Source organism: Saccharothrix mutabilis subsp. mutabilis (genome assembly GCF_039521145.1).
In the GTDB taxonomy this organism is placed as follows: domain Bacteria; phylum Actinomycetota; class Actinomycetes; order Mycobacteriales; family Pseudonocardiaceae; genus Actinosynnema; species Actinosynnema mutabilis.
In genome coordinates this window covers 57672-115342 of sequence record NZ_BAAABU010000016.1, presented here as the reverse complement: position 1 = coordinate 115342, position 57671 = coordinate 57672, and the positions used below count along the sequence as shown (strand labels likewise).

47 protein-coding genes (2 of these 47 cut by a window edge) are annotated in these 57671 nt (G+C 73.9%); 22 read left to right on the top strand and 25 right to left on the bottom strand.

Annotation, left to right across the window (positions count from 1 at the left end; all coding sequences use genetic code 11):
* Positions 1-3084: the 5' portion of an error-prone DNA polymerase gene (locus ABD126_RS27655; protein ID WP_343936884.1), read on the bottom strand. Its footprint begins 234 nt before the window's first position; 3084 of the gene's 3318 nt are visible here — the first part of the coding sequence; it begins with the start codon at positions 3082-3084; its stop codon lies off the left edge, out of view.
* A 203-nt stretch (positions 3085-3287) separates the two neighbouring features.
* On the opposite strand from ABD126_RS27655, the gene ABD126_RS27650 reads away from it, so the two are divergent.
* Together ABD126_RS27650 and rph are read left to right on the top strand one after the other, a co-directional pair.
* Positions 3288-3455, top strand: coding sequence for a hypothetical protein (locus tag ABD126_RS27650; RefSeq protein ID WP_343936883.1), 168 nt, complete (start codon positions 3288-3290; stop codon positions 3453-3455).
* Positions 3456-3885: 430 nt separating this feature from the next.
* Positions 3886-6432: a rifamycin-inactivating phosphotransferase gene (gene rph, locus ABD126_RS27645; protein ID WP_343936882.1), complete on the top strand. Its 2547-nt coding sequence runs from the start codon at positions 3886-3888 to the stop codon at positions 6430-6432.
* 18 nt (positions 6433-6450) lie between these two features.
* Here rph and ABD126_RS27640 read toward each other — a convergent pair whose 3' ends face one another.
* The 3 genes from ABD126_RS27640 to ABD126_RS27630 form a co-directional block, all read right to left on the bottom strand.
* Entirely contained in the window at positions 6451-7467 is a 1017-nt protein-coding gene (locus tag ABD126_RS27640; protein WP_343936881.1) for an acetamidase/formamidase family protein, read from the bottom strand.
* A complete protein-coding gene (locus tag ABD126_RS27635; protein WP_343936880.1) occupies positions 7464-8930 on the bottom strand; it encodes an APC family permease in 1467 nt (488 codons plus the stop codon). Before ABD126_RS27635 ends, ABD126_RS27640 begins: the two co-directional genes overlap by 4 nt.
* A gap of 79 nt (positions 8931-9009) precedes the next feature.
* Positions 9010-10119 carry an ABC transporter substrate-binding protein gene (locus ABD126_RS27630; protein ID WP_343936878.1) on the bottom strand — a complete coding sequence of 370 codons (1110 nt, stop codon included), beginning with the start codon at positions 10117-10119 and terminating at the stop codon, positions 9010-9012.
* A 48-nt stretch (positions 10120-10167) separates the two neighbouring features.
* Between ABD126_RS27630 and ABD126_RS27625 the strand changes: the two genes are divergently transcribed.
* Complete coding sequence (locus ABD126_RS27625) at positions 10168-10593, top strand: MarR family winged helix-turn-helix transcriptional regulator (RefSeq protein ID WP_343936876.1); 426 nt, start codon at positions 10168-10170, stop codon at positions 10591-10593.
* 527 nt (positions 10594-11120) lie between these two features.
* Here the strand turns inward: ABD126_RS27625 and ABD126_RS27620 are convergent.
* Positions 11121-11570 (bottom strand): DUF1877 family protein, encoded by a 450-nt coding sequence (locus ABD126_RS27620; protein ID WP_343936875.1) that lies wholly within the window; start codon positions 11568-11570, stop codon positions 11121-11123.
* A gap of 95 nt (positions 11571-11665) precedes the next feature.
* Positions 11666-12037, bottom strand: a complete 372-nt coding sequence (locus tag ABD126_RS27615) for an HNH endonuclease (protein ID WP_343936874.1) — start codon at positions 12035-12037, stop codon at positions 11666-11668.
* Positions 12038-12157: 120 nt separating this feature from the next.
* Between ABD126_RS27615 and ABD126_RS27610 the strand changes: the two genes are divergently transcribed.
* A complete protein-coding gene (locus ABD126_RS27610; protein WP_343936873.1) occupies positions 12158-12556 on the top strand; it encodes an STAS domain-containing protein in 399 nt (132 codons plus the stop codon).
* Between the two features lie 137 nt (positions 12557-12693).
* Here the strand turns inward: ABD126_RS27610 and ABD126_RS27605 are convergent, their stop codons facing one another.
* Together ABD126_RS27605 and ABD126_RS27600 are read right to left on the bottom strand one after the other, a co-directional pair.
* Positions 12694-13356, bottom strand: a complete 663-nt coding sequence (locus ABD126_RS27605) for a type 1 periplasmic-binding domain-containing protein (protein WP_343936872.1) — start codon at positions 13354-13356, stop codon at positions 12694-12696.
* A 166-nt stretch (positions 13357-13522) separates the two neighbouring features.
* The gene (locus tag ABD126_RS27600) at positions 13523-14269 is read right to left on the bottom strand and encodes a DeoR/GlpR family DNA-binding transcription regulator (protein ID WP_343936871.1); all 747 of its coding nucleotides are present in this window, start codon (positions 14267-14269) and stop codon (positions 13523-13525) included.
* Positions 14270-14318: 49 nt separating this feature from the next.
* Here ABD126_RS27600 and ABD126_RS27595 point away from each other — a divergent pair, with 49 nt between their 5' ends.
* The gene (locus tag ABD126_RS27595) at positions 14319-14729 is read left to right on the top strand and encodes a DUF4406 domain-containing protein (RefSeq protein ID WP_343936870.1); all 411 of its coding nucleotides are present in this window, start codon (positions 14319-14321) and stop codon (positions 14727-14729) included.
* Here ABD126_RS27595 and ABD126_RS27590 read toward each other — a convergent pair.
* The 4 genes from ABD126_RS27590 to ABD126_RS27575 all read right to left on the bottom strand — a co-directional run bounded on the left by ABD126_RS27590 (position 14726) and on the right by ABD126_RS27575 (position 18308).
* Positions 14726-15160, bottom strand: coding sequence for a hypothetical protein (locus ABD126_RS27590; protein WP_343936869.1), 435 nt, complete (start codon positions 15158-15160; stop codon positions 14726-14728). The genes ABD126_RS27595 and ABD126_RS27590 overlap by 4 nt on opposite strands.
* A 100-nt stretch (positions 15161-15260) precedes the next feature.
* Positions 15261-15824: a DJ-1/PfpI family protein gene (locus ABD126_RS27585; RefSeq protein WP_343936868.1), complete on the bottom strand. Its 564-nt coding sequence runs from the start codon at positions 15822-15824 to the stop codon at positions 15261-15263.
* A 129-nt stretch (positions 15825-15953) separates the two neighbouring features.
* Positions 15954-17903, bottom strand: coding sequence for a M12 family metallopeptidase (locus tag ABD126_RS27580; RefSeq protein WP_343936867.1), 1950 nt, complete (start codon positions 17901-17903; stop codon positions 15954-15956).
* A 72-nt stretch (positions 17904-17975) separates the two neighbouring features.
* The gene (locus tag ABD126_RS27575; RefSeq protein WP_343936865.1) at positions 17976-18308 is read right to left on the bottom strand and encodes a hypothetical protein; all 333 of its coding nucleotides are present in this window, start codon (positions 18306-18308) and stop codon (positions 17976-17978) included.
* A 121-nt stretch (positions 18309-18429) separates the two neighbouring features.
* Between ABD126_RS27575 and ABD126_RS27570 the strand changes: the two genes are divergently transcribed.
* Together ABD126_RS27570 and ABD126_RS27565 are read left to right on the top strand one after the other, a co-directional pair.
* Positions 18430-19215, top strand: a complete 786-nt coding sequence (locus ABD126_RS27570; protein WP_343936863.1) for a hypothetical protein — start codon at positions 18430-18432, stop codon at positions 19213-19215.
* 121 nt (positions 19216-19336) lie between these two features.
* Positions 19337-20419: an MFS transporter gene (locus tag ABD126_RS27565; RefSeq protein ID WP_343936862.1), complete on the top strand. Its 1083-nt coding sequence runs from the start codon at positions 19337-19339 to the stop codon at positions 20417-20419.
* Positions 20420-20470: 51 nt separating this feature from the next.
* On the opposite strand, the gene ABD126_RS27560 is transcribed toward ABD126_RS27565, so the two are convergent.
* Positions 20471-23641 (bottom strand): ATP-binding protein, encoded by a 3171-nt coding sequence (locus ABD126_RS27560; RefSeq protein WP_343936861.1) that lies wholly within the window; start codon positions 23639-23641, stop codon positions 20471-20473.
* A gap of 93 nt (positions 23642-23734) precedes the next feature.
* Between ABD126_RS27560 and ABD126_RS27555 the strand changes: the two genes are divergently transcribed.
* Together ABD126_RS27555 and ABD126_RS27550 are read left to right on the top strand one after the other, a co-directional pair.
* The gene (locus tag ABD126_RS27555) at positions 23735-24742 is read left to right on the top strand and encodes an NADP-dependent oxidoreductase (protein ID WP_343936860.1); all 1008 of its coding nucleotides are present in this window, start codon (positions 23735-23737) and stop codon (positions 24740-24742) included.
* Positions 24739-25299, top strand: coding sequence for an NAD(P)H oxidoreductase (locus tag ABD126_RS27550; RefSeq protein ID WP_343936859.1), 561 nt, complete (start codon positions 24739-24741; stop codon positions 25297-25299). The genes ABD126_RS27555 and ABD126_RS27550 overlap by 4 nt, the downstream gene beginning before the upstream one ends.
* On the opposite strand, the gene ABD126_RS27545 is transcribed toward ABD126_RS27550, so the two are convergent.
* Together ABD126_RS27545 and ABD126_RS27540 are read right to left on the bottom strand one after the other, a co-directional pair.
* Positions 25296-26201: an alpha/beta hydrolase gene (locus tag ABD126_RS27545; RefSeq protein WP_343936858.1), complete on the bottom strand. Its 906-nt coding sequence runs from the start codon at positions 26199-26201 to the stop codon at positions 25296-25298. The genes ABD126_RS27550 and ABD126_RS27545 overlap by 4 nt on opposite strands.
* Positions 26202-26292: 91 nt before the next feature.
* Positions 26293-27183, bottom strand: coding sequence for a hypothetical protein (locus ABD126_RS27540; RefSeq protein ID WP_343936857.1), 891 nt, complete (start codon positions 27181-27183; stop codon positions 26293-26295).
* 255 nt (positions 27184-27438) lie between these two features.
* Here ABD126_RS27540 and ABD126_RS27535 point away from each other — a divergent pair, with 255 nt between their 5' ends.
* Positions 27439-27636 (top strand): hypothetical protein, encoded by a 198-nt coding sequence (locus ABD126_RS27535; RefSeq protein WP_343936856.1) that lies wholly within the window; start codon positions 27439-27441, stop codon positions 27634-27636.
* 153 nt (positions 27637-27789) lie between these two features.
* Here the strand turns inward: ABD126_RS27535 and ABD126_RS27530 are convergent, their stop codons facing one another.
* Together ABD126_RS27530 and ABD126_RS27525 are read right to left on the bottom strand one after the other, a co-directional pair.
* Complete coding sequence (locus ABD126_RS27530) at positions 27790-28164, bottom strand: STAS domain-containing protein (RefSeq protein ID WP_343936855.1); 375 nt, start codon at positions 28162-28164, stop codon at positions 27790-27792.
* Positions 28165-28197: 33 nt separating this feature from the next.
* Positions 28198-28656: an ATP-binding protein gene (locus tag ABD126_RS27525; RefSeq protein WP_343936854.1), complete on the bottom strand. Its 459-nt coding sequence runs from the start codon at positions 28654-28656 to the stop codon at positions 28198-28200.
* 204 nt (positions 28657-28860) lie between these two features.
* Here ABD126_RS27525 and ABD126_RS27520 point away from each other — a divergent pair, with 204 nt between their 5' ends.
* Entirely contained in the window at positions 28861-29433 is a 573-nt protein-coding gene (locus ABD126_RS27520) for an EF-hand domain-containing protein (RefSeq protein WP_343936853.1), read from the top strand.
* Positions 29434-29439: 6 nt separating this feature from the next.
* Here the strand turns inward: ABD126_RS27520 and ABD126_RS27515 are convergent, their stop codons facing one another.
* Together ABD126_RS27515 and ABD126_RS27510 are read right to left on the bottom strand one after the other, a co-directional pair.
* Positions 29440-29580: a hypothetical protein gene (locus ABD126_RS27515; RefSeq protein WP_343936852.1), complete on the bottom strand. Its 141-nt coding sequence runs from the start codon at positions 29578-29580 to the stop codon at positions 29440-29442.
* Complete coding sequence (locus ABD126_RS27510; RefSeq protein WP_343936851.1) at positions 29571-29894, bottom strand: hypothetical protein; 324 nt, start codon at positions 29892-29894, stop codon at positions 29571-29573. Before ABD126_RS27510 ends, ABD126_RS27515 begins: the two co-directional genes overlap by 10 nt.
* 103 nt (positions 29895-29997) lie before the next feature.
* Between ABD126_RS27510 and ABD126_RS27505 the strand changes: the two genes are divergently transcribed.
* Positions 29998-31281, top strand: coding sequence for a M14 family zinc carboxypeptidase (locus tag ABD126_RS27505; protein WP_343936850.1), 1284 nt, complete (start codon positions 29998-30000; stop codon positions 31279-31281).
* Positions 31282-31299: 18 nt separating this feature from the next.
* On the opposite strand, the gene ABD126_RS27500 is transcribed toward ABD126_RS27505, so the two are convergent.
* A complete protein-coding gene (locus ABD126_RS27500) occupies positions 31300-32700 on the bottom strand; it encodes a condensation domain-containing protein (RefSeq protein WP_343936849.1) in 1401 nt (466 codons plus the stop codon).
* Positions 32701-32986: 286 nt separating this feature from the next.
* Between ABD126_RS27500 and ABD126_RS27495 the strand changes: the two genes are divergently transcribed.
* Positions 32987-33592, top strand: coding sequence for a pyridoxamine 5'-phosphate oxidase family protein (locus tag ABD126_RS27495; protein WP_343936848.1), 606 nt, complete (start codon positions 32987-32989; stop codon positions 33590-33592).
* Between the two features lie 60 nt (positions 33593-33652).
* Here the strand turns inward: ABD126_RS27495 and ABD126_RS27490 are convergent, their stop codons facing one another.
* The 5 genes from ABD126_RS27490 to ABD126_RS27470 form a co-directional block, all read right to left on the bottom strand.
* Positions 33653-34165, bottom strand: coding sequence for a GNAT family N-acetyltransferase (locus ABD126_RS27490; RefSeq protein ID WP_343936847.1), 513 nt, complete (start codon positions 34163-34165; stop codon positions 33653-33655).
* A gap of 18 nt (positions 34166-34183) precedes the next feature.
* The gene (locus tag ABD126_RS27485) at positions 34184-34447 is read right to left on the bottom strand and encodes a hypothetical protein (protein WP_343936846.1); all 264 of its coding nucleotides are present in this window, start codon (positions 34445-34447) and stop codon (positions 34184-34186) included.
* Positions 34448-34575: 128 nt separating this feature from the next.
* Positions 34576-35322 carry a methyltransferase domain-containing protein gene (locus ABD126_RS27480; RefSeq protein ID WP_425542892.1) on the bottom strand — a complete coding sequence of 249 codons (747 nt, stop codon included), beginning with the start codon at positions 35320-35322 and terminating at the stop codon, positions 34576-34578.
* 103 nt (positions 35323-35425) lie between these two features.
* Positions 35426-36148, bottom strand: coding sequence for a response regulator transcription factor (locus tag ABD126_RS27475; RefSeq protein ID WP_343936845.1), 723 nt, complete (start codon positions 36146-36148; stop codon positions 35426-35428).
* A gap of 339 nt (positions 36149-36487) precedes the next feature.
* Positions 36488-37207, bottom strand: a complete 720-nt coding sequence (locus ABD126_RS27470; protein ID WP_343936844.1) for a class I SAM-dependent methyltransferase — start codon at positions 37205-37207, stop codon at positions 36488-36490.
* A 460-nt stretch (positions 37208-37667) separates the two neighbouring features.
* Between ABD126_RS27470 and ABD126_RS27465 the strand changes: the two genes are divergently transcribed.
* The 9 genes in view from ABD126_RS27465 to ABD126_RS27425 are tightly spaced (at most 46 nt apart) and all read left to right on the top strand, a layout consistent with a single transcriptional unit that may run on beyond the window.
* Positions 37668-45014, top strand: coding sequence for an amino acid adenylation domain-containing protein (locus ABD126_RS27465; RefSeq protein WP_343936843.1), 7347 nt, complete (start codon positions 37668-37670; stop codon positions 45012-45014).
* A 17-nt stretch (positions 45015-45031) separates the two neighbouring features.
* Positions 45032-46120: a cysteine synthase family protein gene (locus ABD126_RS27460; RefSeq protein WP_343936842.1), complete on the top strand. Its 1089-nt coding sequence runs from the start codon at positions 45032-45034 to the stop codon at positions 46118-46120.
* A complete protein-coding gene (gene vioC / locus ABD126_RS27455; RefSeq protein ID WP_343936841.1) occupies positions 46117-47133 on the top strand; it encodes an arginine beta-hydroxylase, Fe(II)/alpha-ketoglutarate-dependent in 1017 nt (338 codons plus the stop codon). The genes ABD126_RS27460 and vioC overlap by 4 nt, the downstream gene beginning before the upstream one ends.
* The gene (gene vioD, locus ABD126_RS27450) at positions 47133-48251 is read left to right on the top strand and encodes a capreomycidine synthase (protein ID WP_343936840.1); all 1119 of its coding nucleotides are present in this window, start codon (positions 47133-47135) and stop codon (positions 48249-48251) included. Before vioC ends, vioD begins: the two co-directional genes overlap by 1 nt.
* A gap of 46 nt (positions 48252-48297) precedes the next feature.
* The gene (locus ABD126_RS27445; RefSeq protein ID WP_343936839.1) at positions 48298-49545 is read left to right on the top strand and encodes an MFS transporter; all 1248 of its coding nucleotides are present in this window, start codon (positions 48298-48300) and stop codon (positions 49543-49545) included.
* Positions 49546-49559: 14 nt separating this feature from the next.
* The gene (locus tag ABD126_RS27440; protein ID WP_343936838.1) at positions 49560-52730 is read left to right on the top strand and encodes a non-ribosomal peptide synthetase family protein; all 3171 of its coding nucleotides are present in this window, start codon (positions 49560-49562) and stop codon (positions 52728-52730) included.
* Positions 52727-55585, top strand: a complete 2859-nt coding sequence (locus ABD126_RS27435; protein ID WP_343936837.1) for an amino acid adenylation domain-containing protein — start codon at positions 52727-52729, stop codon at positions 55583-55585. The genes ABD126_RS27440 and ABD126_RS27435 overlap by 4 nt, the downstream gene beginning before the upstream one ends.
* Positions 55582-56328 carry a thioesterase II family protein gene (locus ABD126_RS27430; RefSeq protein ID WP_343936836.1) on the top strand — a complete coding sequence of 249 codons (747 nt, stop codon included), beginning with the start codon at positions 55582-55584 and terminating at the stop codon, positions 56326-56328. The genes ABD126_RS27435 and ABD126_RS27430 overlap by 4 nt, the downstream gene beginning before the upstream one ends.
* Positions 56325-57671: the 5' portion of a condensation domain-containing protein gene (locus tag ABD126_RS27425; protein ID WP_343936835.1), read on the top strand. 336 nt of this gene lie beyond the right edge of the window; the window shows 1347 of its 1683 coding nt (coding positions 1-1347); its start codon is at positions 56325-56327; the stop codon falls past the right edge of the window. The genes ABD126_RS27430 and ABD126_RS27425 overlap by 4 nt, the downstream gene beginning before the upstream one ends.

Genomic DNA, 57671 nt, shown 5'->3' with positions numbered 1-57671 from the left:
TTGGCGGTGGGTCACCACGCCGCCGATGCGGACGCGGGTGCCGTCCGGCACGTGGGCCAGTCGGGAGGCGGGGAGCGCGCCCAGGGAGTCCAGGTAGGTGCGGACCAGGTGGACGGGGTGGGTGTCGGGGGTGATGCCGGTGCCCCACAGGTCGGCGACCACCAGTTCCCACGCGGTCATGCCGGGCAGGGCCGGGGCGGTGGTGACGCTCGCGGTGCCGGGCAGGGTGGTGGGGTGTTCACGGGCCGCCGCGCCGGCTTTCCACAGGGCTGTGCGGCGGTCGGGTTCCAGGTCGGCCAGGGCGCCGGCGGTGGCCAGGGCTTCCAGTTGCGGGGTCGTGAGGTTGGTGCGGCGGGCCAGGTCGTCGAGGCTCGTGTACGGGCCGTGCTGCGCGCGGTGGTCGGCGATGAGGGTGGCCACGTCGTCGCCGAGGGTGCGGACGCCGGCCAGGCCCAGGCGCACGGCGTGCCCGCCGGTGCCGGCCGGGTCGGGTTCGAGGGTGGCGTGGGCGAGGCTGGTGTTGATCCCCGCCCGGCGGACGCGGACGCCGTGGCGGCGGGCGTCGGCGACCAACGACTGCGGCGTGTAGAAGCCCATCGGCTGGGCGCGCAGGAGCGCGGCGCAGAACGCGGCGGGGTGGTAGCACTTGAGCCACGCGCTGGTGAAGACCAGGTGCGCGAACGCGAGCGCGTGGCTCTGGGGGAAGCCGTAGCCGCTGAACGACTGGACCTGCAGGAACACCTTGTCCGCGAGTTCGCCGTGGATGCCGTTGGCGGCGGCTCCCCGGTAGAACCGGTCCCGCAGTCTGTCCATCTTGGACAGTGCGCGCTTGGACCCCATCGCGCGGCGCAGTTCGTCCGCCTCGCCGGCGCTGAACCCGGCCGCGTCGATGGCGATCTGCATGACCTGCTCCTGGAACAACGGCACGCCGAGGGTTTTGTCCAGGGCGCGGGCGAGCAACGGGTGGTCGTGCTGCCACGGTTCGCCTTGGCGGCGGCGGATGTAGGGGTGCACGGAACCGCCCTGGATCGGGCCGGGCCGGATCAGCGCGACCTCCACCGCCAGGTCCCAGAAGTCGCGGGGCTTCAGGCGCGGCAGGGTGGCCATCTGGGCGCGGGACTCGACCTGGAAGACCCCCACCGTGTCGGCCGCGCACAGCATGTCGTAGACGTTCGGGTCGGCCAGGTCGAGGTGGGCGAGGTCGACGTGGAGACCGTCGTGCTCGGCGATCAGGTCGCGGGCGTAGCGGACGGCGGAGAGCATCCCCAGGCCCAGCAGGTCGAACTTCACCAGACCGGCGGTCGCGCAGTCGTCGCGGTCCCACTGCAGCACCGTCCGGCCGGGCATCCGGGCGTGCTCGACCGGCACGACCTCCGACACCGGCCGGTCGCAGATGACCATGCCGCCGGAGTGGATGCCCAGGTGGCGCGGGAAACCCTCGAACTGCGCGGCCAACCGCCACACCGCCGCCGGGATCGGCGTGCGGCTGTCGCGGTGCTCGGCGGCGGCGCTGTGCACGGTGCCCCACCCGTCGACGCTCTTGCTCCACGCGTCCTGCGTGCCCGGCGGGAAGCCCAGCGCGCGGGCGGCGTCGCGGATCGCCGACTTGGCCCGGTAGGTGATGACGTTGGCGACCTGGGCGGAGTGGCGGCGGCCGTGCTTGTCGTAGACGTACTGGATGACCTCCTCGCGCCGGTCGGACTCGATGTCGATGTCGATGTCCGGCGGCCCGTCCCGCTCCACCGACAGGAACCGCTCGAACAGCAGGTCCCAGCGCACCGGGTCCACGTTGGTCACACCGAGCGCGTAGCAGACCGCCGAGTTGGCCGCCGAACCCCGCCCCTGGCACAGGATGTCGTTGCGGCGGCAGAACTCCACGATGTCGTGCACGATCAGGAAGTAGCCGGGGAAGTCCAGCCGCTCGATCACCTCCAGCTCGTGCTCGATCTGCGCGTACGCCCCCGGGTTGGACCCCGGCGGCCCGTAACGCTCCCGCGCGCCCTCGACCGCCAGCTTCCGCAGCCACGACGCCTCGGTGTGCCCCGGCCCGACCGGGAACGGCGGCAGGCTGGGCGCGACGACCTGCAGGTCGAACGCGCATTCCATGGCCAGCAACGCCGTCCGCGTCACCGCGCCCGGGAAACGCGCGAACCGCGACGCCATCTGCGGCCCGGACCGCAGCGCCGCCGCCCCGAACGGCGGCAACCACCCGGCCATCTCGTCCAACGACCGCCGCGCCCGCACCGCCGCCACCGCCGTCGCCAACCGTCCCGCCCGCGTGTGCGCGTAGTGGACCTGGTTGGTCGCGACCGTCGGGACCCCGGCGTGCTCGGCGAGCCCGGCCAGGACGTCGTTGCGCAGCGAGTCGCCGGGCAGGGCGTGGTCCACCAGCTCCACCGCGACGTTGCGCCGCCCGAACCGGTCGACCAGCCACGCGAGCCGCTCCCCCGCCGCGCACGGCCCCTGCTCGGCCAAAGCCTTGCGCACCATGCCTTTGCGACACCCGGTCAACGCGAGCACGTGCCCGGCCAGCTCGTCCACCACCTCGTCGAGGTCGTAGACCGGCCGCCCCTTCTCCCCGCCCCGCAGGTGCGCCGAGGAGATCACCGAGCACAGCCGCCGGTACCCCTCCGGACCGCGCGCGACCAGCAGCAGGTGCTCGCCCTCCGGGTCCGGGACGCCGTTCTGCGGCGCCGACAGCCCCAGGCTCAGCTCGGCGCCGTACGCGGTGTGCACGCCGAGGTCGCGTGCGGCCTCCGCGAACCGCACGACCCCGTACATCCCGTCGTGGTCGGTCAGCGTCACCGCGTCCAGGCCGAGCCGCGCGGCCTCCTCCACCAGCTCCTCGGGGTGGCTGGCCCCGTCCAGGAAGCTGAAGTTGGAGTGGCAGTGCAGCTCGGCGTAGGGCACCCGCACGGCCCCGGGCCGCTCCCGCGTGACCCGCCGCCCGACCAGGTCCCCGGCGCGGGTGTACCCGTCCGCGCCCCGCGGCGCCGCCATCCGCCGCCCGTCGGCGTCGACCCGCCCGGACAACGCCCGTTCCAGCTCACTCCACGGCACCTCGGGCCGACTGTCGAACCCCACTGCACACCTTCCCCGGGCATCACGACGCCGTGGGGAAGCCGGCGGGCACTCGACCGGGCGAACGCACTCGGCCGAGCGGTCGAACACAGGTTCGACTATTCCTAGTCGATGCGAATCACGCCCGCAAGTCGGCCGCCGCGGCCACTCGATCAGGTTCACCTGCGCGGACACGTGACGACCGCACGCTCGGGTAGGCCACGACCATGACCAGCGACACCACGACTCTGCTCGGGCAGACCGCGGTGACGCCGGACGGGCGGCTGGGCCCCGCCCGGTCGATGGCACGGCGCGACTTCCTGGACGACTTCGACGAGTCCACCCGCGACCGCCTGGGCCTGCCCGCCCTGGCCGAGCGCGGCGCGATGACCTGACCATCCACTGTGGACAGCCGCAGTGACCCGCGTCACCTGACCGCGATGATGTTGGTACGCCGAAATCCCACCCAAGAGGGCAGTACCCACTCGGCTCGTGATCGTCGTGCCGGTACGCGGTCTGGATCGCCGTCGGCTTCGTCCTGCTCGTCATGACCCTGGTCACCGTGCTGACCATGCGCGCCCGCCGCCGCGACCGGGCCCCGCTCACGCCCCCGCCGTACCCGCGGGTCCCCAACCACTACGAGCCCTGACGAAAATGAACATGGCAAGGAGAAGACCTCTCCCTGCCATGTTCAACTTATAGCAGCCAGGGGGTCTTGCGGCAAGGCCCCGGTAAGGGCGCACACTCTCCGCCGTGGCCATGGCCTGCGGAAATTCGTGGCGGCAGGGATGCTGTCACCGCAGGCGAACGGGGGAAGGCGTACGAATGCACAGCTACGTGCTCGGTTTCCGGGAGATCGACCAGGCGCAGGTCGCCGTTGTGGGCGGTAAGGGGGCGCATCTCGGCGAGCTGTCGCGGATTGACGACGTTCAGGTGCCGGATGGCTTTGTCGTGACCACCAATGCGTTCAAGCGGGTTCTGCGAGACGCCTCGGACCTGGGTGACCGGCTGGACGAGTTGGCGCGCGTCGACGCGGACGACCGGGAGGCGATCCGGGCGTCCAGCGCGGAGATCCGGCGGATCATCGAGAAAACCGAGGTTCCGGACGACGTCGTCGGGGAGATCACGGCCGCGTTGCGGGAACTGGGCGAGGCGACCGCCTGTGCGGTTCGGTCCAGCGCGACGGCCGAGGACCTGCCGGGGGCGTCCTTCGCGGGGCAGCAGGACTCGTTCCTCGACATCGTCGGGCAGGACGCGGTCCTGGAGCACGTCAGGCGGTGTTGGGGGTCGTTGTTCACCGAGCGGGCCGTGGCTTACCGGGCGCGCAACGGGTTCGACCACCGGAAGGTGCACATGGCGGTGGTCGTGCAGCGGATGGTGTTCCCGCGGGCCGCCGGTGTCCTGTTCACCGCCGACCCCGTCACGTCCAACCGGAAGGTCGCCGCGGTGGAGGCGGTGTTCGGGCTGGGTGAGGCTCTCGTCTCGGGGATGGTCAACCCGGACCGCTTCAAGGTGCGTGACGGCGAGGTCATCGACAAGGCGATCGTCGCCAAGGAGGGGGTCGAGCCGGAGCGGAGCGGGCAACCCGCGCTCACCGACGACCAGGTCGTGCGGCTCGTGGACCTCGGGCGTCGGATCGAAGCGCATTTCGGCCGCCCCCAGGACATCGAGTGGTGCCTGGTGGACGACGACTTCCACATCGTCCAGAGCCGGCCGATCACCACGCTGTTCCCCGTCCCCGCCACGACCGACCAGGCCAACCACGTCTACGTCTCGGTCGGCCACCAGCAGATGATGACCGACGCCATGAAGCCGCTGGGTCTGTCGGTCTGGCAGCTGACGACCCCGCGCCCCATGGCCGAAGCCGGCGGACGGCTGTTCGTGGACGTCACCCCGTTCCTCGCCTCCCCCGCGGACCGCGCCGGGTTCCTCGGCGTCACGGGCAAGTCCGACCCCCTGACCGAGGACGCGCTGCGGACGATCGTCGACCGCGACGGCTTCCTCCCCGCCCCCGGCGACGGCCCGGTCCCGCAGGTCCCCGGCGCGGCCCCGGCCGCGGTGGAAACCGACCCGGCCCTCGTCACCGAGCTGGTCGAACGCGCCGAAGCGTCCGTCGCCGCGATGGAGGCGGAGATCCGCACGAAGTCCGGGACCGAACTCCTCGACTTCATCCAAGAGGACATCCAGGAGCTGCGCCGCGTGCTGTTCGAGCCGCGCAGCATCGAGGTGATCATGGCGGCCATGCAGGCGACCTGGTGGCTCAACGAGAACCTCCGGGAGTGGCTCGGCGAACGCGACGCCGCCGACACGCTCTCCCAGTCGGTGCCCCACAACATCACCTCCGAGATGGGCCTGGCCCTGCTCGACGTCGCCGACGCCATCCGCCCGCACCCCGAGGTCGTCGCCTTCCTGCGCGAGACCGAGGACGAGAACTTCCTCGACCACCTCGCCGACCTCGACGGCGGCACGGAAGCACGCGACGCCATCACCGCCTACCTCGCGAAGTACGGCATGCGCTGCGTCGGTGAAATCGACATCACGCGGCCACGCTGGAGCGAACGCCCCTCGATGCTCCTGCCGCTGATCCTGTCCAACATCAAGAACGCCGAACCCGGCGAGGCCGCGCGGCGGTTCGAACGCGGCCGGCGGGAGGCGCTGGCCAAACAACAGGAAGTCCTGCGACGGCTGAAGGCCCTGCCCGACGGCGAGCGCAAAGCCGAGGAGACCGAGCGGAAGATCGACCTGGTCCGCACGTTCATCGGCTACCGCGAGTACCCCAAGTACGGCATGATCAGCCGCTACTCCCACTACAAGCGGGCCCTGCTCGCCGAAGCCGACCGCCTGGCGCGGGCCGGCGTGCTGGCCGAGCCGGAGGACGTCTTCTTCCTGACGTTCCAGGAGATCCGCGAGGTCGTGCGCACGAACCGGGCCGACCACGACCTCATCCGCCGCCGCAGGGACGAGTTCGCCTCCTACGAAGCGCTCACGCCGCCCCGCGTGCTCACGTCGGACGGCGAGGCCGTCGCCGGGGCGTACCGGCGCGACGACCTGCCCGCCGGCGCGCTGGTCGGCCTCCCGGTGTCCGCCGGCACGGTCGAGGGCCGGGCCCGCGTCATCCTGGACATGGCGCAGGCCGACCTCGATCCCGGCGACATCCTGGTCACCGCGCACACCGATCCCAGCTGGTCACCGCTGTTCGTCGCGATCTCGGGCCTGGTGACCGAGGTCGGCGGCCTGATGACGCACGGCGCGGTGGTCGCCCGGGAGTACGGGCTGCCGGCCGTCGTCGGCGTCGAGCACGCCACCCGAACCATCCGCGACGGCCAGCGCATCCGGGTCAACGGCACGGACGGCTACATCGAGGTCCTGTGACGCCGGGACCGCGGCCCGCTACCGTTCGGCCAGGTAGCGGGCCGCGGTCGCGCGCAGCCGGGCGTGGATGCCGTCGTAGGCGGTGGCCCGCCCCAGGACCGTCTTGGGCAACTTCGCCACCATCGTGTAGTTCGTGTCCACCACGTTGCCCGCGGGGGCCAGCCCCGCCTGGCTGACCAGCTGGTAGGCGTCGAGCGCGTCCAGCCCGAGCAGGCCGGCCGTCCACCCGACCAGGTCGTGCTGGCTGATGCGGAAGGCGTCCTCCAACGGCCGCGCCGACCCGGTGGACATGAGGTGGTCGTCGCTCTCCAGCCGGGGCCAGGCCGGGGCGGCGCCCTTGATCAGGTCCACCACGACCACCGTGGACATCGCCGCTTCCACGGCCGTGCCGCACACTTCGCCCTCGCCCTGGCGGCAGTGGCCGTCGCCCAGGGAGATCAGCGCGCCGGGCACGTTGACCGGGAAGTACGCCGTGGTGCCCGCGCGCATCTCCGGGGTGTCCATGTTCCCGCCGTGCGCGCCGGGGCTGATGCTCATCACCACCTCGTTCGCGGCGGGCGCCACGCCGACGGTGCCGTGCATCGGGTCCAGCGGCAGTTCCACCTGGAAGTCGCCGCCGCGCGCGTGGAACCGGCACACGCCCTTGGCCACGTCCACGTCGTAGCGCCAGACGCGTTCGGGCAGTGCGTCGTGCAGCATGGCCGTGGTGTGGGTCGCGGTCAACGCCCCGAAGTGCGGGAACGTCGTGGAGACGGCCCAGTCGCGCAGCGGGCGGATGTCCACGAAGTGCACCGCCACCGCGTCCCCCGGCTCCGCGCCCTCGACCGCGATCGGCCCGGTCACCGGGTTGAGGTAGGGGAAGGCGCAGACGCGGCTGGGCAGGTCGTCCACGGTGCGCACCGCCCCGCCGAAGCAGTCCTCCGTGGACAGTTCGACCACGGTGCCCGGCCGCACGGTCAGCAGCGGCTCCCGCCCGCCGAAGGCGTAGGCGAGTTGTCCGGGCTCGGGGGTCAGGCGCACGACCTCGATGCTCACTTGTTCTCCTCCGTCGCGGCGATCGGCGACTCGCCGGTCTGCGTTCCGCTGGTTTCCGGCTCGCCGGATTCCGGCTCGCCCGTTCCCGTCCCGCCGATGCCGGACAGGCGCAGCCCGCGCCCCGTCACGAGCAGGACGACCATCAGCACGATCCCGCCGCCCAGCCACACCAGTCCGCTGGTCTGCGCGGCCAGTTTCGCGTTCACCACGACGAACGCGAGGATGGCGAACCCGATGACCGGCGCGACCAGGTGCTTCCACCAGTCGCGGCTGCGCCGCCGGACCATGTAGTGCACCACCACGGCCACGTGCAGGAACAGGAACGCGATCATCGCGCCGAAGTTGACCAGCGAACTCATCAACGTGATGCCGTCCTCGCGGGACTGCATGTAAAGGCCCAGCGCCAGCGAGACCGCGGCGACCAGCAGCGTGGCGTTGACCGGCACGCGCCGCGTCGGGTGCACCCTGGCCAGGAACTTCGGCAGGCTCCGGTCGCGGGCCATCGCGTACAGCAGCCGGGAGGTCGCCGCCTGCGCGACCAGCGAGTTGGCGAACCCCCACGCCACGGCGGTCGCGGCGGCGGTCAGGACGGCCAGCCACTCACCGCCGGCCACGCGGGCCGCGTCGTAGAACGCCGTGCCGCCGGGGTCGCCGTCGGTGACCAGGGCTCGCGGGTCGGGCACGAGCATGGCCGCGACCCACGTCTGCACCACGAACAGCACGCCGACCAGCAGCAGCGCGGCCACCATCGACCGGCCGATCGCCCGCGCGGACTCGCGGTTCTCCTCGGCCAGCGTGGAGATGCCGTCGAACCCGAGGAAGCTCAGCACCGCGATGGACACCGCGCCGAGGACCAGCGGCCACGAGAACGTCTCACTGGTGAAGAACGCGTCGAAGCTGAAACCCTGCCCCTTGCCCTGCGCCACCGCGACCACGCCGATGCCGACGAAGACCGCCAGCACGATCAACTCCGCCACCAGCATGATCCGGTTGACCCGGGCGGTCATCTCGATGCCCAGGTAGTTGACCGCGGTGTTGAGCAGCACGAACAGCACCAGCCACAGCCACACCGGCACGCCGGGCACGAGCGAGTTCATCGCCACGCTGGCGATGAGGTAGAGCAGGCCGGGCACCAGGACGTAGTCCAGCAGGACCATCCACCCGGCCAGGAATCCGACCGGCGCGCCGATCCCGCGGCCCGCGTAGGTGTAGACCGAGCCGGCCAGCGGGAACGCCTTGGCCATCTGCGCGTAGGAGTTGGCGGTGAACAGCATGGCGACCATGCCGATGGCGTAGGTCAGGGCGACCATGCCGCCGGAGCCCTGGAACACGCCGCCGAAGATGCCGAACGGGGCGATCGGCACCATGAAGATCAACCCGTAGACCAGGAGGTCGCGGAAGCCGAGCGAGCGCCGCAACTCCTGGGTGTAGCCGTATCGGCCCAGGTCCGTGTCCTGGCTCATCGCCGTCCTCCTCGCCACGCGACAGTGCGGCGAAGCCTAGACCGACTCCTTCCAGATGGAAAGGTTTCATCTAGAAAGATCAGAGGCGGGTGATGACGGTGAGGTCCAGGCCGTCGGCGCGGGCCAGGTAACCGCCCGGGACCGGCGGTCCCAGGGTCCCGGCGGGCCACGCGCTCGGGGTGGCCAGCAGCCGGGCCGCCTCGCGGCGCGCGGCCGACGCGGTGAGCCCGCCGCTCGCGGCCAGGGCGGCGGCCAGCAGCACCCCGTCGTAACAGCCCTCGGCGTAGGCGTCGAGCACCGGCGCGCCGCCGCCGAACAACGCCCGGTACCGCTCGGCCAACGCGATCCGCCGGTCGTCGCCCTGCCCCGCGAAGGACCGCATGGCCGCGTACAGCTCGCCGGTCTCGTCGCCACCGGCGGCCAGCAGGACGTTCTCCTCCAGCGCCCCCGACAGCCGCACCACGCGCTGCGCCAGCGCCGACGCGGCGAACACGCGGTTGAACCGGGCCAGGTCCCGGCCGACCAGGCTGACCAGCACGGCCTGCGCCCGCGCCCGGGCCAGCGCGGCCACGATCCGCTCGGCGTCGATCCCCGGGCTCGGGAAGGGCACCAGCCGCTCCCACACCACCTCCGCGCCGACGTCGCGGACGATCGCCGACACCGCCCGGTGCACCGCGCGCGGCCAGATGTAGTCGCTGCCCACCAACGCCCAGCGGCGCAGCCCGCGCCCGGCCACCAGCCGGCGCACGGCGGGGGCGAGTTGGCGCGCCGGGGAGTCGCCGAGCAGGACGACGCCCGGCAGGCGCGACCCGCCTTCGTGCGGCGGGGTGAACACGTACGGCACGCGGCCGTTGAGGGAGCGTTCCAGGGCGCGGTGGACGTCGCTGGTGTGGAAGCCGACGAACGCGTCGACCAGCCCGACCACGCCGGCCGCGTCGGCGGCGACCTCGTGCGGCGCGCGCCCCGCGTCGAGCAGCACCAACTCCACCCGCCGCCCGCGCACCCCGCCCGCGGCGTTGACCTCGGTGGCCGCCAGCGCGGCGGCGGACAGCCCCGACGGGCCGGTCAACCCCAGCGCGCCGGACAGCGGCAGGAGCACGCCCAGGCGCAGCGCACCCGGGTCCGGCCCGGTCACCGCGACCTCGACCCGGTCCCGCACGACCGCGCGCACGACCGCGGTGGAGTCCATGGGGGTCACAGTATGCTCGGTGTCCAGGCTCCCGGAGGAAGGCTCGTCATGGCTGGTCGGCACGGCACCGAGGTCGGACGTGCGGACCTGGTCGACCTGCTGATCCGGGCCCAGCGCGCGCTGGTCCGGGACCTGGGCGCGGTGCTGGAGGAAGAGGGCTTCACCGTCGACCAGTGGCGGGTGCTGCGCGCGTTGGCGGCGGAGGAACGCACGATGGGCGAACTGGCCACCGCCCTGGAGATCCCGCACCCGACCCTGACCCGCGTGGTGGACGCGCTGGTCGACTCGGCGCTGCTGTACCGCTCGCAGTCCGAGCAGGACCGCCGCCGCGTGTCGGTCCACGTCTCGCCGCTGGGCCACACCAAGCTGGACCGCCTGGAGTCCCTGGCCGCCGCGCACGAACAGGCGCTGGGCGGACGGGTCGGCGTGGACAACGTCACCCGGTTGACCGACCTGCTGCGCACCCTGCCCTGAATCGCGGCCCGGCGGGCGTCGGTCCTCGCCGTGAGGCCGCCGGCCTGCTTCACGCAGTACCAGGTCCACACGTTGTGCGGGTGCTCGTTCGTGACGTCGGCGAAGCCGAGCTTGCGGCAGAACTCCCACAGTTCACGCCGCCGAGCACTGCCCGCCGCGGGCTTTCCGCGGCGGCGACCCCGAGCAGAGCCGTCGCCAGCGCTCTCGCTGTTTTGGTCATCATCGAGATTTCCTGGGATGGACGAAATCCGCCGAGCGCACCGTTCGACCCGACGCTTTCGGACATAGGAGCCGACTTTCCGTGTCGGCAATGCCCGCTGGGGGTGCACAACGGGCCATTCCATGGAACCCGACAACCACCGGGAAAGGAGGAAAAATGCGGTGACGCGCACTATTGGTGACGTTTTCCCGGGCGGTTGACCAGGGCAGGCGTCACCCGCGCGTTCGGGCACCGGCGACAGTGACCTTCCCCGATTTGCGCGTTGTGCGGGCGGCCCACGCCGACCCGGGCCGCCGCCGTGGGGGCGTCAGAAGCTGAAGTGCCGGATCGCCGCGTCGCCCGCCGCCGCCGTCTCCGCGAAGAACGTCACCAGCGCCGGGTAGTGGTCCCGCAGGTAGTCGAGGTCGTCGGCGTCCCACATGGTCCCCATCGGGTAGACCTTCCCCTCGTTGAGGTTCGCCGGGGTGCAGTGCGGCTCCAGCACCGAGAACGGGGTCTCGCCGAGCCGCTTCGCGGTGGCGGCGACCATGGCCGCGTCCCACGCCATGAGGGTGGCCTCCTCGTCGATGGGGTCGCCGTCCTCGTACAGCTCGACGTACACGTCGGCCGACATGAGCAGGTACTGGATGCCGGCCCACGCCTTCTCCAGGAAGCAGTACGGCCGCTCCTCGTCGTCCACCTGCTCCATCGCCCACTCCGGGTCCTCGAACGCCCGGGCCAGCTCGTCCGGAGTCACCCGGGTGAAGGACAACGTCATGCCCACGAGGTCACCACTCCCCCATCAACCGTTCCGATCTCGACGCCCAGCCTCCCACGCCCGCGCACGCCGTGGAGGCGGATCGGCGATCTTGGTCAGTCGCTCGCGACGACCCCGGGACCGAAGCGCGGCGCCAACTCGGCCCGCACCCGCACGTGCCGCAGGAGGAACGCCCGTTCGTCCAACCGCTTGCGCCGCAACCACGCGGTCACCTCGGCGTTGCACTTGCTGGCGTTGCACGACGCGCAAGCGGGCACGATGTTGTCCATTGTGTACCGACCGCCGCGCGACAACGCCTGCACGCAGTCCTTCTGCAACGCGGTCCCGGTCGCACCGCAGTAGGCGCAACCGCCCCACGCCTCCTTCAGCGCGGTCCACTCCGCCGCGGACAGGTCGTTCTCGGCCCGCTCCATCCGCCGCTTCCGCTTGCGCGCCGCACGCACCCGCCTGCTGCCACCCACAGCCATGCGCCGGACCCTACGCCCGTCGCCCGCCCGCGCGGTCGAGGCCCGCCGGAGGTCGTTTCCCGGCGCCCCGCCCGGGGTACGTGCCAGGGCGTGAACCACGACCTTGAGCAACCAGGGTCCGTGCCGCTGGACCGTCAGCACCCCGACGTGGCGGTCCGGACCACCCGACGTCGGGGCGTGGTGTTCGCGCACGTGCGCGGCGAGGTGGACACCGCCAACTACGACGTGGTCCGCGCGGAACTGCTCGGCTGCCTGGACAACGGGTCCACGGCCCTGGTGGTTGACCTCGCGGACGTGGAGTTCTTCGGGTCGATGGGCATCGCCGTGCTGGTCGAGGTGCGCGAACACGTCGACCGGCTCGGCATGGGGTTCGCGGTCGCCGCAGGGCACCGCGTGGTGGTCAACCCGATGCGCGTGACCCAGGTGGAACGCCTGCTGACCCTGCGCCCCACCCTGGAAGACGCCATCGCCGCCGTGGAACGCCCGCGGGAGGGTGGTTTCTCGTGGTGGTCGCCGTAGCGGGAGGCGGCCCCTGACCATCGGGGGGAGAAGCCAGGGACCGCGTCCGACACCGGATCGGGGGGAGGTCCGGCGCCGCCAGGCAGTGTATGCGGCGCGGCCCAGAATTCAACAGTGCACGAATGGTGACCTTTCTACTACACAACGTAGTAGGCGGCGATCGGCACCTCGGCCGCCACCGCGCCGAACCCGCTGAACACCGCGCTGAACCCGTCGCGGGTCGCCCGCCCGAACTCGTCGTCGTCGAACGCGACGGCGGCGGACTTCGCCCCGAGCACGCGCGAGGTGTAGCCGGCGAGGAAGTCGTTCTGCGTGCGGCTGCCGAACATGCTGCGGAAGTACCACTCGCTCTCGTCGGTGATGCGGGCGGAGCCGGCCGTCGGCGTGATCGCGGGGATGCCGGCCGCCTTGTAGACCGGCAGGGCCGCCAGCGCGGCGGCGGCGACCCCGATCCACCTGCCGGTGCGGGAGGGTCGGCGCGGCCGGGCGCGCACGGGGTCCGGTCGCGGCGGTTCCACGAAGTCCGCCACCTCGTCCGGGGCTCGGGAGGCGACCCGCTTGAGCGCCGCGCGGGCCCGTCGGGTGTCCGGGTCGACTTTGAGGTCGTAGGCGCGGTCGAGGCAGAACCTGCGCTCGGCGTCGTCGGTGACCAGGTCGGCCAACCACCACCAGGCGGGCTCGTAGCCGGCGTCGAGGGCGAGCGCCCGCCCGAGCAGCGCCCGCGCCTCGTCCGGGTCCGACTCGCGCAGGCGGATGGCGCGGTGGGTGAGCGTGACGGCGCTGTCGCGCTGTTCCGGCACGGGCGGGGCCTCCGGTCCTCGGCGGACGTGCGCGTCAAGGCTGGTGGCGAGTGTCCGAAGTGGACATCCCACCGCGGGTTGACGACGTGGTCGCGGTGCGTGGGCGGGTTCACCCGGCCGGTGCGCCGTGGCCGCAGTTCTACGGGGAATGGCGGCGCTTTGGGGATCAGGCGTGGATCACCGGCACGTCCAGGGCGCGGAGGGTCGGGGTCGTGGCGGGCGCGTCCGTGATCACGCCAGCCACCTCCGGCAGCGGCACCACCGCGAACCTCGACACCGCGCCGATCTTCTCCGAGCTGGCCAGCACGTACGTGTCCGCCGCCTGGTGGGCCAGCGTCCGCTTCATCGCCGCCTCGTCCGCGTCGTCCGTGGTCAGGCCGTACTCCTCGTGCACGCCGGTCACCCCCAGCAGGAACACCTCCGCGTGCAGGCCCCGCGCCGCCTCGACCGCCGCCGCCCCGCACGCGACCATCGAGTGCTTGAACAGCCGTCCGCCGATCAGGTAGACCTCCACGTCCCGGTGGTCGGCCAGGGCACTGGCGACGGTCGGGCTGTGCGTGACGACCGTGGCCCGCAGGTCCAGCGGCAGGGCCCGGACGACCGCCAGGGCCGTCGTGCCGCCGTCGACGATCGCGGTGCTGCCGGGTTCGACCAGGGCCGCCGCGCGGGTCGCGACCCGCTCCTTGCCGGACGTCTCGACGCCCTGCCGGGTCGCGTAGTCGGCGATGGCAGGCGAGATCGGCAGCGCACCGCCGTAGACCCGTTGGCACAGCCCGGCCGCGGCCAGCTCGCGCAGGTCGCGGCGGATGCTGTCCTCGGACATGCCCAGTTCGGCGGCCAGGTCCTTGGCCACGATCCGCCCGTCGGTGCGCAGCCGCTCCAGCAGGAGATCGCGCCGTTGTGCCGCCAGCATGCCTGTTCCTCCTTGTTTCTTCCGATTGTTGCACACTACGGTGGGCGGCATGGCGAAACCACTCATGATCCTCATCGCGGGCCCCTACCGGTCGGGCACCGGCGACGACCCGGAGTTGATGGCGCGCAACCTGGCCCGCCTGGAGGAAGCCGCGTGGCCGATCTTCCGCAGCGGGCACGTGCCGATGATCGGCGAGTGGGTCGCGTTGCCCGTGCTGCGCGGGGCCGGTGGCGACGGGCCGACCGACCCGGTGGCGGAGGGGATCCTGTACCCGACCGCCGAACGGCTGCTCCAGCACTGCGACGCGGTCCTGCGGCTGCCCGGCGAGTCGACGGGCGCGGACCAGGACGTGCGGATCGCGCGCGAACGCGGGTTGCCGGTGTACCACCGGGTCGAGGAGATCCCCGGCTACCGGGCCGGCTCCGCCGGGCAGTCCGACGCAGCCGGCCCGGGTCGCTAGGCCGCCGCCGTCGCGCAGGGCGTGGTCGGCGGGGTGGTGGACGTGCCCGAGGACGGGGACGTCGTCACCGGCGGGCCGGCCGAGGCGGGCCGCGTGCCGCCGCACTGGTCGACCTCCAGGCGGCGGTCGACCTGGTCGCTCTTGGAGAACACGACGTACTCGGTGCCGACGGTCAGCTCGTAGCGGCACGAGTAGTTGATCTGGGTGGTGACGTAGACCCAGCGCGGGACGTCGCCCTTGTACTCCGTGTGCACCTTCACGGTGTAGCGGTACTTGTGGTTGTAGCCGTCCTTCTGCTCGATCTTCCGGGCGACGACCAACCCGCTGAAGACGTACTTCGCCTGCTGGTAGCGCAGGGCTTCGTTGCCGGGGAGGCAGACACACGCGCTGGCCGGACTGACCAGGACCGCGGTGAGCAACACGGCGGCCATGGTGACCACCCCGGCCGCGTGCGCCAGTAATCGAAGACGCGTCACAGTATCCCCCTCGGGAGGAGTGTCACGGCGGCCCGGACCCAGCCTAACGACCCCGTCAGGCGCGCTGCGGCACTTTCGCCAAGACGCGCATGAACGCACGGGACCACTCCGGCAGGTCCGGCCAGCCGCGGCAGGACACCATCGCCCCGTCCACCACGTCGGGCGCGTCCACGAACGTCGCGCCGGCCTGCTCCACGTCCACCTGCAACGGCGGGTAGGCGGCGGTCGTGCGCCCCCGGAGCAGCCCCAGCGCGGCGGGCACCTGCGGGCCGTGGCAGATGGTGCCCACGGGGAGGTCGTGGTCGAAGAAGTGGCGGACGATGCGGTCCACGTCCGGGTGCGTCCTGATGTGCTCCGGGGCCCGCCCGCCCGGGATGACCAGCGCGTCGAACCGCTCGGGGTCGACGTCGGCGAACGCCAGGTCCACGGGCAGCCGGTGGCCGGGCTTCTCGGTGTAGGCGTCGCAGTCCGGCTCGAAGTCGTGGACCACGAGCTTGACCGGCCGCGTGGTCGGAGCGGCCACGACCGCCTCGTGGCCGCCCTCGCGCAGCCGGAACACCGGGTACATCGCGTCCAGCACCTCGGCGGCGTCGCCGGTCAGCACCAGCACCCTGGCCATGCTCGCTCCCCCACTGGATCGAACCGGTTCCTGTCCGCCGACCGTAGAGCGCGCGGGTTCGGCGCAACAATCCGCCAGGCAGGTGTTCGAACCGGTTCGCACCGGCAGGGCGGTGCGAACCGGGGGAGGTCAGTGCTTGGCCGCCTTGGTCCGGCGGTTGGGCTTGGCCGGGTGGTCGGCGCCGTTGGTGGCGTGCGGTGCGCCGCCGAGGCCGGTGGCGGTCAGGGTGACGGTCGGCTGGACCGGCTCGGCGACCAGGCCGCCGTCGCCGTCCGCCGCGGTCGCCGCGGGCCGTTCGGGCGCGACGGACATGCCGCCCACGCCGTCACCGGCCGGAGCGCCGATCACTGGCGGCACGGCCGTGTCGGCGCCGCCGTCGCCGTCGGTGGCCATCGGCGTGCCGTCGGCGGCGGAGACGTCGGTCAGGTCGTGCAGCGCCTCGCCGTCGAAGAGGCCGCCGACGCCCGAGGGCAGCGCGAGCGCCTCCTCCGGGGAGCCGGTGAAGTCCAGCGAGTCCGCGGCGGCGGGTTCGGTGAACTCGTAGTCCACCAGCCGCAGCCCGTTGGCGCTCTGCTGCTGCCACCGCGCCCGGAAGCTCTCCCACGGCACGTTCGCCCACAGGTAGTACCGGTCGGTGCCGGGCAGCCACACCCCGGAGTAGCGGTTCTCGCCGCCGGACTGGTGCACGTTGACGTCCACCAGCCGCAGGCCCTGTGCCGCCCACTCCTGCCACTTCGCGCGGAAGCTGTCCCAGGAAGCGTTGGCCCACAGCCCGTACCCGCCGGACCCGGCGAGCCACACGCCCGAGTAGCGCGCCTGCCCGTCGACCTCGTGCACGTTGATGTCCACCAGCCGCAGGCCCTGCGCGGCCCACTCCTGCCACTTCGCTTTGAAGCTGTCCCAGGACGCGTTGACCCACAACGCGTAACCGCCCGTCCCCGCGCGCCACACGCCCGAGTAGCGGTCCTCGCCGCCCGCGCGCAGCACGTGCAGGTCCACCAGCCGCAGCCCTTGCCCGGCCCACTCCTGCCATTTGGCCTTGAAGCTGTCCCAGGAAGCGTTGGCCCACAACGCGTAACCGCCGGTGCCCGCCGTCCAGACACCGGAGTAGCGGTTCTCGCCGCCGACGCGGCGGACGTTGAGGTCGATCAGCCGCAGCCCTTCGGCCGCCCACTCCTGCCACTTGGCCTTGAAGCTGTCCCAGCCGACGTTGACCCACAGCGCGTGCTTCCCGCTGCCCGCGCGGAACACGCCGGTGTGGCCGCGCCCGGTGAACCGCGCGTACATGTGCGCGATGGTCACGCGGTCGCCGAAGCTCAGGCCGTCGCGCTGCCCGATCGTCACGCCCTGGCGCAGCGGAACGATCGTCGTCGCGCCGTTGACGCCGAACGCCGTCGGGCCGTAGTGCATGATCGAGTCGTAGTCGTAGTCGAAGTAGTCGGTGAAGCCGTCGCAGAACCGGTCGAAGTTGGACTCGAACCCGTCCTGGATGTTGCCGTACTCGATGCGCACGTACTGGTCGCGGTCGCACCGGCTCTGCTCGTGCAGGATGCCCAGCGAGTGCAGGCACTCGTGGACGGTGGTGCCCGTCGTCGCCCCGTCGGACAGGCGGATGCGCTGCTCGCCGCCCCGCATCCCGATCGGCGAGGAGCTCCAGCCGACGTCGGGGTTGCGCACGAACCGCACGTAGTTCGCCTGGCTGGTGCGGGCGACGAACCGGATCGCGGTGTTCTCCTCGATGTGCGCGATGGCCTGGGTGACGCGGGCCTGGTTCGGCAGCCCGGCGTCGATGACGAACGGCACGACGCCGTTGGTCCACAGCATGTCGGAGTCGGCGGGCAGCCCGATCCCCATCAGCTCGGACGGGGGTTGCCCCACGTCCGCCGGTTCACCCGGGCGCAGTCTGGCGGCGGCCTCGACCTCCTCGGCCGGGCCCATGTCGATGCACCCCTGGTAGAGCGCGATGCCGTCGACCACGCTGTAGCGGACGGGCTTGTCGCGGAACCCCGGCCCCGACAGGAACCCGGTGCGCACCTCGCGGCTGGCGGCCATGCCGTCACCGGTCACGATCTCGTCCACGGTTGATTCCTCTCCCGAAAATTGGGCGTATGTCTGACAGAGGCATCCGGCGACGGCCAGATACGGCGTTCGTCAATGACCGACCGGGTGCAGGTCGAGAACCATCGGCCGCGGCGTGACCCGGTGCGCGGCGGTGGTGATCAGGTCACCGTCGGTGACGACCCCGGACCCGTCGCGGTCACCGTGCACGCGCACGACGAAGGTCCCCGGGCCGTCCACGTCCGCGTCCACGGCGAACGGCAACTCCAGCCCACCAGCGGGAACACGCACCGCGGGCAACGTCACCACGGCCACCGTGCGCGCGGGCGCGTCCGCCTCGGACACGTCGCGAACCTCGACGCGGACCCGGTCGAGGAGGACCGGGGCATCGGCCGACGGGAACCGCAACGTCCCCACAACGCGCACGATCCGGGACCATACGCGTGATCGACCGAACACACATCCGGTCTTTCTCCCCTATTTCGACCGATTGGTCTTTGACCGATATTCAGGATCGCCGCCGCCGGGCGTGGCACACTGCGGACAAGTGGAGATCCTTCTGCTGAAGCTGTGCCTGGCTCCCCTGCTGGTCGTCGGTTCCACGGTGGCCGGCCGCCGGTGGGGCGCGGACGTGGCCGGGATCCTGGTCGGGCTGCCGATCGTCGCCGGGCCGATCCTGTTCGTCACCCACCTGCTCCACGGCCCGCGCTTCACCGCCGGCGCGGCCGGGGCGTCGCTGTTCGGGCTCGTGGCGCTGGCGGTGTTCGCCGTGGTGTTCGCGCGGGTGGCGGGCCGGTCCGGGTGGCTGGTCACGACGGCCGTGAGCTGGGTGGCCGTGCTGGTGGTGGATGCCGCGCTGTCGTTCGTGCGTGTCTGGACCGTCGTGGCGTTCGTGGTCGCCGTTGCCGCCGCTGCGGTCGCGTCGTCGCTGATGCCGCCGGTCGGGCCGGACGCGGGTGTGGCGCGGCGGCCGTCGTGGGACCTGCCGGGGCGCGCGGTCGCGACCGCGCTGCTCGTGCTCGCGGTGACCACGGCGTCCGGTGCGCTGGGGCCGCAGTGGACCGGGTTGCTCGCACCGTTCCCCGTCGCGACGAGTGTGGTGGCAGGCTTCGTCCACGCGCAGCAAGGGGCGCCGGCGACCGTGCGCACGTTGGCGGGCGTGTTGCTCGGGCTGTTCAGCTTCGCGGTGTTCTGCCTGTTGGTCGCCGTGTTCGTCGAACGCATGGGCGGTGTGGCGTTCCCGGTGGCGGCGGCGGTGACGGTGGTCGCGCAGCTCGTGGTGGTGCGGGTCAGGCGTTGGTGGTGGGGAAAAGGCGTTGCCGGCCGGTGGTAGGTTGCGGGCTGTGACGAGCCCCGAGTCGGACAGAGCCACGACGCCCGTCGCCTGAGGCCCCCAGGGTCACGGGCGGCGTCCTGACGTCCTGTCCGCCTCTGTCCTGGGGTGTCGCTTGTCCGTGTTCGTCCTTGGCCTTGCCGTGTTCGCGCAAGGCACTTCTGAGTTCATGCTGTCCGGTCTCGTCCCGGGTGTCGCCCGTGACCTGTCGGTGTCGGTGACCGCCGCCGCGAGCCTGACGTCCGCCTACGCCATCGGGATGGTTCTCGGCGCGCCCGTCATGGCGTTGTGGAGCGCGCGGTGGTCGCGTCGGCGGGCGTTGCTGGTGTTCCTGTCCGTGTTCGTCGCCGTGCACGTCATCGGCGCGGTGACGACGAGTTTCCCGGTGCTGTTCGGCACGCGGGTCGTCGGCGCTGTGATCAACGCCGGGTTCCTGGCCGTCGCGATGTCCGTTGTGGTGGCGGCGAAAGGGCCGCGGGCCACGTCGGTGTTGGTGGCCGCGGTGACGTTGTCGTGCGTGGTCGGGGTGCCGGCCGGGGCGGTGTTGGCGCAGTGGGCCGGGTGGCGGTCCGCGTTCTGGGCGGTGGCGGTGTTGTGCCTGCCCGCGTTCGTGTTCCGGTTCCCGGCGGCGCCGAGCGGTCACATGTCGGTGTCGCACGAACTGCGGGTGTTGCGGTTGGGGTCGGTTCGGGTGGCGTTGGGGCTTGCCGTCCTGGTCAACGCCGCGACCTTCGCGACGTTCGCCTACCTCGCGGTGCTGGCCGGGGTCGTGAGCCCGCCGCTGCTGCTGGCCGCGTTCGGGATCGGCGCGTTCTGCGGGGTCACCGTGGCCGGGCGGGTCGGTGAACGCGTGCGGTGGCAGGCGGTGGCCGCGTGTGCCGCCGGGTGGGCCGTGCTGGCGCTGGTGGGCGACCACCCGGTGGCGCTGGTGGCGGTGACGGTCGTCCAGGGCGGTCTGTCGTTCGGGGTCGGGTCGGCGCTGGTGACCGCGATCGTGCGCGCCGCCGCCGACGCGCCCGCGCTGGGCGGGGCGTTCGCGACGGCGGCGCTCAACGTCGGCGCGGTCGCCGGTCCGCTGCTCGCGGGCCTGGCGGGCCACCGCTCCGCGCCGTGGACCAGCGCGGTGCTGACGACCGCCGCCCTGGTGACCGTGGTTGCCGCACGCCCCGGCGCCACACGTCCGCGATCGCCGCGGACGCCGTGACGTCGGCGGCCGGGTAGTTCCCGGGGCGGGAACAGTGCAGTCCAGTGTGGACTACCGCGGCGCCGCGCCGATCGGGCCGGCGCTCACGGCGTGGGCTTCGGCCGGGGTCAGGGTGGTGCCGGTGGTGTAGTGGTGGGCGAAGGCTTCTGCGCCCAGGGCGTCCCGGGTGGCATTGGTGATGCGGTTGACGTCGGCGCGTTCGGCTTCCGGCAACGGCGCGTCGCGGGAGCGGCGGGCGGTGTCGGCCGCGCCCAGGAGCACTGCGGCGGTGGCGGGGCGGCCGGCCAGGGTGTGGGCGCCGGCCAGGCCTTCCAGGGCCAGGGCCAGGGCGCGGGGGTCCGCGGTGGGTTGGGCCGCCTCGTAGCCCCGGTGGTGCAGGTCCAGCGCGGCGCCGGCGTCGCCGCGCAGTTCGGCGATGAAGCCCAGTTCGCCCAGGACCAGGGCGTTCGCGCTGATCAGGCCGACCTGCTCGTGCCAGCGCAGGACGGTGCGCAGGTGGGCCTCCGCGGTGTCCAGGTCGCCCTCGCGGCGGGCGCCCAGGCCCAGGCCCAGCACGGCGTTGACCTCGCCCGCCCGGTGGCCGTGGCCGGCGGCCAGGTCGCGGGCCCGTTCGTGCAGGGCTCGGGCGGTGGTGTGGTCGTGGCGGAGCAGGGCGATGCGGGCCTGGCCCGCGGTCAGGTCGGCGACGTGGGTCCACAGGCCCAGCCGGCGCGCCAGGACCAGGCCCTCGTCCAGGCGGGCGGTGGCCTCGGCGTAGTCGCCGAACGCCTCGGCGCGGGCCGCCAGGGGCAGCACGGTGCGCAGCCTGCCCCACTGGTCGCCCAGCTCGGTGAACAGCTCCGCGCCGCGACCGCCGTCCTCGGCGACGCCGTCGAGGTCGCCGCGCAGCAGGCGCACGGTGGCGCGGTCGGCCAGCGCGGCGGCCTCGCCCCAGCGGTCGCCCTCGGCGCGGAAGGCGCGCAGGGCCTGCTCGACCAACCGCTCGCCCCGGGCCAGGTCGCCGATGGCGCACAGGGCGTGGCCCAGGAACCAGCGGGACCGGGTGTCGGGGTCGTCGGCCAGGACGTCGGCGATGCGCCGGGCCCGGTCCGCGCCGTCGCCGGTGAGCACGGCCAGGCCCGTGCGCCACGCCCGCGCCGACGCCGACGCCACGGGCGCCAGGGCCCGCGACGCCTCCCCCAGCTGGCCGCGCAGCACCCAGTACCAGACCAGGGCGTCGGCCAGGCGGGCGGCGTGCGCGGGGTCGGCGTGGGTGAGCGCGGCGTGCAGGTTCGCGGCCTCGGCGTCCAGGAGGTCCAGCCACCGGCCCTGGTCGGGGCCGCGCAGCCGGGCGCGTTCGGCGTAGGCGGTGTAGTGCTCGACGTGCCGGCGGCGGACCTCCGCCAGCTCGCCGGCCTCGGCCAGCCGCTCGACGCCGTACGCGGCGACGGTCTCCAGCAGCCGGTAGCGCGGCCCGTCGCCGACCACGACCAACGACCGGTCCACCAGGCGGGTCAACGGTTCCAGCACGTCGTCCACCGCGCTGACGTGCTCGGCCGCCTCCCACGTGCAGCCGTCGGCGTGGACGGCCAGGCGGCGCAGGACCCGGCGCTCGGTGTCGGTGAGCAGCTCCCAGCTCCAGTCCACGACCGCGCGCAGGGTGCGCTGGCGGGCCGGTGCGTCGCGGTAGCCGTCGCGCAGCAGGCGGAACCGGTCGTCGAGCCGGTCCAGCACGCCGCGCACGCCCAGCGCCCGGACCTTGGTCGCGGCCAGTTCGAGGGCGAGCGGCAGGCCGTCGAGGCGGCGGCACAGGGCGGTGACCGCGTCGGCGTCGAGCGGCACGCCGGGCGCGACGGCGGCGGCCCGGTCGGTGAACAGGCGGACGGCGTCGGCGTCGGGCAGCGGTGGCACGGGCCGCAGCACCTCCCCCGCGATGGCCAGCGGCTCGCGGCTGGTGGCCAGGACGCGCAGGCCGGGCGCGGCGGAGAGCAGGTCGCGGGCGAGGGCGGCGACCTCGTCCACGACGTGCTCGCAGTTGTCCAGGACCAGCAGGAGCCGCCGGTCGCGCAGGGCCCGGCCGACGCGCTCGACGGGCGGGACGCGGTGCAGGCCCCAGGTCCCGTCGTCGCGGACGTCGAGGGCGGCGGCGACCACGTCCAGCGGGGTGCGGGGGCCGGTGAGGTCGGCGAGGCGGACGCCGTCGGGGAAGCGGGCGCGGCGGCCGATCTCCAGCGCGAGCCGGGTCTTGCCCACGCCGCCGGGGCCGACGAGCGTGATCAGGCGGTCGGTGGCGAGCCGGTCGCCGATGTCGGCCACCAGCTCGGCCCGGCCCACCAGCGGGGTCGCCGGGACCGGCAGCGTGCTCGCGGGGGCGGAAGCGGGGACGGAAGCGGAAGCGGGGACGGAAGCGGGAGCGGGAGCGGCGGCGGGAGCGGGAGCGGCGGCGGGGGTGTCGGCGGCCGGCGCGTCGGCGGCTGGGGCGCGGGCGGTGGTGGGGCGTGGGGCTTCCTCCGGCGATCGGGTCAGGATCGCCTGGTGGAGGGCCAGCAGGTCGGGGCCGGGGTCGAGGCCCAGGTCGTCGGCCAGGCGGCGGCGCAGGTCCTCGTACGCCGCCAGCGCCTCGGCCTGGCGTCCCGAGCGGTAGAGGGCGCGCAGGTGGGCGGCGCGCAGGCGTTCGCGCAGCGGGTGCCGCTCGACCGGTTCCGCCAGGTCCGCGACCAGCGCGGCGTGGTCGCCCAGGGCCAGCCGGGTCTCCGCGTGGTCCTCCAGCGCGGTCAGGCGGGTCTCTTCCAGGCGGGTGACGGCGGGGCGGGCGAACTCCTCGTCGGCGAAGTCCGCGAACGCCGGTCCCCGCCACAGCGCGAGCGCGTCGGTCAGCACCGCGGCGCGCCGGGCCGGGTCGTCGGTGCGGCGGGCCCGGTCGGCCAGGGCGGTGAACCGGTCGGCGTCCAGGTCGGCGTGCACGACGTAGCCGGGCGCGCGGGACTCGACCAGCTCGCGCGCGCCGGGTTCGGCGTCGTCCAGCGCCCGGCGCAGCTGCGCGACCTTCGCCTGCACCGCCCGCACCGGGTTGCCGGGCGGCCGGTCCACCCACAGGGCGTCCACCAGCCGGTCCACCGACACCGGCCGGCCCGCGTCGGCCAGCAGCACGGCCAGCGCCAGCCGCACCTTCCGCTCCACGACGCGCACCGGCGTGCCGTCCGCCGCCCGGACCTCCAGCGGGCCCAGCACCCCGAAACGCATGCCGCCCACGCTAGTCCGAACCGGATCCGAGCCGGATCCGAACAGGCCCGGCGCAGTGTGGACCACGTCGGCGAACAACCGGAAAGGAACGACATGACCCGCACGAGCCGTGAGGTCCGCCTGGCCGCCCGCCCCGTCGGCGAGCCGGGCGCGGAGCACTTCGACCTGGTCCGCACCGAGGTGCCGGAGCTGCGCGAGGGCCAGGTCCTGGTGCGCAACACCTGGATGTCCGTGGACCCCTACATGCGGGGCCGCATGGACGACGCCCCGTCCTACCTCCCGCCGTTCGAGCTGGGCGCGCCGCTGGAGGGCAGCGCGGTCGGCGAGGTGGTGGAGTCCACTTCGGACGTCCCGGTGGGCGCGGTGGTGACGCACTTCCTGGGGTGGCGGGAGTACGCCGTGCTGGACGCGGCGGCGGTGACCGTCGTGGACACCGCCCTCGCCCCGCCGCGGGCGTACCTGGGGGTGCTGGGCACGCCGGGGCTCACCGCGTACGCGGCGCTGACCCGGGTGGCCCCGGTGCGGCCCGGTGACGTGGTGTTCGTGTCGGCGGCGGCGGGCGCGGTGGGCAGCGTCGCCGGTCGGGTGGCCCGGGAGCTGGGTGCGGCGCGCGTCGTCGGCTCCGCCGGTGGTCCGGCGAAGACGAGGAAGCTCTCGGACTTCGGCTACGACGCCGCGATCGACCACCGGGAGGGCGACCTGCCCGGCCAGTTGGCGACGGCCGCGCCCGACGGCGTGGACGTCTACCTGGACGCGGTCGGCGGTGACCACCTGGAGGCCGCGATCGGCGCGGCCCGCACCGGTGCCCGCATCGCGCTGGTCGGCGCTGTCGCGCAGTACAACCTGGTCGAGCCGCCGCCCGGTCCGCGCAACCTGTACGAGGTGGCCAAGAAGGAGATCTCGATGCGCGGCATGCTGGTCACCTCCCACTTCGACCTGTTCGGCGAGTACGTCGGGGCGGCGGCGCGGTGGCTCGCGGACGGGTCGCTGCGGGCGGAGGAGACCGTGGTGGACGGGGTGGAGCGCGCGCCCGAGGCGTTGCTGGGCGTGTTGCGCGGCGCGAACACCGGCAAGATGCTCGTGCGGCTGGGTGACCGGTGAGGGCGCTGCTCGTCGTGGCCCACCCGCGCCGCGACTCCCTGACCGCGCACGTCGCCGACCGGGTGCGGGCCCGGCTGGCAGCCGGCGCGGAGGTGGACGTGCTGGACCTGCACGCCGAGGGCTTCGACCCGCGCATGACGGCGGAGGACGAGCCGGACTGGTCCGATCCCGGCAAGGCGTACTCGCCCGAGGTGCGTGCGCACATGGCGCGCGTGGTGGCGGCGGACGTGCTGGTGGTGGTGTTCCCGGTGTGGTGGTTCGGGCCGCCCGCGATCCTGAAGGGGTGGATCGACCGGGTGTGGAACCACGGTTTCGCTTACGGTCCGTCGAGCTTGGGCGGCAAGCGGATGCGGTGGATCGGGCTGGCGGGCGAACCGGAGGACACGTTCGTGCGGCACGGGATGTCCGGGCTGGTGGAACGTCAACTGCGGGACGGGGTGTCGCGGTACTGCGGCATCGACGACGTGGAGTTGACCATGCTGCACGGCACCCTGACCCGGGACGACCCCGGTCCTCTGGTGGCGGAGGCTGAAGCGGTGGCGGCGGCGTTGGTCTAGAACCGTTCCGCGAGCCAACCCTCGATGTCGCTTCGGGCCGCTTTCGCCATCCCGGTGGAGCGGGAGGTGAAGCCGTGGCGCGATTCGGGGTAGATGCGGAGATCGACGTCGCCCCCGGCGGCCGAGACGCGGGCCGCCAGGGCCAGGTTGTCCTCCAGCAGCACGTCCAGGCCGCCGACGACCATGAGCAGCGGGGGCAGTCCGCGCAGGTCGCCGTAGATCGGGGAGATGTCGGGTGCGGCGCGGTCGGTGACGTGGCCGGCGTAGGCCTGGATGAAGTACTCGTCGGCGATCAACCGCCCGGCCGGCGTGAGACCGCTCAGGTCGTAGGTGCCGAACTGCAACACGGCCCCGACGAACGGTGTGACGCGGTCGCGGTCGCGCAGGCGCAGCAGGGTCGTGGTGGCGAGCGTGGCTCCGGCGGAGAAGCCGCCGATCGTCAACCGTCGCGCGCCGAACCGCGCTTCCGCCTGCTCGACCAGCCACAGCGCGGCGGTCTCGCAGTCGTCGGGCGCGGCGGGCCAGGGGTGTTCGGGCGCGAGCCGGTAGTCCACGCTGACGACCACGACGCCGAGGGCGTCGGCGAGCTGCCGGTTGCGCACGTCCCCGCCGACCGCCGACCCCAGGTAGAAGCCGCCGCCGTGGATGTCCAGATGCACCCCTCGCGGCGCTACGCCGTCAGGCCGGAGGACCCGGACCGTCGCCCGCCGCCCACCGGCCTCGACGACCTCCTCCACCGCCGCCGGGTCGGCGGCAGCGGGCACCTGCCGGGCCCGAGCCTCCCGCAACTCCTCCGGTCCGTTCGGCCCTCGGCCCGGCGGCGTCCTGGCGTTGAACTCCCGGCACTCGGCGACGTGCACCGCGAGCGCCGGATCGATCAGCTCGGCCAACCCCAACCGCACAGAAGTCCCCCAACGCCAGAGATCCGACGAGGGGCAGTCCACCACAGGTGGGGACCCGCGGTGAACTGCCCCGGTTCATCGGTGCCCGCGGTCAGGCGGCGGCGCGCTCCAGGCGCACCACCGTCGTCTTGTCGATCTCGACCGCGTTGCCGTAGTGCGGGTCGATCGCGTAGCCGTGCGTGGTCACCTCGACCAGGCCGCGTTGGAACGGCGTCGTGCCCGTCGGGTCGGCCACCGCCGTCCACGGGGCGCCGGCGCCGGGGACGCAGTCGACCGCCGTGGCGTAGTCGCCGCGGATGAGGACGTTGTTCTTCACCTGCGTGACCCGGCCGCTGAGGTGGATGCGCACCGGCGCGGAGCAGTCCACCGTCCCGTTGATGGTGGCCTTGCCGTTGAGCGAACTGGCGGTGCCGCTGGTGGAGACCGCGATGTCCAGGCTCAGCTGCGCGGGCGGCGGCGGGTTGAGCACGTGCACCTCGCCGCGGGCCGCGGCGGTGGCGAACTCGCAGTGCTGCTCGAACGTCGCGTCCAGCCGCTCGACGTAGCCGCGCGGCCCGAACTCGATCGCCTCGATGGTGAAGGTGCCGCCGAGCTGGTTGCAGCCCCGCCCGTTGCCGGAGTAGTCCAGGCCGGGCGCGGTGCTGGGCTGGAACGGGTACCGCTGCGCGTCGGTGTACGTGCCGACGGTCAGCTGCTGCCCTTGCGGCGCGGCGAACTCGACCGACCACCAGTCCCCGTTCGCGCCGTCGATGTTGACGCGCACGTAGTTGTTGTTCTCGCTGCCCGACGCCCGCAGTGAGTCGCCGGCGTCGGTGTTGTACTTGTAGGACAAGCCTTGCGTGACCCAGTCGCCGGGATCGCCGGTGAACGAGGCCGAGCCGGTGGTGTCGGTCGAAGCGCTCGCGGACGGCGACAGCGACACCAACGCGGCCGTCGACGCCACGACAGCGACGACGGCACGGCGGAGTAACGAACCCTTCACGAATCCCCCTCATGTTCGGGTGAAGCTCCACGAGGATTATGGCCTCCGGCGGGATGCGGGGATGGGCGATTCGCTTGGCAAGCCTTCGCGGCGACACTCGCGGGACTCCGGTCACCGGTCGTCCTCGCGGTCAGCGTTGATCGCTAGCATCGCGACGCATGCGCGCCGTGTTCCCCGGCTCTTTCGACCCTGCCACACAAGGACATCTCGACGTGGCGCCTGGCGAACGTCACGGTGGACTCGTGTCCCGGCCGGTTGCTGGTCGACTACTGCCGTGAGGCGGGTGCCGGCGTGATCGTGCGGGGCGTGCGCAACCTGGCCGACTTCGAGCACGAGTTGCCGATGGCGCACACGAACCGTCACTTGACCGGGATCGAAACGCTCTTCGTGCCGTCAAGCGCCTCGAACGCGCACATCTCCTCGACCCTGGTCGTGGCGACGGCTCCGCGGTAGTGGGGGTCGCCCACTCCCCTCGCCTGAGCACCGGGGCGGTCGGGAGGGACCGACTGCCCCTCGTTCGGGGTGCCGGCCGGCTCGATCATCGCCCGGTCCACGAGCGGCTGGTCCTCGGCGTCCAGGCCCGGACGGCGTCGGCGATCTCGCCGGTCACCGGGTGTGGCCGTGCAGCGCCTCCTCCACGGTGTGGAAGAGGACGAGTTCCAAGTCCAGGCCGGTGATCTCGATGGGCCGGATGACCGGCCGGTTCGCGTCCACGACCAGGTGCAACGACCGGCCGGCGGCCTCGGCGCGCCGGGTGGCCCCCAGCAGCGCGGTCAGGCCGATCGAGCCGAGGAAGGTCACCGTGGACAGGTCCGCGACCACGACCTCGCACGGGCCCCGGTCGACGGCGTCGGTGAGCGCCGCCGCGAGGCCCGCGACCGAGTCGAGGTCCACCTCGCCCGCGACCGCGAGCACCAGCGCGCCGTCGAGGACGCGGCGGTCGATCCGCAGCGCGACGGTCGGGTCCGGGTGGTCGTCCACGGCCGGCACGCTACCGGACTCAAGCACCGGTGATCATCGGCCTGGTGCCGGGGGGTCGCCCCACGCCTGCGCGGGGGCCACGTGCGAGGGACGGCTCTGGCCGGCGAGGAGGACCTCCGCCCACACCGTCTTGTGCCCGGGGTGGCGGACCACGCCCCAGTCGGTGGACAGCGCCTGCACGATCACCAGGCCGCGACCACCGGAGGCGTCCGCGGTGCGGATGCGGGGCTGGCCGGAGCCGGCGTCGTCCACCTCGACGCGCAGGCGCTGCCCGACCCGGACCAGGCGGCACCGGCTGGGCGGCTCGCCGTGCCGCAACGCGTTGCTGACCAGTTCGTCCACCACGAGCACGGCGTCGTCCACCGCGACCCCGGCGCGGTCCGCGAGCAGATCACGCACAAGGTCACGCACCTCGCGCACGGCGACCCCGTCCAGCGCGAGCACCACCTCGTCGCCAGACTCGTCTCCCGCGTCCCACGACTGCGAGGACATGACCACATCACCCCCATCGGGCATCCCGCCGCACAAGCGGCTCACGCGACGACATACCCAACGCGGCGACCCGCGAATCCGCCGGAATGCGGACTGCGGCCCCTCTCACGCCCTCGACGCGCGTGCGGCTGACCGGGTGAGGGCGGCTTCCCGATCCGGTGATCTCCCTTGCCCGCCCCCACCCCCGACCCGAAACTCCGCCTTATGACCTCCACGGACAACGACCTGCTGGTCGACAAGATCGGGCGGGGATTCGACCACCTCGACGCCGACGGTGACGGGCTGCTCGACGAGCGGGACCACGTCCTCATGGGCAAGCGGGTCGCGGCGGCGCTCGGGCACGGGCCCGGGTCGCCGGAGGAGGAGCGGATCGTGGGCATGTACGTCCGCGTCTGGCACGACGTGCATCTCCCCCACCTCCCGGCCGGGACCACCGCCATCGGCCGGGCCGGGTTCATCGCCGCCACCCGCGACCTCGCCGACGACCCGGCCGCCGCGGACGCCACGCTCGGCGCCATCGCCCGGGAGTTCCTCCGGATCGCCGACATCGACGCCGACGGCCGGGTCACGCCCGCCGAGTTCCTGACCTTCCAGCGCGGTCACTTCCCCGGCCTGAGCGACGAGGACGCCGCCGCCGCGTTCGAGCACCTCGACACCGACGGCGACGGCTCGCTGTCCCCGGAGGAGTTCATCCGGGCCACCGTCGAGTACTGGACCAGCACCGACCCCGACTCGCCCGCCAACTGGTGGATCGGACGACCCCGGCCGACCGCCTGAGGCTGTTCAGCAGCCGGTATTCGGGCAGGGCAACCGGGACGCCGCGCCGGTGAGCAGCCGCAGGGCGCCCTCGCGACTCTCGTCGGCGGGCATGCCCTGCGGTTTGGCGTTGCCGTTCGCCCCGCCGTACTCGACCGTCAGGAACACGTTGTGCTCCCGGCGCCCGTGATCGCGGGGTCCTTCGCCTGCGGGTCCGACGCGAGGCCGTGGCGGGCGTTCCCGAGCGTGCCGGGCTTGTCGGGCGCCGGTTCGTCGTACGGCTCGGTGGGCACGTCGCCGGAATCGCCGAACTCGTGGCGGCACTCGACGATGTCGATCCGGTCGTCGGCGAACCGGGTCGGCTCCCGGCTCGGCCGTGCGGCGGGGAGGCCGATGCCACCGTCGCCAACAGCAAGGCGACGACCCCCAGTCCCGCCATGCCGCGACCCTACTGCGATCACGCTCAAGATGCGGCTGACCACCGATAGTAGGTGTTGATCGTGACCGAGCCGGCCCCATACTCGCGAGCGGAGCGGCGGTCACCCCCCACCCTGCACCGACCGCCGGCTCGTCTGGAGGTCTTCCATGAAAGTACGGGCGGGACTTCTCACCGCGGCCCTGTTGCTGCTGGGAACCAACGCGATGGCCGCTCCACCGGACTCGACGCCGTTCTACTGGCAGGTCCCGGGAGCCGATGAGCGCACGTTGCAGGACGCCGGGTTCGACGTCGAACACGGCGTGGACGGCGGCGTGCAGGTGGTCGGGGACACGCGGGTGGCAGGCCGGCTGACCGCGTTGGGCTACCAGCCGAAGAAGTTCGACACCGTCTACAAGCCGGTGCCGCCGGGCCGCAGCGGCGACATCGGCGTCCAGACGTTCTACGGCGGGTACCACACGGTCGCCGAGCACGAGAAGCACCTGACCGACGTGGCCGCCGCCTACCCCGCGCTGACGCAGGTGTTCGACATCGGCGACAGCTGGCGCAAGACCCGCGGCCTGGGCGGGCACGACATCAAGGCCATCTGCATCACCAAGAAGCAGGCCGGCGACTGCACGCTGAGCCCCGACTCCCCCAAGCCCCGGTTCGCCATGATCGCGCAGCTGCACGCGCGGGAGCTGGCCACCGGCGAACTCGCGTGGCGGTGGATCGACCACGTCACCCGGGGCTACGGCACCGACGCCGAGGTGACGTCCATCCTGGACACCACCGAGCTGTGGGTGGTCCCGATCGTCAACCCCGACGGCGTGGACATCGTCGCCTCCGGCGGCAGCCGGCCGCTGATGCAGCGCAAGAACGCCAACAACACCGGCGCGTCGTGCTCGGTGCCGAGCTACGGCGTGGACCTCAACCGCAACTCCACGTTCAAGTGGGGCGGCGCGGGCACGAACCGGTGCGGCGAGACCTACCAGGGCACGGCGGCCGGGTCGGAGCCGGAGACCAGGGCGCTGGAGGCGTGGTTCAGGCAGCTGTTCCCCGACCAGCGCGGCCCCGGTGACACCGACCCCGCGCCGCTGACCACCAAGGGCGTCATGATCACGATCCACAGCTACGGCAACCTGATCATGCCGCCGTGGGGCTGGACGTGGAACGCGAACCCGAACGCCGCGCAGCTGGCCGCGCTGGGCAAGAAGATGGCGGCGTTCAACGGGTACACGGTGGTGGCCGAGGGCGACACGACGGGCACGACCGACGACTTCACCTACGGCACCCTGGGCATCGCCAGCTACACGTTCGAGATCGGGTCCAGCAGCGGCAGCTGCGGCGGGTTCTTCCCGCAGTACTCGTGCGTGGACAGCCTGTTCTGGCCGCGGAACAAGGGCGCGTTCCTGACGGCGGCGAAGGCCGCCAAGGCCCCTTACGCGAGCTGACCCCGCGGCCGGTGGGCGCTACCGTGCCGCGGGTGCGCCCACCGGCCGCGCGACGGACAGGACGACCTCGCGCAGCCGGTCCACGTAGAGGCGGATGTTCTTGTACGCCACGTCGTTGTCCGGGTACCGGCACGCGAACTGGAGCCCTTCGTGCAGCCGGGTCACCCACACGCACACCTGGTCGCCGTAGGACACGCGGATCAGCCCGTACGCCTTCATGTCCCGCCAGCGCTGCGAACCCGGCGTGGGACGGGCGTCCATGAACGAGACGATCGAGTACAGGTCGGGCGAGGTGGGGCGGAAGTCCTCGCCCAGCAGGCGCAGCACCCGCGCGACCGGCACCCGCGACGCCGCGCGGCTCGCGCGCAGCTCGGCCTGGGCCGCGCGCAGCAGGCCGTCGAAACCGCCCGCCGTGGCCACGGGCAGTTCCACCGGCACGCCGCCGACGTACCAGCCGACCGAGTCCGACCACCGCGACTTGGCCCGCGTGTGGAACGGCACGACCGTGCGGTAGACGTCGTCGCCGGTCATCTCGCGCATGATCAGCGCGGTGGCGGCGAGGATGCCGACCAGGGAGCCGCCGTAGGGGCGGCAGTGCCGCTCGAACGCCGCCGCGTCGGCGTCGTCCACGAGCATCTCGTGCAACGACTTCTGGGTGGGCAGCGGGCCGCCCGGTTCCAGGCCCAGGTCGAACGGGAAGTTCGGCATCCGGCCGTCGCAGCGCGCCACGAACCGCCGCCACCGGTCCACCACCGGGTGGTCGGCGTCGACCTCGTCGGCGTCGGCGCGCTCGGTGGCGCAGAAGTCGACGTAGCTGGCGATCGGCGAGGCGTGCACCGTGCGGCCGTCGAGCGCGGCGGCGTACAGCTCGTGCAGTTCGGCGGGGACGCGGTACATGGAGTAGGCGTCGACGTTGCTGTGGTCGAACGCGAGGTAGACGCTCGTGCTGTCCTCTCGGACCACGGCCGCGTAGATGAAGTTGGGCCAGGTGAGGGTGTCGGCGGCGACGTCGAACCGGTCCTGGAGGTGCTGCACGAGCACGTCGGCGTCGGTGAACTCGCCGACGTCCTCGCGGTGCAGCGCGACGGCGTCGGCGTCGAGGGTGAACCGGCGCATCTCGCCGTCCTCCCACCGGAAACCGCTGCGCAGCGTCTCGTGCCGCAACGTCCACACCCGCAGCGCCTCCTGCAGGGCGTCGAGGTCGACCGCGCCGGGCAGGTCGAACGCGACGCCCAGCCACGTCGGGACGAACAGGCCGTCCTCGCGCAGGGTGCGGGCCGTGCGCACGTGCGACTCCTGGAGGTACGCCGGTGGTCGCGCGTCGTCCGGCGCGCCGGTCGCGGTGGCCACGGGGCGCAGCACCCACTCCACGACGCGTCCGGGCCGGACCTCACAACGCTGGACATCGGTGATGCGCATGACCTTCTCCGTCTGCCTGCCGGTGCGGCACAAGGCGGCGCGCAGGCGTACCTGAAACCTTCGGGGGGAGGGTGGTTCGTCTCGCGACCACACGGCGGAAATGTCGCCGTACCCGAGCGAGGACCTTAACGACGGCCCGATCAAGAAACCACCGCCGAGGACCTGAGCCACGCTATCGAGTGAACTCGTGCTGTGACTGCTGTCACACATCACCGGGGGCGGAATGATCGTGAACGACCTAACGGTTGACCTTGATGTCAAACGTTAGAACGCGCCGGAGGCCGAGATGACGAGTCGCTTCGCCCAAGTCATGTTCACCCCGGACGTCCAGCTCCACCAGGAGCGGCACGGCAGCCGCGACGCCTACGCCCGGATGGCCGACGCCGCCGCGCCGGTCCGGGACCGCATCGGCCCCGACGAGGCGGCGTTCATCGCCGAGCGCGACAGCTTCTACCTGGCCACCGTCGGGGAGACCGGCTGGCCCTACATCCAGCACCGCGGCGGCCCGCCCGGCTTCCTGCGCGTGCTGGACGAGCACACGCTCGGCTTCGCCGACTTCCGCGGCAACCGGCAGTACATCACCCGCGGCAACCTCGACCACGACGACCGCGTGGCGCTGTTCCTGATGGACTACGCCAACCGCACGCGCCTCAAGCTCGTCGGCCACGCCCGCGCCGACGACTCGCCCGAGGTCGTCGAGCGGCTCGCCCTGCCGGACTACCGGGCGAAGGTCGAACGCGCGGTGCTCATCGAGGTCGAGGCCTACGACTGGAACTGCCGCCAGCACATCCCGCAACTGTTCCCGCGCGACGCCGTGGAACAGGCCATCGGCGCGCTGCGCGACCGGATCACCGAGCTGGAACGGGAAAACGCCCGCCTCCGCGCGAGGTGACCCGGCGCGGCGGGTGCGTCACCCGAGTCAGGCGGGGGCGTCACCGGGTCAGCCGGGACGTCACCGGGTCAGGCGCCACCTGACTTCGCCGTCGTGCACCTCGTCGGTGGGCGCGAGCCCGGCGGCGGTCGCGACGGCGGCCGACGCGTGGTGTTCCGGGTGCACGTGGGCGATGACCGTGCGCACGCCCTGCCGCCCGAGCCAATCCACGAGCCCCCGGGCGGCTTCCCGAGCGATCCCCCGCCCCTGGAACGGCGTCCCCACCACCCAGGCGATCTCCGCGATCAGCCCCCGGTCCGACGGGCCGACCGTGGCCTGGACCGTGCCCGCCAGGCGGGACTCCTCGCGCAGCCGGATGACCCAGTTCAGCCAGGAGACCGCGGGGTCGGGCGAACCGGCGATCATGCGTTCGTAGCGCGAGCGCAGGACTCGCGGGTCGTCCGGGGTGCCGCCGGTGAACGTGTGCAACGCGGGGTCGGCCAACACGACGGCCATCTCCTCCGCGTGGTCCACCCGCAACGGCACCAGGTCGAGGCGCGCGGTGTCGACGGCTTGGGCGTGGAGGCCGGTCATGCGTGCCGACAGTACCGCTCAGCCCACGGTCACCACCCGGGCCCACGCGGGCGGCGGGTCCGGTCGGTGGTCGTCCGGGCGGGTGCGCAGGGCCCGGGTGAAGCCGGTGCGCAGGTCGGTTCCGCCGCCGCTCACCAGGGGGATGCCCTCGGCTCGGCACAGCGGGTGCGTCACGTGGGCGGCGTCGCAGGACAGGACTGAGACCAGGTCGCGCCGGCCGCCCACGGCGCGGGCGATGGCGGCGATCTCCAGCAGGGCGCTGCCCAGTTCCGCGTCGCTCACCGACCCGAGTGAAGGCGAAGGTCTTCATCCGCGGTGGTGTGGTGCATCAGCACTCACCTTGCGCGAACGAAACCCCCGATCCAGCAGAGAAGGTGATCATCGCAGCCGAGCGCACCAGCGATCCGCGATCAGGTGTGCGAGACGACGAGGCGGAAACCGGCGTCCCACTGGTCCAGGTCGAGCAGGTCGCGGTGGTCGTCGTGCCACCGGCCGCTGTCGAGGTCCGCGCGCAGGCGGCGGATGCCGCGGTCCACGGCGGCGGGGTCGCTCTGGGCCAGCGCGGAGCAGGCGCGGCGGACGCGCGGGTCGAGGTAGGCGTCCGGGCGGCGCCAGTACGCGGGGAAGACGCCGTCCACGAAGTCCCACGGCAGCGGCAGCGGCGTGACGCTGTCCGCGCCCAGCTCGTCCGCGATGTCGTCCGCCGACGGGCGGGTGCGTTCGAGGTCGGCGATCTCGGGCACGTACTCGCGGACGAACCAGAACTCGGTGTGCAGGCTCGGGTCGTAGGCCAGCACGACCCGGCGCGGCGCGACCCGGCGCAGTTCGGCGAGCCCGGCCCGCCAGTCGGTCCAGTGGTGGACGGTGAGCACGGCCAGCGCGGCGTCCACGGCGTGGTCGCGCAGCGGCAGGGCCTCGGCGACCGCGCGCACGGCCGGTCCGACCTCCGGCGGGCGTTGGCGGATCATCTCGGTGGACGGTTCGAGGGCGACCACCGTCCGGTCGTCCGGCTCGTAGGAGCCGGTGCCCGCGCCCACGTTGGCGATCGTCCGCGCGCCGCCGAGCGCGCCGAGGACCGCGGTCATCCACCGCGGGTCGGTGCGGCGGCCCAGCGCGTAGCCCGTGCCGATGTCGTCGTAGAGGTCCGTGCCGGCCACTGTCCCCCCAGTGCTCAAGCGGAAAGTTCGAACGTGGGCGGCGACGGACCGGTCCGGGAGGGCCCGGATCGGCCGCCGTCACCCGCGGGTTCGGCCCCGGCGGTCACGCCGACGCGCCCCGGGGCTTCACCACCTCGGGGGCCTCGCGCGCGGTCACCAGGCCCAGGCGCCAGGCCAGCAACGCGGCCTGGACGCGGTCTCGCAGCTCCAGTTTGGCCAACACCCGGGACACGTGGCTCTTCACCGTGGTCTCGCTGACCTCGAACTCGCGGGCGATCTCGCGGTTGGACCGCCCCTGGCCGATGGCGCGCAGCACCTGGCCCTCGCGTTCGGTCAGCGACAGCAGGGCCGGCGCGGACGGGTCGGGCAGCGGGATGATCTGGAAGCTCTCGAACACCCGCTTGGTGACGTGCGCGGGCAGGTACGCGCCGCCCTCGGCCACCGCCCGGATCGCGCGCGGGAACTCCTCCCCCGGCGACCCCAGCGGCAGGTAGCCGCTCACGCCCGCCGCGATCGCGGACACCAGCAACTCGTCCGAGTCGTCCTGGGTGGCCACCACGACCCGCTGCCCCGCCAGCAGCCGCGCCACCCGGAAATCGTCCACCCGCAACAACGACGCCCCGACCAGCACCACGTCCGGCTGGTCGCGGCCGATCCGGTCCAGCAGTTCCGGCACGCCGTGCACCGCGCCGACCACGGTGATCGCGTCGTCACGCGCGAGCACGGCCCGCAGGCCGTCCAGGATCACCTCGTGGTCGTCGGCGAGCAGCACGGCGATCCCCCGCCGCGCCCGCGCTGACCGCCCCGCCTCGGCCGGTGTCAGCACGCTTATCGCCCCGGTCTCCCGACGGTACCGGGGCCCGACTGAATACTCGTCCGACACTTCTCCGGTCACGTTCTTCCGACCCCCTCGGCCACGGGTTTTCCCCACGGCGTTTCGAAACAGTCGCGGCGGGCGCGAAAACACCACCGGAACCGCGAGCCGCCCGGGACCGCCGACCCGCGGCACCCCGGCCGTCTGCTTCACCATCCCCAGGCGTCGCCGGCAATCCGGATCGACGCCACCCCAGTTGCAAACAATATGCATTAACACCCAACCTACCGGACCACCGGACGGGCGGCAACGTCCGCACGGTGTGTGCACGCACTCACACTAACGCGCCAATTAGGCGGGAAGACATGCCGCTTTAGAAGTAATCCCGGCGACGCCGGGCGTCGGTCCGCCACGCGCCGTGCCCTCCACGCCGAGCACGTCGAACTCCTCCCGGCAGGCCCCCAGCCGACGGGTCCACGTGCTGGTCAACTCGCTCGCGCCGACATCGGCCAGATACCCGGCCCGGGTAACGCGCAGGCCTGCCTCGGCGTAGACGTGAGCCAGTTCCCGACGCACCCATTCGGGTGTCGGTTCGGCGATCCCGGTGACGGCGGGGGCCGCCGGCCGCCACGCGTGGAGGTTGACGGTGATGTGGAACCGGGCGCCGGCGCGGCACGCGCCCGCCAGGCCGGCGAGCACGGCGGGGTCGCGCCCCAGGACGCCGCGCAGCAGGCTGCCCCACGGCATCAACACGTGCATTTCGTCCACATCGCCCAGACAGGGCGGCATCTCCTCGGCGGCGGCGTGCACCAGCACCAGGTTGGGCAGCCCGCCGCGCGCGGGTTTGGCGGCGGCGCGCGCGGACACGCCCCGCATCCGGTCGGGGTTGGCGTCCACGCCGACCACCAGCCGGTCGGGGTCGGCGCGGGCGAGCCGGTAGGCGTGCTTGCCGTCGCCGGTGCCCACGTCGAGCAGGACCGACCGGTGACGGGCGCGCAACTGGGAGAACTCGGCGTCGGCGAGCGGCACGCACCGCTTGCCGACGACCTTGACCAGACCTTCGGAAGGCATGAACGGGCCCTTCGCGTGAGTGGGTGAGGACCTGCGGGAAACGGCCGGCGACGGGCCGCAGAATTACGGGGAAACACCCTCCGGAACGTCGCCGGAGGGGCCCTGCCAATCGTTGCCGGAAATACCGGCCGCTGCCCACCCCTCCGGAGCAGCGCGGAGCCCGGTCCTGGGAAAATGTGGCCCCAAATCACGCCAATGGGGGAAGTGAACCCCGTCAAAATCACTCTGCGTGATTAGTTTTCTCCTACCAGCGGACGAGGCGTCACCCTACTTAGGAACGAATGGCACTCGTTCGAAATATCCGCACCGGGCATTCGCCGGAATGAGGCGGCGGGCCACCAAAGGAAGTCTGTCGAAAACGGCGGGGTCACTCATAGGCTGAGCGGCGTCCCCAATTCGCGACGACCGGAGGGCCATTTGCCCGGGCCGGGTCGGATCGACATCAGCCGGAGACGCCACCATGACCGTTGACCTCACGATCGAGCTGCGCCTGACGCTGAACGGCGACCCGGACGTGCCCGCGCTGACCCGGGCGTGGGCGGCGCTGCGCGCCCGGCACCCCGCCCTGGCCGGTCCGCTGGGGGCGCACCGGGACGTCGCCGAGTTCGAGGACGCGGTGCGCGCGGGACCCGGCTGCCACCTGCTGCGCGCCCCCGGCCGGCGCGAGTTCGCGCTGACCGCCGGGTGCGACGCGGCGTCGGTGCCCGCGGTCCTGGCCGAGCTGTCCGCGCTCTACGCCCGCGAGCTGGGCCACCCCTCCGAGGGGCTGCCCGCGCCGGCCCAGGTCGTCCCGGACGACCGCCCGCCGCACGACGTCGAGCCCCTGCCCGGACCGGAGCCGGCCGGACTGGAGCAGCCCGGATCGGAGCCGGCCGGACTGGAGCTGGCCGAATCGGAGCCGGCCGGGCTGGAGCTGCCCGAATCGGAGCTGCCCGGACTGGAGCCGGCCGGGCTGGAGCTGCCCGGGCTGGAGCTGTTCGGGCGCGGCGAGCCGGGACCGCGCGTGGTCACCCGCGTCGACCTCGGCCACCCGACCCGCCGGCACGTCTCCGCGCTCGCCCGCCGGCACGGCGTGACCCGCGAGGTCGTCGTCGTCACGGCGTGGGCGCTGCTGCTGGGCGAGCTGGCCGAGCGGGAGGAGTTCGTGCTGGGCCTGGTCACCGACCCCCGCGACCCGGCCGCGCACCGACCCGCCGTGGGCGCGCTGCGCGAGGCCCGCCCGCTGCGGGTGGACCTGACCGGCCGGCCGTCGTTCGCCGAGGCGCTGCGCCGCACCACCGCCGCCGTCGCCACCGCCCGGTCCCGCCGCGGTGACGCGCCCGCCGACGTGGCGGTGCAGTACGGCGAGCAGCCGGCGGCGGCGCTGCGGCTGGCCGGCCTCGACCCCGCCGCGGTGCCCGCCGGGTTCTGGCTGGCCGACGACCTGCCCGGCCCGCACCGGGTCGTGCTGCGCCTGCTGGACACCCCCGACGGGCTGCTCGCCGGCGTCGCGCACCACCCCGACGCCCTCGACGGCCCCGGCGCGCGGCGCTGGGTGTCCCGGCTGGCCGCGCTGCTGGCCGGCGCGCACGACGAGTCGCCCGAGCCCGTGGTGATGCCCGAGGACGAGCACCGCCGGGTCGTGCTCGCGCCCAACGCGACCGCCGTGGACCTCGGTGCGCCCGCGACGGTCCACGACCTGGTCGCCGAGCAGGCCCGCCGCACCCCGGACCGGACCGCGCTGGTCTTCGCCGGCAGCGAGGTCGGCTACGCCGAGCTGGACGCCCGCGCCAACCGCCTCGCCCACGAGCTGCGCGAGCGCGGCGTGCGGCGGGAGACGCCGGTCGCGGTGTGCCTGGAACGCGAGACGGGCCTGGTGGTCGCGCTGCTGGCGGTGCTCAAGGCGGGCGGCGCGTTCGTGCCGCTGGACCCGCAGTACCCGCGGCACCGCCTGGCCCACATGCTCGCCGACTCCGGCGCGGCCGTGGTGCTCACCCAGGGGCGGCTGCGCGACCGGTTCGCCGGCGACGGCCCGCCCGTGCTGGTGACCGACGACGACGCGACCCGGTTCGCCCACCACCCGAGCAGCGCGCCGCCGGCGTCGTCCGGTCCGGACGACCTCGCTTACGTCGTCTACACCTCGGGATCGACCGGGCGGCCCAAGGGCGTGATGGTCGAGCACCGGGGCATCGCGTCCTACCTGCGCGGCATGCAGCACGACTTCCCGCTCACGCCCGAGGACCGCGTGCTCCAGGCGACCTCGCTGTCCTTCGACGTGTCGGTGTACGAGATCTTCTGGCCGTTGCAGGTGGGCGCGGCGGTGGTGCTGCCCGCGCCCGGCGGGCACACCGACCCGTACCACCTGTCGGAGCTGATCCAGCGGCACGGCGTGACGTGCCTGCACTTCGTGCCGTCGCTGATGCGGTTGTTCGTGGAGGAGGCCGACCCGGGGGCGGGCGCCGGGCTGCGGCGGGTGTTCGTGTCCGGTGAGGCGCTGGACCCGTCGCTGGTGGCGCTGGTGCACGAGCGGACCTCGGCGGAGCTGGTGAACCTGTACGGGGCGACGGAGGTGTCGGTCGACTCGACCTACTGGACCGCCGACCGCGCCCGGCCCGACCGCCCGGTGCTGGTGGGGCGGCCGATGGCCAACGCCACGGCGTACGTGCTGGACCAGCGGTTGCGGCCCAAGCCCGCCGGCGTGGTCGGCGAGGTCTTCCTGGGCGGCGCGAGCGTCACCCGCGGCTACCACGCGCGGCCGGCGCTGACGGCGGAGCGGTTCGTGCCCGACCCGTTCGGGCCGCCCGGGTCGCGGCTGTACCGGACCGGCGACCTCGGTCGGGTGACCCCGGACGGCGACCTGGAGTTCCTGGGGCGGCGCGACCACCAGTTCAAGCTGCGCGGGTGGCGGGTGGAGGCCGGCGAGATCGAGGCGGCGATCACCGCGCACCCCGGCGTGAACGGCGCGGTCGTGGTGACCGAGGGCGCGCACGAGCACGCGACCCTGCTGGCCTACGTGGGCGCGGACGCGGGGCTGGACCAGGCGGCGCTGCGGGAGTTCCTGGCTCGGCGACTGCCCCGGCCGCTGGTGCCGGCGCGGTTCATCCGCCTGGACCGCCTGCCGATCTCCCCCAACGGCAAGGTGGACCGCGCCGCCCTGCCCAAGCCCGACCAAGTGCCCGCCGAACCCGCGCCCGCGGCACCGCCGGCGCACACCACGAACGGTCGGCCGGCACCGGCGCACGCCACGGACGGTCGGCCGGCGCTGGAGCACGGCTGGAACGGTCGGCCGGCGCTGGAGCGCGGCTCGGACGGTCGGTCGGTGCTGGAGGTGGTGCTGGCGGTCGCGGCCGAGGTGCTCGGCGCGCCGATCGGGCCGGACGACAGCTTCTTCGGCTCCGGCGGCAACTCCATCCAGGCCACCCGCCTCGCCGCCCGCCTGCGCGCCGCCCTGCACACCGACGTCCCCGTGCGGCTGGCGTTCGAGGCGCCCACCCCGGCCGCGATGGCGGCACTCCTGGCCCCGCCGTCCCCCGAGCCCGTCGCCGAGGTCTCCCGGGCCGAGCAACGGATCTGGCTGCTCAGCCGGCTCGGCGGCCACCCCGCCGAGTACGCGATCCCCGTGGCGCTGCGCCTGGCCGGCCCACTGGACGTCGCCAAGCTCAAGCGCGCCGTGGACGCCGTCGTGCGCCGCCACGAGGGCCTGCGGCACGTCTTCCCCGAGGCCGACGGCGCTCCGACGCGGGTCGTGCTCGAACCGGGCTCGATCACCGTGGCCGAGGAGGCGAACCGGTCGGTGCGCGAGGTGCTCGCCGAGGGTGTCGCCGCGCTGGACCCCGCGACCGGCCCGCTGGCCCGCTTCACGCTGGTCGACCAGGGCCCGCACGACCACGTGCTGGCCATCGTGCTGCACCACCTGATCGCCGACGGCTGGTCGGTGGACGTGCTGCTGCGCGACATCGCCGCCCACTACGCCGGCGCGCCGACCGCCACCCCCGGCCGCTACGCCGACTACCTCGCCCTGGAACGGGCCGAGGAGCAGGACGGCACCCTGGGCCGCGCCCTGGAGCACTTCGTCACCGCGCTGGACGGCGTGCCCGACGAGGTCAGCTTCCCGCCCGACCACCCCCGCCCCGCGCAGCGCACCGGGCGCGGCGACGTCGTGCGGCACCGGATCGACGCCGCGCCGGTCACCGCGCTGGCCGAACGCTTGCGCACCACGCCGTTCGCGGTGCTGCTGGCGGCGGTGGGCGTGCTGCTGCACCGCGTCGGCGGGCACCGGGACGTGGTGGTCGGCACGGCCGTGGCGCGCCGGCCCGACGCCGAGCTGGACCACCTGGTCGGCCTGTGCCTGAACACGCTCGCCCTGCGCTGGCCCGTGCAGCCGCACCACACGCTGGGCGAGGTCATCCGGGCGGTGACCGACCGGCTCGCCGACGGCCTCCAGCACGACGCCGCGTCGTTCGACCGGGTGGTGGACAAGCTCGCCCCCACTCGCGACAGCGGTCGCACCCCGGTGTTCCAGGTGATGGCGCTCTACGAGGAACCCTACGAGACCGCGCTGGCGCTGCCGGGCGTGACGGCCACCGACGTGACCGTCCACTGCGGATCGGCGCAGGCGGACGCGTCGTTCGGGTTCGTGCCGCGCGACGGCGGGATCGACCTCACCCTCCAGTTCTCCACCGACGTGTTCACCCGCGCCACGGCGACCCGGTGGGCACGCCGCCTGGCGACCCTGCTGGCCGGCGCCGCGGCGGACACCAGGGTCGCGGACCTGCCGCTGCTGCCGGAGGACGAACGCCAAGACCTGGAACGCTGGAGCGGCACCACGCGCGAAGCGCCGACCACGACGCTGCACGGCCTCGCCCACGAGATCGCGCAACGCCACCCGGACCGCCCGGCGATCCACTTCGGACAGAACAGCCTGACCTACGGCGAGTTCGACGCGCGAACCGCCCAGCTCGCCCACGAGTTGCGCGCCCGCGGCGTCCGAGCCGAAACCCCGGTCGTGGTGTGCCTGGAACGCTCCCCCGAAGCGCTGATCGCCGTCTACGGCGTGCTGAAGGCCGGCGGTGCCTACGTGCCGGTGGAGACGAGCAACCCCGACCGGCGGATCGCCGAGCTGATCGCCGACTCCGGAGCGGCGCTGGTGCTCACCCGGCGGCGACTCGCCGACCGGATGGCCGCGCTGGGCGCGGAGGTCGTGGTGGTGGACGAGCCGCTGCCCCGGCGCCCCACCACCGACCCGGAACCACTCACCGGTCCCGACCACCTGGCGTACGTGATCTACACGTCCGGCTCCACGGGCCGCCCCAAGGGCGTGATGGTGCAGCACGGGGCGGTGCTGAACTTCCTCGACGCGCTGGACCGCCGCTTCGACCTCACCCCCGACGACCGGCTGCTGCACAAGTCCCCGCTGGCGTTCGACGTGTCGGTGCGCGAGGTCTTCTGGGCGCTGACCCGGGGCGCGTCGGTGGTGGTCGCCGAACCCGGCCGGCACGCCGACCCCGGCTACCTGGTGGACCTGGTCGAGCGGGAGCGGGTGACCGTCGCGCACTTCGTGCCCAGCTCGCTCGCGGTGTTCCTGGAGGGCCTGCCCGGACCCGGCCGGTGCCCGACCCTGCGGCACGTCCTCACCAGCGGCGAGACGCTGCCGGTGGCCACGGCCCGCGCCGCGCGGCGCCTGCTGGGAGCCCGGCTGCGCAACATGTACGGCCCCACCGAGACCACGGTCGAGATGACCGACCACGACGTCGTGGACGACACCGTGGACCGGCTGCCGATCGGCCGCCCGTTCGAGGGCGCGGTCGTGCGCGTGCTGGACGCGGACCTGCGGCCGGTGCCGCCGGGCAGCACCGGCGAGCTGTGCGTCGGCGGGCTGCCGGTGGCGCGCGGCTACCTGGGCCGCCCGGCGCTGACCGCCGACCGGTTCGTGCCCGACCCGCTGGGACCGGCGGGCGCGCGGCTGTACCGCACCGGCGACCTGGCCCGGCTGCTGCCCGATGGACAGCTGGACTTCCTGGGGCGCAACGACTTCCAGGTCAAGGTGCGCGGGCACCGGATCGAGCCCGGCGAGGTCGAGGCGGTGCTCGGCGCGCTGCCCGGCGTGCACGGGGCGCTGGTCACCGCGCACGACGACCGGCTCATCGGCTACGCCGTCACCGACCGGGACGGCGAGGAGCTGCGGACGGCGCTGGCCGAGCGGCTGCCCGAGCACCTGGTGCCGTCCGCGGTGCTGACGCTCGACCGGTTCCCGTTGACCGGCAACGGCAAGCTCGACCGCGCGGCGCTGCCCACCCCCACCGGCCGGCACACCGGCGACAGCCGCCCGCTGACCGCGACCGAGGCGGCGCTGGCCGCGATCTGGCGCGAACTGCTGGACGTGCCCGAGGTGCGGGCCGAGGACCACTTCTTCGCGCTGGGCGGCCACTCGCTGCTGGCGGCCCGGGTCGCCGCCCGCGCCGGCGCCGCGCTGGGCGTCGCGCTGCCCCTGCCGACCGTGCTGCGCTTCCCCCGCCTCGCGGACCTCGCGACCGCGGTGGACGGCACGCGCGCCGACCGCGAACCCGTCCGGCCCCGGCCCGACCGGCGCCACCGCGCCCCGCTGTCGTCCGCGCAGCGCCGGCTGTGGATCGAGGAGAACCTCCGGCCCGGCACCGCCACCTACACCGTGCCGGAGGCGTTCCGGCTGCGCGGCGAGCTGGACGAGACCGCGTTCGCGGCGGCCGTGGACGACGTGCTGCGCCGCCACGACGCGTTGCGCGCCCACGTCGAGTCCGTCGAGGACGGTGAGCCGGAACTGGTGGTCGCGCCCGGACCGCGCACCGCGCTGCGCGTCGGCGACCTGCCGGCCGACCGGGTGCGGGACGCGCTGGCCGCCGAGTCGGCGCGGGTGTTCGACCCGGCCGGCCCGCTGGTCGCCACGAGCCTGCACCGGCTCGCGCCGGACGAGTGGCTGTTCCAGTTCACCGCGCACCACCTGGTGGTGGACGGCTGGTCGCTGGACGTGCTGTGGCGCGACCTGGCCGCCTGCTACCACGACCGCCGCGAAGGCCGCACACCACCACCGCGCGAGGGCCTGACCTTCACCGACTACACGTGGTGGGAGCACGAGACCCGTGACCTGGACCCGCACCTGGCGTTCTGGCGCGGGGAACTGGCCGGACTGCGCCCGCAGCCGCCGGCCGACGCGCACGGCCCCGGCGCGGTGCTGGACTTCGCGCTCGGCGCGGCGCTGTCCGACGAGCTGCGCGCCACCGCCGCGGGCCTGGGCGTCTCGCCGTTCGTGCTCGGGCTGACCGCGTTCGCGCTGGCGCTGGGCGAGGACTCGCCGGGCGCGATCGGCGTGGAGGTGGCCAACCGGGCCTCCGCCGCGACCGCCGACCTGGTGGGGCTGTTCGTCAACCACGTGCCGGTGCGGGTGGCGCCGCGCGGCACCGGCCGGGAGGCGGTGGCGGCGGTGGACGAGGCCCGCCGGCGCGTCCTGCCGCACGAGCACGTGCCGTTCGACCTGGTGGTGGACCTGCTGGGGCCCGGGAGGGCGCCGACGAGCGTGGCGTTCTCGCACCTGGACGTGCGCGGGCACGCACCGCGGCTGGACGGCGTCACCGCCACCCGGCTCACCCCGCCGCACAACGGCACCGCCAAGTTCGACCTCCTGCTGGAGGTGCTGGACACCGAGCACGGCCTGACCGGGGCGTTCGAGTACCGGCCCGAGCGGTTCACCGCCGCCCGCGTCGCGCAGGTCCGCAACCACTGGGAGGCCGCGCTGCTGACGCTGCTGGCCGACCCGGACCTGCCGGTGGACGCCCGCCGACCCGATTTCGCGTGATGTCGAGGGGGAACGACGTGCTGTCAACGGTCGACCCGGCGGCGGAGCTGAGCGCCACCGCCGCCGAGGTCCTGGAACACGTGGACGCCGCGGTGGCGGCGTACCCGGAGGTGCCGATCGCCCGCGTGCGGGTCGAGGTCGCGGGCATCCCGCGCACCCTGCTGCTGAAGCTGGAGGGCCGCTCGCCGTGGCGGTCCATCAAGGGCCGCACCGCGCTGGGCCTGGTCCGCTCGATCGCGCCGCGCATGGCGTCGCGGGACGTCACGGTCGTGGAGTCCACCTCGGGCAACCTGGGCGTGGCGCTGTCGGCGATCTGCCGCGACCTGGGCCTGCCGTTCGTGGCCGTGGTGGACCTCAAGCAGTCGCCGGTGATCCAGGCGGCGATCGAGGCCAACGGCGCGCGGCTGGAGGTCGTGCGGACGCCGGCCGCGGCCACCACGCACCTGCTGGACCGGCTGGACCGGGTGCGCAAGCTGGTCGCCGAGATCCCCGGCGCGGTGTGGCCCAACCAGTACGAGAACGACGCCAACCGGCACGTGCACGAGACGTGGACCGCGCCGGAGATCGACCGCCAGGTCGGCGGCGAGGCGCAGGCGGTGTTCGTCGCGGTGTCCACCGGGGGCACGCTGGCGGGCCTGGCCGCCCACTTCCGCCGCGCCCGCCCGGCGACGCGCCTGGTGGCCGTGGACGTCGAGGGCTCGACGGTGTTCGGCGGCGTGCCCGGCGGGCGCGTGCTGACCGGCATCGGCGCGAGCCGCCGCTCCACCTTCCTGACCCGGGCCGAGTGCGACGACCTGGTGTACGTGCGGGAGGCGGCGGCGATCGCGGCGTGCCACGTGCTGCGCGCCGACACCGGGATCGCGGTCGGCGGGTCCAGCGGCGCGGTCGTCGCCGGCGCGCTGGACCACCTCGCCGCCCACCCCGCGCTGACCACCGCCGTGTGCGTGTGCGCCGACCTCGGCGAGAACTACACGCGCACGGTCTACGACCCCGACTGGCTGGCCCCGCTGCGGCTCACCGACGACCCCGGACTCCTGCGGTCCCGCCTGCGCGGGGCGCGCTTCCACCACGCCGAACCGGACACCGGACAGGAGAGCACCCCATGACCGCCATCCGCGAGATCCGGCTCAGCGAGCCGGAGTCCGCGCAGGCCGCGCTGCTCGCGCTGGAGTGCGCGCAGCGCTACGCCGAACCCGACTCCGCCGACTTCCTCGCCGACGCCGCCGTGCTGGCCCACGACCTGCCCCGGGCGGTGCGCCGGCAGGTCGAGCGCGCCCGCCTGGACGACCGGCTGCACGCGCTGGTCGTGCGCGGCAACGACGTCGACCAGGACGCGCTCGGCCCGACCCCGCCGCACTGGCGGCAGGCGCGCACCGCCGCGTCCCGCCGCTACGGCTTCCTGCTGGTGCTCTACGCCTCCCTGCTCGGCGACGTGGTCGGCTGGGCCACCCAGCAGGACGGGCGCGTGGTGACCGACGTGCTGCCCATCAAGGGGCAGGAGGACTCGCTGGTCAGCTCCAGCAGCAGCGTGGAGCTGGGCTGGCACACCGAGGACGCGTTCTCCCCCTACCGGGCCGACTACGTGGGCCTGTTCTCGCTGCGCAACCCCGACTCGGTGGCCACCACCGTGGCCGGGCTGGACCCCGACCTGGTCGGGCCGGCCGTGGTGGACGTGCTGTTCGGCGAGCGCTTCCACATCCGCCCCGACAACTCCCACCTGCCCACGCACAACAGCGGCGGCCGGTTGAGCGACTACTTCGCCGGGATCGTCGAGGCGGTGGAGAACCCGCGCGCGGTGTCGATCCTGCGCGGGCACCGCGACGCGCCGCAGTTGTGCGTGGACAGCGACTTCACCACCGCCGTGGACGGCGACGCCGAGGCCGCGGGCGCGTTGGACACGCTGGTCAAGCACCTCGGCGGCGCGCTGTACGAGGTGGTGCTGGGCCCGGGTGACGTGGCGTTCCTGGACAACCGCAACGTCGTGCACGGCCGCCGTCCGTTCCGGGCCCGGTTCGACGGCACGGACCGCTGGCTCAAGCGCATCAACGTGACCGCGGACCTGCGCAAGTCGCGGGCGGCGCGGCGCGACGCCCAGGCGCGCGTGCTGGGTGAGGCGTGATGGTGGGCGACCTGCCGGCCGCCGCGCTGGAGGACTGGTTGCGGGAGCGGTACTTCACCGCCCGCGTGGACGTCTCCAGCAGCGGCGTGGCCGACCACCGGTTGGCGGACCTGCGGCGGTTGGGCGGGATCACCGTCGAGGAGTTGGACGCGGTGGTGTTCCGCGACGGGCCGTCGCTGGGCGCGGACCGGCTGCGCGCGGCGCTGGCCGACCGGCTGCGGCCGGGACCCGACCACGTCGTGATGACCGCGCACGGGTCCAGCGAGGCGCTGTTCCTGGCGATGACCGCGCTGGTGCGGCCCGGTGACGAGGTGGTGGTGCCCGACCCGGCCTACCACTCGCTGTCGGCGCTGGCGCGGGCGTGCGGGGCGGTGCTGCGGCCGTGGCCGGTGCTGGGCGCGGCGCCCGACCCGGCGGACCTGCGGGCGTTGTTGACGCCCCGCACCCGGCTGGTCGTGGTGAACTTCCCGCACAACCCCACCGGGGTGACCGTGGACGCGGCGGTGCAGGCCGAACTGCTCGACGTGGTCGGGCGCAGCGGGGCGTACCTGTTGTGGGACAACGCGTTCCGCGACCTGGTCTACGACGCGCCACCGCTGCCCGAGCCGACCGCGGCGGGCGGGCGGGTGCTGTCCACCGGCACGCTGTCCAAGGCCCACGGGCTGCCGGGGCTGCGGGTCGGGTGGTGCGTGCTGCCCGCCGACCTCGCGCCGGAACTGGTCCGCGTCCGGGACTACCTGACGCTGAGCCTGTCGCCGCTGACCGAACTGCTCGCCGCGGTCGCCGTGGAGCACGCCGACGAGCTGATCGCGCCCCGGCTGGCGGAGGCGACCGCCAACCGGCGGCGGCTGCTGGACTGGGCCGCCGCGCACGGCGTGGACTGCCCCGCGCCGGGCGGCGGGGTGACCGCGTTCCCCCGGTTCCCGGGGGTGGCCGACGTGACGCCGCTGTGCGACCGGCTGATGTCCGAACACGGCGTCCTGACCGTTCCGGGCGGTTGTTTCGGATTCCCCGGCCGAATGCGGATCGGATTCGGCTGCGACCCCGCGGTGTTCGAGGCCGGGTTGACCGCGCTGGGCGCCGTGCTGGCCGAAAAGCGGTTGCCGGCAAAACTGTGACTGGTTGACTACGCAGCGCAACATCGCCGTTTCGAGAGGAATCACCGTGGCAGCCATCGAGAACGCGCCACGCAGGCTGCGCGACAACAGGGACTTCCGGTTCTGGTGGGGCGGCACCGTGCTGTCGGCCATCGGCGACGAGGTCACGCTGATCGCGTTTCCCCTGCTCGTGCTGTTCCTGACCGGGTCGCCGACGCACGCGGGCCTGGTCGGCGGCGTGGCGGCCGTGCCGCCGCTGCTGCTGAGCGTGCCGATCGGCGTGCTGGCCGACCGGACGTCCCGGCGGGCGCTCATGCTCGGCGGTTCCGTGGTCAGCGCGATCTCCATCACGTCCATTCCGGTCGTGCACCTTTTGGGTGAACTCACGCTTCCGCATTTGTACGTGGTCGCATTTGTCAACAGCGTTGCGGCGACCGTGTACCGGATCGCCGACACCGCCGCGCTGCCCCGGATCGCGGGCGAGGAGAAACTGGGCGAGGCGGCGTCCCAGAGCGAGACGATCTGGGGCATCTCGGCCATCGTCGCGCCGCCGCTGGCCGGGCTGCTGTTCGAGACCGCCGGGCCGACCTCGCCGTTCTGGATCGACGCCGTGTCGTTCGTGGCGATCATGGTGTGCGTCCTGGCGATCCGGGCCCGGCTCGGCGCGGACAAGCCCTACCCGGAGGTCTCCTGGCGGCAGGACCTCACCACCGGCGCGCGCGTCACGCTGAGCCGGCCGCTGGTGCGGGCCCTGACGATCCTGACCGTCGCGGGCGACTTCCTGTTCGCGGGCATCGGCCTGCTGCTGATCGTCATGGTGCGGGAGAACGGCGCGTCGGGGCTGGAGACCGGCACCGTGTTCACCGCCGCCGCGGTGGGCGGCATCCTCGGCTCGGTGCTCGCCGGCCGGGTCGAGGACCGGATCGGGATGATCCCGGCGGTGCTGACCAAGCACTGGCTGACCGCCGCGCTGTTCCCGCTGCTGCTGGTGGACCTGCCCGGCTGGGCCACCGGGCTGGTCTGGGGCCTGATCTCGTTCCAGATCTCGATCCTCAACGTGATCCAGATGAAGTACCTGATGAGCGTCATCCCCAACAGCAAGCTCGGCCGCGTCGAGGGGTTCCTGACGTTCATCGAGCAGGGCAGCCTGCCGCTGGGCTACGCGCTCACCGGCGTGCTGCTGGGCCTGCTCGGCACCACGTCCACGCTGCTGGCCTACGAGGCCGTGCTGCTGGTCCTGGCCGTCTTCGCGACGGTCAGCCGGGGCCTGCGCACCCCCGCGCACCCCGACGAGCCCGCCCGATCATCGGGCTGACGCCAGGAGAGCTGATGACCCAGGTCGACTTCACCCGGTGGGACCTGCGCACCGACGCCGAGAAGCACGCCACCCCCACCGTCCTGAATGGACCGCCGCCGGCGTGGTCGCCCGACACCACGCTGGCGCGGCTGGTGCTGGACCAGGCCGACCGCACCCCGGACGCGGACGCGGTCCGCATCGGGCCGGACGCCCTGACCTACCGCGAGCTGGCCGCCTCCGCGCGGCGGGTCGCGGCCTGGGTGGCCCGGCAGCCGCGCACCGGGCCGCCGCGCGTCGGCGTGCTCGGCGAACGGTCCCTGGCGACCTACCCGGTGCTGCTGGGGGTGTTGCTGGCGGGCGGCGCGTACGTGCCGCTGGACCCGGCGGCCCCGCCCGCCCGGCTGCGCGCGGTGCTGTCCAGGGCCGGCGCGCACGCCGTGGTGACCACCGCGGAGAGCTGGGCGTTGGTGGAGCAGCCGGGGCTGCCGGCGCTGCTGACCGACCAGCCGCTGCCCTTCCAGCGGTCCAAGGTGGACAGCGGGCGGGTCGCCGTGCTGGCCGGGCTGCCCGACGCGGGCGAGCCGGTCGGGCCGGCACCGGACGACGTGGCCTACGTGATCTTCACCTCCGGTTCGACCGGCACGCCCAAGGGGGTGGTGGTGCAGCACCGGGCGGCGGTCAACCTGACGTGCTGGGCCCGCGACCTGGTGCCGATGGGGCCGGGCAGCCGGGTCACCCAGAACGCGTCCCTGCACTTCGACGCCTCGGTGCAGCAGATCTTCCCGGCGCTGGCGTCGGGGGCGACGCTGTTCCCGGTGCCGGAGCGGGTGCGGCTGTCCGGGCCGGAGCTGGCCGCGTGGCTGGCCCGGCACCGGATCACCCACTGGGACTCGGTGCCCTCGCTGTGGACGCCCGTGGTGGAGCACCTGGCCGACCGGATCGCCGCCGGGGAACGCGTGCTGCCCGACCTGCGGGCCGTGCTGCTGGCCGGCGAGCCGCTGCCGGCGCGCCAGGTGGACCGGTGGCGGTCGTGGGAGCAGGGGCACCGGCTGTTCAACGTCTACGGGCCCACCGAGGTGACCGTGAACGCGACCGCGTTCGAGGTGACCGGGCCGGTGGGCGCGGTGGTGCCGATCGGGCGGCCGTTGCCGGGGATCACCGCCTCCGTGCTGGACGCGCACGGCAACCCCTGCCCGGTGGACGCCGACGGCGAGCTGTTCCTGGGCGGGGTGGGGCTGGCGCGCGGCTACCTGGACGACCCGGAGGGCACCGCGCGGTCGTTCGTGGAGCGCGGCGGCGAGCGGTTCTACCGGACCGGTGACGTGGTGCGGGTCGGTGCGGACGGCCTGCTGGTGTTCGTGGGCCGCCGCGACGACCAGGTGAAGCTCAACGGCGTCCGCGTCGAGCCGGCCGAGATCGAGCACGCCCTGCTGGCGCACCCCGGCGTGACCGAGGCGGTGGCGGTGGTGCTGCGCGAGGAGGGCCGGGCGGAGCTGGTGGCGTGCGTGGCCTCGGCGGTCGAGCTGTCCACCGAGGACATCCGCGCCGGGCTGGCGGAACAACTGCCGGCGGCGCTGGTGCCGTCGCGGGTGGTGGTCGTGGAGTCGTTGCCGCACAACGCCAACGGCAAGCTCGACCGGGCCGCGTGCGCGGAGCTGGCGCGCGACCTGTCCGGCCCGTCGGGCGGCGCCGGGCCGCTCGGGGCGACGGCGGCGACGCTGCTGGGCATCTGGCGCAGCGTGCTGGGCCGTGACGACATCGGCCCGGACGACGAGTTCTTCCAGGTCGGCGGCAACTCGATCACCAGCATCCGGTTGCGCCGCGAGTGCGTGGAGGCCGGGCTGCCGATCCGGGCGGTGGACGTGTTCCTGCACCCGACCGTGCGGCGGCTGGCCCGGTACGTGGACGACAACCGGACCACCCTGGCCGCGCGCGCCCGTCCCGCGCCGGAGGAGTCGCCGACCGACGGCGAGTTCCCCCTGCTGCCCGCCCAACGGCCGCTCGCCCTGGCCGCGCTGCTCAGCGACGGCGGCGCGCAGCGCGGTCTGGTGCAGGAGACCGTCACCTACCGGGCGCCGCTGGACGTGGACGCCGTGCGCGGCGCGCTGGAGGTGCTGCTGGAGCGGCACGAGGTACTGCGGACGGCGGTCACGCCGGGTCTGGCGCAGCGGGTGCTGCCGAAGGTGGCGGTGCCGTTGGAGGTGGTGGACCTGACCGGCGTGGCCGACCAGTGGGGCGCCGTGCTGGAGGCGGCGGACCGCGACTACGCGACCCCGTTCGACCTGGCCGAGCCGCCGCTGGTGCGGGTGCGGGCGTTCGACCGGGGCGAGGTGTTCTCGCTGACCTGGACCCTGCACCACGTCATCTCCGACGGGTGGTCGTGGGAGATCGTGCAACGCGAGTTCGACCGGCTGCACGTGGCCCTGCGGGCGGGCAGGTTCCGGCCGCTGCCGCCGCCCGTGCTGCCGCTGCGGGCACTGGCCCGCCGCCTGGGCTCGGGCGGGACGCCGGACCCGGCGTGGGTGACGCGCCTGGCCGCCACGCCCGCTCTGCTGCTGCCCGCCGACGGGAACGGCGTCGGCGGTGAGCACATCGAGTGGCCGATCGATGCCGAGACGCACCGCGAACTGACCGCCCGCGCGCGGGCCGCCGAGGCGTCGCCGGCCGCGATCCACCTCCTGGCCTTCACCGAGGCGCTGCGGCGGGTGTGCCGGCAGGACGCGTTCGCCGTCGGTGTCGTGTCCTCGGGCCGCAACGTGGACGTGCCGGGCGTGGAGGAGGCCGTCGCGTGCCTGGCCCGGACCGTGCCGCTGCCGGTGGACGCCGTGGGCAGCGCCGAGGCCCGCCTGGCGCGGCTGCACCGCGACCTCGCCGTGGTGGTCGGCATGGACGACGTGGACACCGACGTGCTCCCGGCCGACGTGCCCGCCGGCGTCCGGCACCCGGTGGCGACCTTCGTCTTCCAGAACTACCCGGACGCGACCGTGCCGCCCGGCCACCGGCCGCTGCCCGAGGTGCCCGGGGAGGGCCGCTGGCGCGAGGCCGGGTCGGACCCCTTGGCTCTGGTGTGCTTCGAGGACGACGGCGTGCCCGGCTGCCGCCTGGAGTTCGACACCGCCGCGGTGTCCCGGGCGACCGCCGAACTGGTCGCCAAGGAGGTCCGCCGGGCCCAGAACCGACTCGCGAAGGGGATGCAGCCGTGACCGCGGACGCCGCGCTCGAACCCGACGAACGGGCCGCCTGGCTGGCCTACAACGACACCGCCGAGGACTTCCCCGGCCCGCACCTGCTCGCCCGCCTCGACGCCGTGGCGCGCGAGCACCCCGACCGCCCCGCCGTGCGGGCCGTCGACGGCGTGTGGACCTACCGCGAACTGCACCGCCGCGCCGACGCCGTGGCCGCCTTCCTGGCCGCACGGGGTGTTCGGCCGGATTCGGTGGTGGCGATCGCGGCCACCCGCGCGCTCGCCCCGTACGCCGCGCTGCTCGGCGTCCTGAAGGCCGGGTGCGCCTACGTGCCGGTCAACCCGGACGACCCCGCCGACCGGGTGGCGTTCGTGCTGGCCGACGCCGGCGCGACACCGCTGCTGCTGGACACCGACCCGGCGAGCCTGCCCGACGCGCCCGCGCCGGACGTGCCGCACGAGCCGGACCGGGTCTGCTACGTCATCTACACCTCCGGCAGCACCGGCCGCCCCAAGGGCGTCGTGATGGCCGAACGCGCCGTGGACAACCTCACGCACTGGGTGGCGCGGCGGCACGACGTGCGGCCCGACGACCGGCTCGGCCAGACCGCGCCGCTGACGTTCGACCCGTCCGTGCAACAGGTCTTCCCCGCCTGGGCGACCGGCGCGTGCCTGGTCACCGTGCCCGACGACGTCCAGCGCGACCCGGCCGCCTTCCTGCGCTGGCTGCGCGCCGAACGCGTCACCCACCTGGACCTGGTGACCTCGCACTGGGTGCACCTGCTCAACGCCGCCGAGGCGCGCCCGGCGGAGCTGCCGGACCTGCGGTGGATCATCATCGGCGGCGAGACGTACTACTACCACCAGACCCACCGCTGGCACCGGGTCGTGTCCTCCCCCGCGCGGCTGAACACGATCTACGGCCCCACCGAGGCGGCGGTCAACGCCACCGAGCACCTCACCGAACCCGACCTGGACCGCGGCCAGGTGCCCATCGGCGTCCCGCTGCCCAACTACCGCCTCTACGCCCTGGACGAGGACGGGCGGCTGTGCCCGCCGGGCATCACCGGCGAGATCCACATCGCCGGCGCCGGCCTCGCGCGCGGCTACCGGTCGGCCGAGGCGACCGCGAAGGCGTTCCACCAGCTGGAAGTCCACAGTGGACGGACCGAGCGGCTGTACCGGACCGGCGACCTCGCCCGGCTGGTGCGCCACGCCGACCGGTGGGTGCTGGAGTTCCAGGGCCGGGTGGACAGCCAGGTCAAGATCTCCGGCTACCGCGTCGAGCTGGAGGAGGTGGACGCGGCGGTCAAGGCCGTGCCGGGCGTGCGGGACGCGGCCGTCGTGGTGCGCGGGGAACCGGCCGAGCAGCTCGTGTGCTGCTACGTCGGCGACGTGCCGCCGGACCGGCTGCGCTCGCAGCTGACCGGGCGGCTGCCCGCCTACCTGGTGCCGCACCTGCTGGTGCCGGTGGACGCGTTGCCGTTCACCCGCAACGGGAAGATGGACACCGCCGAGCTGGCCGCGCTGGTGCGGCGGTTCGCGCTTGACTCCGCCGGCCGCGCCCCGCGCCCCGGTGTGGAGTCCGTGGTCGCGGCGGTGTGGGCCGAGGTGCTGGACCTGCCGGAGGTGTCGGCGGACGCGGACTTCCTGGGCCACGGCGGGTCGTCGCTGCTGGCGTTCCGGGTCGTGGACCGGCTGCGCCGGCGCGGGGTCCGGGTGCGGCCGGCCGACGTGCTGCGCGAGCGCACGGTCGCGGGACTGGCCGCCGTCGCCGAAGAGGACCTGGTGCTGACGCCCTCGACACGGCTGGCCCTGCGCCGGCCGGGCGGCAACGCCACCCTCGACATCGGCCTCCCCGCCGACGTGCCCGCCGAACGGGTCCGCGCCGTGCTGGAGGACATCGTGCGGCGGCACCCCGTGCTGCGCGCCCGGATCGACGACGACGGCCCGCGCGCGGTGCCGGTGGACCGGTTCGAGCTGCGCGCCCTCGACGGCCCGGTGGACGACGCCAAGGCCCGGCTCGCCGAGTCCACCGACCTGGCGACCGGGCTGCCCACGGCCGCCGCGCTGGTGGCGGGCCGGCTGCTGGTGTCGATCCGGCACGAGCTGGTCGACGGCGCGGCGCTGCGCCGGGTCGCCGACGAGGTCGCGGCCGGCCTGGGTCGCGCGCCGCGGCCCCGCCCGGTCGTGCCGGTGGCCGACCAGCCGCTGGGCGGACCGGCGCCGGACGGGCTGCGCGGGCACCTGGTCCGCTTCCGCGAGGCCGAGAAGGCCGCGCTGGCCGTGCTGCCGCGCGAGCACCGCGACCGGGTGGTGGAGGTGGACCTGGGGCACGCGCCCGACGCGCTGCTGGACACCCCGCCGACCCGCTGGCACGCCCGCCTGGTGGCCGCCGCCGCGACGGCCGTGCGGTCCTGGCTGGAGCTGGTCGACGTGCCGGTGAGCGTGCCCCGGCACTGGCCGGGCGCGGGCGACTCGGTCGCGAACCTGGCCGACGTGCTGCCCCTGGTGGTCGCCGACGACGACGAGGCCGACGCGCAGTGGCGGCGCTTCGCCGACCCGGCCGTGCACTGGGGCGCGGCGCTGCTGGACGCCTGCCCCGACCTCGCCGACGACTGGCCCGCGCCCCGGATCGCGCCGCACGGCTCGTTCCGGCTCGTGGTGACCGCCGACGACGAACCGCTCGCGCCCGACCTGCCGCTGCACGAGAGCCCCACGGCGTTCGACCCGGCGTCGGCGGGAGCGGTGGAGTTCGCGGTCGTCGCGGGTGAACGCCTGCGGCTGCACGTCACCGGCTGGGACCTGCCCGCCGACGAGGTCAAGGCCGTGGCCGCCGGCTGGGTCGAGGCGTTGGCGGGTGAGCGGCGGTGACGCCCGACCCGCACTGGCTGCGCCCGGTGGGCGGGCGGTCCGGCGGCCCGGTGCTGCTGTGCCTGCCGCACGCGGGCGCGGGCGCCTTCGCCTACGCCGGCTGGGACCGGCAGGACGCGTTCGACGTCGTGGCCGTCCAGCTGCCCGGCCGGGAGGACCGGTTCGCCGAGCAGCCGATCACCGACCCCGAGCACCTCGTCCGCGAGATCGCCGACGCGCTGGGCGAGATCGCCGAGCAGCCGCTGGCGCTGTTCGGGCACAGCCTGGGCGCGTTGATCGCCTACGACCTGGCCCGCGAACTGGACCGCCGGGGCGCGCCCGACCCGCTGCTGCTCGCGGTGTCCGGGCACGTGCCGCCGCACCGGCTCGACCCCGACCGGGCGCGCGACCGGTCCGACGCCGAACTGGTCGAGCACGTCCGCGACCTGAACGACGACCCCCTGGACGACGTGCTGGCCGACCCGGAGTGGCGCGCGATGCTGCTGCGCCCGCTGCGCGGCGACCTGGCCCTGCACGACGCCCACACCCACCGCCCCGGCCCCCGGCTGCGCGTGCCCGTGCTCGCGCTGACCGGCGCGGACGACGACGCCACCCCGGCCGAGGACACGGCGGCGTGGGCGGAGCTGACCGAGGGCCCCTTCACCCACCGGGTCCACCCCGGCGGGCACTTCTACCTCCGCGCCGCCAGGTCGGCCGTCCTCGACGACCTCGCGCACCACCTCGAAGGAGCGTGGCGACCATGACGACCGACACCCCAACGACCACCGGCACACCAACGACCACCGACACACCAGCGACCACCGGCACCCCGGCGACCACCGGCACCCCGGCCCCGCCGGGCCGCGCCGAGATCGTCGCCGCCGTGCTGCCGGTGTTCGCCGAGGTGCTCGACGCGCCGGACCTCACCCCCGACAGCGACTTCTTCGTCCACGGCGGCAACTCGCTGCTGGCCATCCGGGTCGCCGGGCGGGTGGGCCGCAGGCTGGGCCGGCAGGTCCCGCCCGCCGGCGTGCTCAAGCACCCGACCCCGGACCTGCTGGCCGCCCACCTGGAGGAGGAGTTCCGCGGCGGCGGCGCGCCGCCGATCCCCGCGCCGCGCGCCGGGGCGGAGGCCGACCGGCGGCCGTCCACCGCGCAGGAACGGGTGTGGCTGCTGCACCAGCTCGACCCCGACCGGCTCGACCACCTGGTCACCGTGGCGCTGGACGTGGCCGGGACGGTGGACCCGGCGGCGTTCACCGCGGCGTGGACCGCGGTCGTGCGCCGGCACGAGGCGCTGCGCAGCCGGTTCGTCAAGGCCGACGACGACCGGGTGGCGGTCGTCGTGGACGCCGAGGCCGCGCCGGAGATCAGCGTGCTGGACCTCGCCCGCTTCCCCGCCCCGGTGCGGGACCGGCTCGCCGGGGAACGGGTCCGGCTCCTGCGCACCACCCCGATCCGGCTGGACACCGGCCCGCTGGCCCGGTTCGCGCTGCTGCGCCTGGCCGACCGGCGGTACCGGATCGAGCTGGCCGTGCACCACATCGTGTGCGACGGCTGGAGCCTGGACACCCTGCTCGCCGACTTCCTCGACGCCTACGGACGCGCGCTGGCGGGCCGCTCCCCCGCGCTGCCGCCGCCAGCGGTGGGCTTCGCCGACTACGTGGCGTGGGAGCGGGACGTGGAGTCCTCGCGGTGGCCGGACATGGCCGTGCGGCTGGCCCGCCGGTTCGCCGACCGGCCCGCCGACCTGCCGCTGCCGGTGGACCCGGTGGACGTGCCGGCGCACGAGGACGGCGACGACGTGACCGTGCACGCCCCGCCCGGCCTCGCGGCGGCGGTGGAACGCGCCCGGACCTCCTTCGGGCACACCGCGCTCACGTTCCACCTGACCGCGCTGGGCGTCCTGCTCGCCCGCATCACCGGCGTGGACGACCTGGTGGTGGCGGTGCCGGTCGCGGGCCGCGCGCAGACCGAGCACGAGGACCTGGTGGGGCTGTTCGTCAACACGGCCCTGGCGCGGGTGCGGCTGGGCGGCACCTCGGACGTGCGGGTGCTGCTGGAGCGCAACCGCGACGAGGTGGACGAGCTGGTGGACTGCCAGACC

Coding starts and splice junctions, on each gene's coding strand:
- ABD126_RS27650 (WP_343936883.1), top strand. CDS start 3,288: ATGACCAGCGACACCACGACTCTGCTCGGGCAGACCGCGGTGACGCCG.
- ABD126_RS27615 (WP_343936874.1), bottom strand. CDS start 12,037: ATGGCTGTGGGTGGCAGCAGGCGGGTGCGTGCGGCGCGCAAGCGGAAG.
- ABD126_RS27525 (WP_343936854.1), bottom strand. CDS start 28,656: ATGTCCTCGCAGTCGTGGGACGCGGGAGACGAGTCTGGCGACGAGGTG.
- ABD126_RS27555 (WP_343936860.1), top strand. CDS start 23,735: ATGACCCGCACGAGCCGTGAGGTCCGCCTGGCCGCCCGCCCCGTCGGC.
- ABD126_RS27620 (WP_343936875.1), bottom strand. CDS start 11,570: ATGACGTTGTCCTTCACCCGGGTGACTCCGGACGAGCTGGCCCGGGCG.
- ABD126_RS27465 (WP_343936843.1), top strand. CDS start 37,668: ATGACCGTTGACCTCACGATCGAGCTGCGCCTGACGCTGAACGGCGAC.
- ABD126_RS27560 (WP_343936861.1), bottom strand. CDS start 23,641: ATGCGTTTCGGGGTGCTGGGCCCGCTGGAGGTCCGGGCGGCGGACGGC.
- vioD (WP_343936840.1), top strand. CDS start 47,133: ATGGTGGGCGACCTGCCGGCCGCCGCGCTGGAGGACTGGTTGCGGGAG.
- vioC (WP_343936841.1), top strand. CDS start 46,117: ATGACCGCCATCCGCGAGATCCGGCTCAGCGAGCCGGAGTCCGCGCAG.
- ABD126_RS27500 (WP_343936849.1), bottom strand. CDS start 32,700: ATGCGCATCACCGATGTCCAGCGTTGTGAGGTCCGGCCCGGACGCGTC.
- ABD126_RS27490 (WP_343936847.1), bottom strand. CDS start 34,165: ATGACCGGCCTCCACGCCCAAGCCGTCGACACCGCGCGCCTCGACCTG.
- ABD126_RS27590 (WP_343936869.1), bottom strand. CDS start 15,160: ATGGCCGCCGTGTTGCTCACCGCGGTCCTGGTCAGTCCGGCCAGCGCG.
- ABD126_RS27495 (WP_343936848.1), top strand. CDS start 32,987: ATGACGAGTCGCTTCGCCCAAGTCATGTTCACCCCGGACGTCCAGCTC.
- ABD126_RS27625 (WP_343936876.1), top strand. CDS start 10,168: ATGGCTGGTCGGCACGGCACCGAGGTCGGACGTGCGGACCTGGTCGAC.
- ABD126_RS27600 (WP_343936871.1), bottom strand. CDS start 14,269: ATGCTGGCGGCACAACGGCGCGATCTCCTGCTGGAGCGGCTGCGCACC.
- ABD126_RS27505 (WP_343936850.1), top strand. CDS start 29,998: ATGAAAGTACGGGCGGGACTTCTCACCGCGGCCCTGTTGCTGCTGGGA.
- ABD126_RS27630 (WP_343936878.1), bottom strand. CDS start 10,119: ATGGACTCCACCGCGGTCGTGCGCGCGGTCGTGCGGGACCGGGTCGAG.
- ABD126_RS27585 (WP_343936868.1), bottom strand. CDS start 15,824: ATGGCCAGGGTGCTGGTGCTGACCGGCGACGCCGCCGAGGTGCTGGAC.
- ABD126_RS27440 (WP_343936838.1), top strand. CDS start 49,560: ATGACCCAGGTCGACTTCACCCGGTGGGACCTGCGCACCGACGCCGAG.
- ABD126_RS27635 (WP_343936880.1), bottom strand. CDS start 8,930: ATGAGCCAGGACACGGACCTGGGCCGATACGGCTACACCCAGGAGTTG.
- ABD126_RS27470 (WP_343936844.1), bottom strand. CDS start 37,207: ATGCCTTCCGAAGGTCTGGTCAAGGTCGTCGGCAAGCGGTGCGTGCCG.
- ABD126_RS27520 (WP_343936853.1), top strand. CDS start 28,861: ATGACCTCCACGGACAACGACCTGCTGGTCGACAAGATCGGGCGGGGA.
- ABD126_RS27595 (WP_343936870.1), top strand. CDS start 14,319: ATGGCGAAACCACTCATGATCCTCATCGCGGGCCCCTACCGGTCGGGC.
- rph (WP_343936882.1), top strand. CDS start 3,886: ATGCACAGCTACGTGCTCGGTTTCCGGGAGATCGACCAGGCGCAGGTC.